This is a genomic window from Caulobacter sp. CCUG 60055 (assembly GCF_022750545.1).
In the GTDB taxonomy this organism is placed as follows: Bacteria; Pseudomonadota; Alphaproteobacteria; order Caulobacterales; family Caulobacteraceae; genus PUIC01.
In genome coordinates, this window is the sequence record NZ_PUIC01000005.1 from 226,884 (window position 1) to 273,487 (window position 46,604).

The 46,604-nt window shown below is 70.8% G+C and carries 44 protein-coding genes and 2 pseudogenes (1 of these 46 only partly in view); 22 read left to right on the top strand and 24 right to left on the bottom strand.

Annotated features, from left to right (window positions below):
* On the top strand, positions 1–2,725 hold the 3' portion of the coding sequence (secA, locus tag C5708_RS09960) for a preprotein translocase subunit SecA (RefSeq protein ID WP_242920542.1). Its footprint begins 44 nt before the window's first position; only the last 2,725 of its 2,769 coding nucleotides appear in the window; the start codon falls outside the window, past its left edge; its stop codon occupies positions 2,723–2,725.
* Positions 2,726–2,814: 89 nt separating this feature from the next.
* On the opposite strand, the gene C5708_RS09965 is transcribed toward secA, so the two are convergent.
* Entirely contained in the window at positions 2,815–4,188 is a 1,374-nt protein-coding gene (locus tag C5708_RS09965; protein ID WP_242920544.1) for an MFS transporter, read from the bottom strand.
* A 100-nt stretch (positions 4,189–4,288) separates the two neighbouring features.
* Here C5708_RS09965 and C5708_RS09970 point away from each other — a divergent pair, with 100 nt between their 5' ends.
* A complete protein-coding gene (locus C5708_RS09970; RefSeq protein ID WP_242920546.1) occupies positions 4,289–5,008 on the top strand; it encodes a winged helix-turn-helix domain-containing protein in 720 nt (239 codons plus the stop codon).
* Here C5708_RS09970 and C5708_RS09975 read toward each other — a convergent pair.
* Both C5708_RS09975 and C5708_RS09980 read right to left on the bottom strand, forming a co-directional pair.
* The gene (locus C5708_RS09975; RefSeq protein ID WP_242920548.1) at positions 5,005–5,463 is read right to left on the bottom strand and encodes a hypothetical protein; all 459 of its coding nucleotides are present in this window, start codon (positions 5,461–5,463) and stop codon (positions 5,005–5,007) included. The two genes, C5708_RS09970 and C5708_RS09975, sit on opposite strands and share 4 nt — an antisense overlap.
* 17 nt (positions 5,464–5,480) lie before the next feature.
* A complete protein-coding gene (locus C5708_RS09980; RefSeq protein ID WP_242920550.1) occupies positions 5,481–6,890 on the bottom strand; it encodes a carotenoid oxygenase family protein in 1,410 nt (469 codons plus the stop codon).
* Between the two features lie 104 nt (positions 6,891–6,994).
* On the opposite strand from C5708_RS09980, the gene C5708_RS09985 reads away from it, so the two are divergent.
* The 3 genes from C5708_RS09985 to C5708_RS09995 are packed head-to-tail and all read left to right on the top strand — an operon-like array spanning position 6,995 to position 9,888.
* Positions 6,995–7,609, top strand: coding sequence for a TetR/AcrR family transcriptional regulator (locus C5708_RS09985; protein WP_242920551.1), 615 nt, complete (start codon positions 6,995–6,997; stop codon positions 7,607–7,609).
* A gap of 51 nt (positions 7,610–7,660) precedes the next feature.
* On the top strand, positions 7,661–8,815 hold the full coding sequence (locus C5708_RS09990; protein ID WP_242920553.1) for an epoxide hydrolase family protein: 1,155 nt from the start codon (positions 7,661–7,663) through the stop codon (positions 8,813–8,815).
* A gap of 53 nt (positions 8,816–8,868) precedes the next feature.
* On the top strand, positions 8,869–9,888 hold the full coding sequence (locus C5708_RS09995) for a beta-eliminating lyase-related protein (protein WP_242920555.1): 1,020 nt from the start codon (positions 8,869–8,871) through the stop codon (positions 9,886–9,888).
* On the opposite strand, the gene C5708_RS10000 is transcribed toward C5708_RS09995, so the two are convergent.
* The 3 genes and pseudogenes from C5708_RS10000 to C5708_RS10010 form a co-directional block, all read right to left on the bottom strand.
* Positions 9,885–10,241 (bottom strand): M48 family metalloprotease, encoded by a 357-nt coding sequence (locus tag C5708_RS10000; RefSeq protein ID WP_242920557.1) that lies wholly within the window; start codon positions 10,239–10,241, stop codon positions 9,885–9,887. The two genes, C5708_RS09995 and C5708_RS10000, sit on opposite strands and share 4 nt — an antisense overlap.
* A gap of 237 nt (positions 10,242–10,478) precedes the next feature.
* Positions 10,479–12,175, bottom strand: a pseudogene (locus C5708_RS10005) (EAL domain-containing protein); the annotation flags it as partial.
* 130 nt (positions 12,176–12,305) lie between these two features.
* Positions 12,306–13,307, bottom strand: a complete 1,002-nt coding sequence (locus C5708_RS10010) for a nitronate monooxygenase family protein (protein WP_242920559.1) — start codon at positions 13,305–13,307, stop codon at positions 12,306–12,308.
* 110 nt (positions 13,308–13,417) lie between these two features.
* Between C5708_RS10010 and guaD the strand changes: the two genes are divergently transcribed.
* A complete protein-coding gene (gene guaD / locus C5708_RS10015) occupies positions 13,418–14,824 on the top strand; it encodes a guanine deaminase (protein WP_242920561.1) in 1,407 nt (468 codons plus the stop codon).
* A gap of 190 nt (positions 14,825–15,014) precedes the next feature.
* Here the strand turns inward: guaD and C5708_RS10020 are convergent, their stop codons facing one another.
* The 3 genes from C5708_RS10020 to C5708_RS10030 form a co-directional block, all read right to left on the bottom strand.
* Positions 15,015–15,491, bottom strand: coding sequence for a nuclear transport factor 2 family protein (locus tag C5708_RS10020; protein ID WP_242920563.1), 477 nt, complete (start codon positions 15,489–15,491; stop codon positions 15,015–15,017).
* Complete coding sequence (locus tag C5708_RS10025; protein WP_242920565.1) at positions 15,488–16,120, bottom strand: pyridoxamine 5'-phosphate oxidase family protein; 633 nt, start codon at positions 16,118–16,120, stop codon at positions 15,488–15,490. The genes C5708_RS10020 and C5708_RS10025 overlap by 4 nt, the downstream gene beginning before the upstream one ends.
* 69 nt (positions 16,121–16,189) lie before the next feature.
* Positions 16,190–16,639 (bottom strand): carboxymuconolactone decarboxylase family protein, encoded by a 450-nt coding sequence (locus C5708_RS10030; protein ID WP_242920567.1) that lies wholly within the window; start codon positions 16,637–16,639, stop codon positions 16,190–16,192.
* Positions 16,640–16,854: 215 nt separating this feature from the next.
* Here C5708_RS10030 and C5708_RS10035 point away from each other — a divergent pair, with 215 nt between their 5' ends.
* Complete coding sequence (locus tag C5708_RS10035; protein ID WP_242920569.1) at positions 16,855–17,760, top strand: LysR family transcriptional regulator; 906 nt, start codon at positions 16,855–16,857, stop codon at positions 17,758–17,760.
* 98 nt (positions 17,761–17,858) lie between these two features.
* Here the strand turns inward: C5708_RS10035 and C5708_RS10040 are convergent, their stop codons facing one another.
* From C5708_RS10040 to C5708_RS10050, 3 genes are all read right to left on the bottom strand, one after another.
* Positions 17,859–18,821 carry an acetyl-CoA carboxylase carboxyltransferase subunit alpha gene (locus C5708_RS10040; RefSeq protein ID WP_242920571.1) on the bottom strand — a complete coding sequence of 321 codons (963 nt, stop codon included), beginning with the start codon at positions 18,819–18,821 and terminating at the stop codon, positions 17,859–17,861.
* Between the two features lie 108 nt (positions 18,822–18,929).
* Positions 18,930–19,979, bottom strand: coding sequence for a CoA ester lyase (locus tag C5708_RS10045; RefSeq protein WP_242920573.1), 1,050 nt, complete (start codon positions 19,977–19,979; stop codon positions 18,930–18,932).
* Positions 19,980–20,092: 113 nt separating this feature from the next.
* Complete coding sequence (locus tag C5708_RS10050; protein ID WP_242920575.1) at positions 20,093–21,091, bottom strand: aldo/keto reductase; 999 nt, start codon at positions 21,089–21,091, stop codon at positions 20,093–20,095.
* A gap of 102 nt (positions 21,092–21,193) precedes the next feature.
* On the opposite strand from C5708_RS10050, the gene C5708_RS10055 reads away from it, so the two are divergent.
* Positions 21,194–22,102, top strand: coding sequence for a LysR family transcriptional regulator (locus tag C5708_RS10055; RefSeq protein WP_242920577.1), 909 nt, complete (start codon positions 21,194–21,196; stop codon positions 22,100–22,102).
* On the opposite strand, the gene C5708_RS10060 is transcribed toward C5708_RS10055, so the two are convergent.
* On the bottom strand, positions 22,056–22,688 hold the full coding sequence (locus C5708_RS10060) for a LysE family translocator (RefSeq protein WP_242920579.1): 633 nt from the start codon (positions 22,686–22,688) through the stop codon (positions 22,056–22,058). The two genes, C5708_RS10055 and C5708_RS10060, sit on opposite strands and share 47 nt — an antisense overlap.
* Positions 22,685–22,936, bottom strand: a complete 252-nt coding sequence (locus C5708_RS10065) for a hypothetical protein (protein ID WP_242920581.1) — start codon at positions 22,934–22,936, stop codon at positions 22,685–22,687. Before C5708_RS10065 ends, C5708_RS10060 begins: the two co-directional genes overlap by 4 nt.
* A gap of 107 nt (positions 22,937–23,043) precedes the next feature.
* On the opposite strand from C5708_RS10065, the gene C5708_RS10070 reads away from it, so the two are divergent.
* Positions 23,044–24,420: a PLP-dependent aminotransferase family protein gene (locus C5708_RS10070; RefSeq protein ID WP_242920583.1), complete on the top strand. Its 1,377-nt coding sequence runs from the start codon at positions 23,044–23,046 to the stop codon at positions 24,418–24,420.
* 13 nt (positions 24,421–24,433) lie between these two features.
* Here the strand turns inward: C5708_RS10070 and C5708_RS10075 are convergent, their stop codons facing one another.
* Together C5708_RS10075 and C5708_RS10080 are read right to left on the bottom strand one after the other, a co-directional pair.
* A complete protein-coding gene (locus C5708_RS10075; RefSeq protein WP_242920585.1) occupies positions 24,434–25,366 on the bottom strand; it encodes a tyrosine recombinase in 933 nt (310 codons plus the stop codon).
* Positions 25,363–26,799 (bottom strand): hypothetical protein, encoded by a 1,437-nt coding sequence (locus C5708_RS10080; protein WP_242920587.1) that lies wholly within the window; start codon positions 26,797–26,799, stop codon positions 25,363–25,365. Before C5708_RS10080 ends, C5708_RS10075 begins: the two co-directional genes overlap by 4 nt.
* Positions 26,800–26,999: 200 nt before the next feature.
* Between C5708_RS10080 and C5708_RS10085 the strand changes: the two genes are divergently transcribed.
* The 4 genes from C5708_RS10085 (at position 27,000) to C5708_RS10100 (ending at position 30,768) form a co-directional block, all read left to right on the top strand.
* Complete coding sequence (locus tag C5708_RS10085; protein ID WP_242920589.1) at positions 27,000–27,548, top strand: shikimate kinase; 549 nt, start codon at positions 27,000–27,002, stop codon at positions 27,546–27,548.
* Positions 27,545–28,666: a 3-dehydroquinate synthase gene (aroB, locus tag C5708_RS10090; RefSeq protein ID WP_242920591.1), complete on the top strand. Its 1,122-nt coding sequence runs from the start codon at positions 27,545–27,547 to the stop codon at positions 28,664–28,666. The genes C5708_RS10085 and aroB overlap by 4 nt, the downstream gene beginning before the upstream one ends.
* The gene (locus C5708_RS10095; RefSeq protein WP_242920593.1) at positions 28,663–29,946 is read left to right on the top strand and encodes an HlyC/CorC family transporter; all 1,284 of its coding nucleotides are present in this window, start codon (positions 28,663–28,665) and stop codon (positions 29,944–29,946) included. The genes aroB and C5708_RS10095 overlap by 4 nt, the downstream gene beginning before the upstream one ends.
* 114 nt (positions 29,947–30,060) lie before the next feature.
* Positions 30,061–30,768, top strand: a complete 708-nt coding sequence (locus C5708_RS10100; protein ID WP_242920595.1) for a hypothetical protein — start codon at positions 30,061–30,063, stop codon at positions 30,766–30,768.
* Positions 30,769–30,838: 70 nt separating this feature from the next.
* Here C5708_RS10100 and C5708_RS10105 read toward each other — a convergent pair whose 3' ends face one another.
* Entirely contained in the window at positions 30,839–31,111 is a 273-nt protein-coding gene (locus C5708_RS10105) for a BolA family protein (RefSeq protein WP_242920597.1), read from the bottom strand.
* Positions 31,112–31,166: 55 nt separating this feature from the next.
* Here C5708_RS10105 and C5708_RS10110 point away from each other — a divergent pair, with 55 nt between their 5' ends.
* Together C5708_RS10110 and cobS are read left to right on the top strand one after the other, a co-directional pair.
* A complete protein-coding gene (locus tag C5708_RS10110; RefSeq protein ID WP_242920599.1) occupies positions 31,167–31,823 on the top strand; it encodes a J domain-containing protein in 657 nt (218 codons plus the stop codon).
* Positions 31,824–31,900: 77 nt separating this feature from the next.
* A complete protein-coding gene (gene cobS / locus C5708_RS10115) occupies positions 31,901–32,905 on the top strand; it encodes a cobaltochelatase subunit CobS (RefSeq protein ID WP_242920601.1) in 1,005 nt (334 codons plus the stop codon).
* On the opposite strand, the gene C5708_RS10120 is transcribed toward cobS, so the two are convergent.
* From C5708_RS10120 to C5708_RS10130, 3 genes are all read right to left on the bottom strand, one after another.
* Positions 32,902–33,123, bottom strand: a complete 222-nt coding sequence (locus tag C5708_RS10120) for a hypothetical protein (RefSeq protein ID WP_242920603.1) — start codon at positions 33,121–33,123, stop codon at positions 32,902–32,904. The two genes, cobS and C5708_RS10120, sit on opposite strands and share 4 nt — an antisense overlap.
* 274 nt (positions 33,124–33,397) lie before the next feature.
* Entirely contained in the window at positions 33,398–33,607 is a 210-nt protein-coding gene (locus tag C5708_RS10125; protein ID WP_242920605.1) for a cold-shock protein, read from the bottom strand.
* A gap of 184 nt (positions 33,608–33,791) precedes the next feature.
* Positions 33,792–34,154 carry a phage holin family protein gene (locus tag C5708_RS10130; RefSeq protein ID WP_242920607.1) on the bottom strand — a complete coding sequence of 121 codons (363 nt, stop codon included), beginning with the start codon at positions 34,152–34,154 and terminating at the stop codon, positions 33,792–33,794.
* Positions 34,155–34,295: 141 nt separating this feature from the next.
* Here C5708_RS10130 and C5708_RS10135 point away from each other — a divergent pair, with 141 nt between their 5' ends.
* The 4 genes from C5708_RS10135 (at position 34,296) to C5708_RS10150 (ending at position 39,743) form a co-directional block, all read left to right on the top strand.
* The gene (locus C5708_RS10135) at positions 34,296–35,486 is read left to right on the top strand and encodes a DUF3089 domain-containing protein (protein WP_242920608.1); all 1,191 of its coding nucleotides are present in this window, start codon (positions 34,296–34,298) and stop codon (positions 35,484–35,486) included.
* Between the two features lie 86 nt (positions 35,487–35,572).
* A complete protein-coding gene (gene cobT / locus C5708_RS10140; protein ID WP_242920610.1) occupies positions 35,573–37,525 on the top strand; it encodes a cobaltochelatase subunit CobT in 1,953 nt (650 codons plus the stop codon).
* A 71-nt stretch (positions 37,526–37,596) separates the two neighbouring features.
* Complete coding sequence (locus C5708_RS10145) at positions 37,597–38,598, top strand: esterase-like activity of phytase family protein (RefSeq protein ID WP_242920612.1); 1,002 nt, start codon at positions 37,597–37,599, stop codon at positions 38,596–38,598.
* Positions 38,595–39,743, top strand: a complete 1,149-nt coding sequence (locus tag C5708_RS10150; protein WP_242920614.1) for an L-lactate dehydrogenase — start codon at positions 38,595–38,597, stop codon at positions 39,741–39,743. The genes C5708_RS10145 and C5708_RS10150 overlap by 4 nt, the downstream gene beginning before the upstream one ends.
* A gap of 81 nt (positions 39,744–39,824) precedes the next feature.
* Here C5708_RS10150 and rpmB read toward each other — a convergent pair whose 3' ends face one another.
* The gene (gene rpmB, locus C5708_RS10155; RefSeq protein ID WP_242920616.1) at positions 39,825–40,118 is read right to left on the bottom strand and encodes a 50S ribosomal protein L28; all 294 of its coding nucleotides are present in this window, start codon (positions 40,116–40,118) and stop codon (positions 39,825–39,827) included.
* A 195-nt stretch (positions 40,119–40,313) separates the two neighbouring features.
* Here rpmB and C5708_RS10160 point away from each other — a divergent pair, with 195 nt between their 5' ends.
* Positions 40,314–40,751: a DUF3617 family protein gene (locus tag C5708_RS10160; protein WP_242920618.1), complete on the top strand. Its 438-nt coding sequence runs from the start codon at positions 40,314–40,316 to the stop codon at positions 40,749–40,751.
* A gap of 148 nt (positions 40,752–40,899) precedes the next feature.
* Here the strand turns inward: C5708_RS10160 and C5708_RS10165 are convergent, their stop codons facing one another.
* Both C5708_RS10165 and C5708_RS10170 read right to left on the bottom strand, forming a co-directional pair.
* A complete protein-coding gene (locus C5708_RS10165) occupies positions 40,900–41,235 on the bottom strand; it encodes a GIY-YIG nuclease family protein (RefSeq protein WP_242920620.1) in 336 nt (111 codons plus the stop codon).
* Between the two features lie 104 nt (positions 41,236–41,339).
* The gene (locus C5708_RS10170; protein ID WP_242920622.1) at positions 41,340–41,903 is read right to left on the bottom strand and encodes an NADPH-dependent FMN reductase; all 564 of its coding nucleotides are present in this window, start codon (positions 41,901–41,903) and stop codon (positions 41,340–41,342) included.
* A gap of 92 nt (positions 41,904–41,995) precedes the next feature.
* Here C5708_RS10170 and pncB point away from each other — a divergent pair, with 92 nt between their 5' ends.
* A complete protein-coding gene (gene pncB, locus C5708_RS10175; protein WP_242920624.1) occupies positions 41,996–43,300 on the top strand; it encodes a nicotinate phosphoribosyltransferase in 1,305 nt (434 codons plus the stop codon).
* A 7-nt stretch (positions 43,301–43,307) separates the two neighbouring features.
* Here pncB and C5708_RS10180 read toward each other — a convergent pair whose 3' ends face one another.
* Positions 43,308–45,179: a DUF885 family protein gene (locus C5708_RS10180; RefSeq protein WP_242920626.1), complete on the bottom strand. Its 1,872-nt coding sequence runs from the start codon at positions 45,177–45,179 to the stop codon at positions 43,308–43,310.
* Between the two features lie 208 nt (positions 45,180–45,387).
* Between C5708_RS10180 and C5708_RS10185 the strand changes: the two are divergent.
* A pseudogene (locus tag C5708_RS10185) lies at positions 45,388–46,604 on the top strand (hypothetical protein); the annotation flags it as partial.

The following is a 46,604-nucleotide window of genomic DNA, read 5'->3' on the forward strand; positions in this document are numbered from 1 at the left end:
CAAGGTCAAGGCGTTGCGCGCCCGCGTGGGCGAGATCAACGCCCTGGAGCCCAAGGTCCAGGCGCTCAGCGACGCTGAGCTCCGCGCCAAGACCCAGGAATTCAAGGACCGCCTGGCCAAGGGCGAGACGCTGGACGACCTGCTGAACGAGGCCTTCGCCGTCGTGCGCGAGGCGGCCAAGCGCACCCTGGGCCAACGCCATTACGACGTGCAGCTGGTCGGCGGCATGGTGCTGCACCAGGGCGGCATCGCGGAAATGCGCACCGGCGAGGGCAAGACCCTGGTCGGCACCGCGCCCGTCTACCTGAACGCCCTGGAAGGCAAGGGCGTCCATGTCATCACCGTCAACGACTATCTGGCCAGCCGCGACGCCGACTGGATGGGCCAGGTCTATCGCTTCCTCGGCCTCTCGGTCGGCGTGATCGTCAACGGCCTCAGCCAGGGCGAGCGACAAGCGGCCTATCGCTCGGACATCACCTACGGCACCAACAACGAGTTCGGCTTCGACTATCTGCGCGACAACCTGGTCTACAACCCGGCCGAGATGGTCCAGCGCGGCCACAACTTCGTCATCGTCGACGAAGTGGACTCGATCCTGATCGACGAGGCGCGCACGCCCCTGATCATCTCGGGTCCGACCGAGGACCGCTCGGAATTCTATCGGATCATCGACCTCCTGATCAAAGAGCTGATCCAGGACAAGGCGACCTACGATCACGACGAGAAGCAGCGTCAGGTCATCCTGACCGAGTACGGCACCGAAAAGGTCGAGGAGATCCTGGAGGCCGGCGGCCATCTGGTCGAGGACTCGGCGGGCCTGTGGGACCCGGCCAACGTCTCGGTGGTGCACCACGTCAACCAGGCCCTGCGCGCCAACGTGCTCTACACGCGCGACAAGGACTATATCGTCAAGGCCGGCGAGGTGATCCTGATCGACGAGTTCACCGGCCGCATGATGACCGGCCGGCGCCTGTCGGAAGGCCTGCACCAGGCCATCGAGGCCAAGGAAGGCGCCGAGATCCAGCCTGAGAACCAGACCCTGGCCTCGGTGACCATCCAGAACTACTTCCGCCTCTACAAGAAGCTGTCGGGCATGACCGGCACGGCCGCGACCGAGGCGCAGGAGTTCCTCGACATCTACAAGATGGACGTCGCCGAAATCCCGACCAACCGGACGATCCAGCGCGTCGACGAGGACGACGAGGTCTATCGCACCGAGGCCGAGAAGAACCGCGCCATCGTCAAGCAGATCGAGGACTGCTTCGTGCGCGGCCAGCCGATCCTGGTCGGCACCGTCTCGATCGAGAAGTCCGAAGAGCTGTCCGACATCCTCAAGGCCCACGTCTTCGAGGTCGATGGCAAGAAGCGCAAGGGCATCCCGCACCAGGTGCTGAACGCCCGCTATCACGAACAGGAAGCCGGCATCGTCGCCGACGCCGGCGTGCCGGGCTCGGTGACCATCGCCACCAACATGGCCGGCCGCGGCACCGACATCCAGCTCGGCGGGAACGTCGAGATGAAGACGGCCAAGTGGCGGCAGGAGCAGCGCGCGCTGGGCGTCGAGGTGACGCCGGAGATGGCCCTCGCCCACCAGCACGAGGTCGAGGAAGAGATCAAGGACCTCAAGGTCAAGGCGCTGGAGGCCGGCGGCCTCTACGTCCTGGGCACCGAGCGGCACGAAAGCCGCCGCATCGACAACCAGCTGCGCGGCCGGACCGGCCGCCAGGGCGACCCGGGCCGCTCGAAGTTCTTCCTGTCGTGCGAGGACGACCTGCTGCGCATCTTCGCCGGCGAACGGCTGGACGCGATCATGCGCACCTTCGGCGTCCAGGAAGACGAGGCGATCACCCACAAGTGGCTGAACGCCGCCATCGCCAAGGCCCAGACCCGCGTCGAGCAGCGCAACTACGAGATCCGCAAGAACCTGCTCAAGTACGACGACGTCGTGAACGACCAGCGCAAGGCGGTGTTCGAGCAACGCCAGGAGTTCATGGAGGCGACCGATCTGTCCGAGATCGTCGCCGAGATGCGCACCGACACCATCGCCGACCTGGTCGAGCGGCACCTGCCGCCCAAGGCCTACGCCGAGCAGTGGGACGTCGACGGCCTGGCCGAACGGATCGAGTCGATCCTCGGCCTGCAGCTGCCGATCCGTGAATGGGCCTCCGAGGACGGCATCGCCAACGAGGAGATCCAGCGCCGCGTCCAGACCGCCGCCGAGGCCCGGGCGACCGAGCGCGAGGGGATTCTCGGGCCGGAACAGACCCGCCAGGTCGAGAAGAACTTCCTGCTGCAGATGATCGACCTGCAGTGGCGCGAGCACCTGATGCACCTGGACCACCTGCGCAACGTCATCGGCCTGCGCGGCTATGGCCAGCGCGACCCGCTGAACGAATACAAGACCGAGGCCTTCTCGCTGTTCGAGAAGCTGCTGGCCGACCTGCGCCAGAACACCACCCGCTGGCTGATGACCGTCGAGTTCCAGTTCCAGGAGCCCGAGCCCCTGCCGCAGCCGCACGGCGGCCTGGTCGAGGTGCACATGAACCCGCTGACCGGCGAGAACGAGGCCGGCGGCGGCGCCATCCCCGACGGCCTGTCGGCCGAACAGCGCGAAGCCCTGCCGGTCACCGCCCTGCCGGCGGGCTGGGAGCGCACCAGCCGCAACGCCCCCTGCCCCTGCGGCTCGGGCAAGAAGTTCAAGCACTGCCACGGGGCCCTGGTCTAGGCTCCGACCGTTCCAAGGGCGGACGTCGCAGGGCGTCCGCCCTTTCTTCCTTCTATCCGCCCCCGGGGTCGATCTGGGCGGCGGGCGCGTCAGCGCCCGCGCACGCCCAGCCCTCCGATCGCCGCCGCCAGGACCAGCAGCCCGGCCGCGATCCAGGCGGCCGCGTGCAGCCCGGGGACCACCGCCGACGCGTCGCCGGCGACCAGCCCTCCGAACAACGCCACCCCGACCGCGCCCGCCGCCTGCCGCGCGGTGTTCAGCACGCCCGAGGCCACGCCCGCACGGGCCCGTTCGACGCTGGACAGCAACGCCGTGGTCATGGCCGGCACCGCCAGGCCCATGCCGCCCGGAATCAGCGCGAAGCCCGGCAGCATGTCCGCAAGGCCGCTGGACGCGTCCAGCCGGGTCAGCAGGGCGTAGCCGACCGCGCCGATCAGCCCGCCCACGGCGATCACCCGGCGCGGCCCGAACCGGCCCACCGCCCAGCCGCTGATCAGGTTCGAGACGATGAAGGTCGCGGTCAGGGGCAGGAAGGCCAGGCCCGCCTCGGTGGCCGAACGGCCGAGCACGCGCTGCAGGTAGAGGCCGAGCACGAAGATCATGCCGTAATAGGAGAAATTGACCGCGATCCCCACCGCCGTCGCGGCGCTGAAGGTCGGCCGGCGGAACACCTCCAACGGCAGCATGGGATGGCGGCCGCGGGCCTGGACCATCACGAACGCCGCCCCGGCGAGCCCGCCGCCGGCGGCCAGGGCCCAGACCAGCGGCCGGCCCCAGCCCGCCCCGCCGCCCTCGATGACCGCGCCGGTCAGGCCGAGCAGGGCGACCGTCGCCAGGACGGCGCCGGCGACGTCCAGCCGGGGCGCGTCGGTCCGGCCCGGCGCCTCCGGCGCGAACGCCCAGGTCAGGGCCGCGCCTAGGGCGCAGACCGGCAGATTGACCAGGAAGATGCTGCGCCAGCCCAGCCAGCCGATCAGCAGGCCGCCGATCACCGGTCCGGCGGCGATCGACACGCCGCCGGCGGCGGTCCAGACCCCGACGGCCTTGGCCCGGCGGCGAGGATCGTCGCCACAGGCGTGGGCCAGCAGGGCCAGGGACGGCGGCACCAGGAACGCGGCGGCGGCCCCCTGCACGGCGCGCGCGGCGACCAGGGCGACGACGCCGTTCGCCAGCCCGCACGCCGCCGAAGCGGCGGCGAACAGGCCGAACCCGGCCAGAAAGGCCCGCTTGGGCCCGAACCGGTCGCCCAACGCCCCGGCGGTGAGCAGCAGGGCGGCGAACAGCAGGGTGTAGCCGTCGACCACCCATTGCAGCCCGGCGACGCCGCCGCCGAACTCGGCGCCGATGCGCACCAGGGCGACGTTGACGATGGTGACGTCTAGCTGAACCACCACGAAGCCGAAGCTGGCGGCGGCGACGACGAGAGCGAGGGGCGCGGGACGGCGAAGGGCGACGGCGGTCATGCCGGCAGTCTGGCCGCCGCCGCCGCCGGATGCTTCACGAACCGATGAACCGTCCCGACCTCGAACCGGGTTAGGATCGCCATAATCCGGAGTCCGCGCCATGGAAGCCAATATCGCCGCCCCCGCCGCCCTGATCGCCGACCCCACCCGGGCGGCGATGCTTTCGGCCCTGCTCGACGGCCGCGCCCAGCCGGCCGGCGCCCTGGCCTGGGCGGCCAACGTCTCGGCCCAGGCGGCCAGCAATCACCTGGCCAAGCTGACGGCGGGCGGCCTCCTGAAGGTCGAGACCGCCGGCCGCCATCGCTATTATCGGCTGGCGAGCCCGGAAGTGGCCCACGCCGTCGAGGCCCTGGCCTGCCTCGCCCCGCCGATCCGGTCGCTGGACGAGCCGCGCTCGCCCAAGGCCCGCGCCCTGCGCCAGGCCCGCAGCTGCTATGGCCATCTGGCCGGGCGGCTGGGCGTGGCCCTGACCGAGGCGCTGGAGGCCGGCGGGCTGATCGCCCAGCCCGAAGCCGCCGACGACCCCAGACATTTCACGCTCACCGAGGCGGGCCGACGGCGCTTCGCCGAGTTCGGCCTCGACGCCGCCGCCCTTCGCCCACGCCCCGGACTGGCGCGGCGCTGCCTCGACTGGACCGAGCGCCGGCACCATCTGGCCGGCCCGCTGGGGGTCGCCCTGTTCGCCCGCATGGTCGCCTTGGGCTGGATCGAGCCGGCGCGCGGCGGCGGCCGGGCGGTGCGGCTGACCGCCGCCGGCGCCGAGGGACTGCGCGCCCTCGGCCTGGACCCGGCCGGCGCCGGGCTCGCCGTCGCCGCCTAGGACGCGGCGGGCCAGAGCGCGCCCGAGGCGTAGAGCGCCCAGGCGATCGCCACCGGCTGGAACGGCAGCCGCGCCCAGTAGTAGGCGCGGTTGGACGGCAGCCCGTCGACGCTGAGCCCCTGAAGGGCGTTCTTGAGGTTGGCCGGGAAGACGCAGACGAAATAGACCGCCAGGGCCCAGCCCGCCGCCAGCCGGGCGGCCGGCGCCAGCAGGCCGATCCCGCCGGCGATCTCGCAAAGGCCGGTGAACAGCACCACCTCGCGCGGGCGCGGCACGACGTCCGGCATCATCGGCAGGTAGCGCCCCGGCTTGACCAGATGGTCGACGCCGAAGAACAGCAGCGGCAGGCTCATGCCCCAGACCATCGCCGCCCGCACGTCGAGGCCGTGGCCCAGCAGCAGGCCAGCCGCCGCCGCGACGGCGGCGACCACGGCCATCATCGCGAAGAACAGCATCGCCCGCGCCGCCGCGTTCAGGCCGACGGCCGCCAGGCGCCGTGGAAGCCGAACGGCGTCCGGCGCGGCAGCTCGACCACCGCGACCGGGCCGGCCGAGATGTCCTGGGCCTCGTAGACCACGAAGTCGCTGCGGTTCTCGGCGGCCCGCCAGACCACGGCGGTGATCCAGCCGTCGCCCTCGGCCGCGTCGGCCGACCGGGGGGCGAACACCGGCTCGGAGACGCAGTCGCCGCCGTCGAAGCCGGCGACGCTTCGCCGCCCGGTGGCGAAGTCGATGTGGACCAGGGCGTCGGCGCGCACGTCGCCGGGCCGCCGCCGCTGGGCGGCGAACCAGCCGTGGCGGTTGGCGAGGCCGGCGCGGCGCTCGTCGATGCGGGGGAACTCCCCGGCGAGGTCGTCGAGAGGCTCGCTGCGGATGACGTCGGAAGCGCCGGACAGGTCGAAGGTCCACCGCGTCAGGCGCGCCCAGGACGGGGCGCCGGCGCCGCCGTCGGCGTTGGGGAACAATGGCGCGCGGTCGTATTGCATGACGTCGGCGACGATGCGGTCGCCGTCGTCCCAGGCGTTGAGGACATGGAAGACGTAGCAGGCCTCGGTCTCGAACCAGCGGATGGTCGAGACGTCGGCGTCGCGGCGCATGACGCCGACGAAGGCGCCCTTGCCCGGCTCCCAGGCGAAGGGCGGGCCGCCGCGCATGGCCCGCTCCAGGCTGCCGGTCAGCGGCAGGACCGGGAACAGCACATGGTCGCGGGTGACCATGAAGTCGTGGATCATCGAACAGTAGGGCGCCTCGAAGTCCTGGCGGCGGACCAGGCGGCCGGCGGCGTCGGCCACGCCGTAGCTGATCGTCGAGGACAGCGGAACCTCGCCGACCGCATAGGCGAAGAAGACCATTTCGCCGGTCTCGGGATCGATCTTGGGGTGGGCGGTGACCCGGCCGCCGAACGCGTCGCGATAGCCGCGCGATTCCAGGCTGTCGGGGTCCATTTCGAACGGCGCGTGGGCCTCCTCCAGCGCCAGCAGGCGGCCGCCGTGCCAGAGGACGTTGGTGTTGGCCACGCCGCCGTCGAGGCCGATCACCGACGGGTCGCTGCTGCGCGGGTCGCCCCAGCTGCCGAACAGGGCGCGGCCGGCGGCGTGCTCGGCGGTCCATTTCGGCGTGCGGGCGTAGCGGTTGCGATAACGGACGCGGCCGTCCTCCACATGGAAGGCGTGCATCATGCCGTCGCCGACGAACCAGTGATAGCCGCCGTCCCTGGGCGCGAACTGCGGATTGGGGCCGTTGCGGTAGAGCACGCCGGCCAGCCCCGCCGGCAGCTCGCCCCGGACCGGCAGGTCGACGAAATCGTCCTCGCTGCGGATCGGCGCGAAATTGCCGCGCAGATAGGGGCTGTCCTCGACGTCGATCGCGACCTTGGCGTCCATGGCGGGTCTCCTGGCTTCGAGCGGAAGGCACAAAAATGTACTTCGTAAATTTATGTCGTAAAATATAAATTCGGGCAAGGTGGTTGTTCGAATCGGAGGAGACGGTGCCCAGAACGCTGTCCGACAACGACGTCGCGGACTTCCGCGACCGCCTGTGCGAGACCGCCCAGCGTCTTTTCGCCGAGCACGGCCCCGACGCGGTGACCATGCGCCAGCTGGCCGCCGAGCTGGGCGTCAGCCCCATGACCCCCTACCGGTACTTCCGCGACAAGGACGACATCCTGGCGGCGGTGCGCGCCAACGGCTTCGAGCGTTTCGCCGCCGCGCTGGAGGCCGCCTACGACGCCGCCGACGACCTGCGCGACAAGGCCGCCGCCGTGGGCGAGGCCTACGCCCGCTTCGCCTTCGACAACCCCCAGGCCTATCGCCTGATGTTCGACCTGACCCAGCCCAACGAGAACGACTATCCCGAGCTGGTCCGCGCCTCCGCCCGCGCCCGCGCCACCCTGACCCGCCACGTCGAGGCCCTGATCGAGGCCGGCGTGCTCAAGGGCGACCCGGTGCTGTGCGCCCACATCCTGTGGGCGTCGCTGCATGGCGCCATCGTTCTGCAGCTCACCGGCAAGCTCGATCCCGCCATCGACCCCGACCGGTTCCGGCACGCGCTGATGAGCGCCGTCGGCCGCGGGCTCGGCCTGTTCTCGCCCGACAGGCCTTGACCGCCGCCGCGTAAGCCTCGCCACCTTGGCCGAAGACCCGGGAGGATCGTGATGACCGACGCGCCGACGCCGTTCGAGGTCGATTGGCCAAAGGCCGAGGTCGACCGCGTGCTCGATCTGGTCCGCGCCTATCCGTGGCCGCCCGCGCCGGCGGTCGAGGACGGCTGGGGCTACGGCTGCGACGGCGGCTTCCTGCGCTCGCTGTGCGCGCGCTGGACCGACGGCTACGACTGGCGCGCCGCCCAGGCCGACCTCAATCGCCACCCGCAGCACCGCGCGAGGATCGAGGACTTCGACATCCATTTCCTGCACGTGGTCGGCGAGGCGCAGGGCCGCCGGCCGCTGCTGCTGTCGCACGGCTGGCCAGGTTCGCATTACGAGTTCTGGGGCGTGATCGAGCGGCTGGCCTTTCCCTCGCGCTTCGGCGGCCGGGCCGAAGACGCCTTCGATCTGGTCATCCCGTCCCTGCCCGGCTTCGGCTTCTCGTCGAAGCCCGCCCGGCCGGTCGGCCAGAGGCTGACGGCGCGGCTGTTCGGCAAGCTGATGACCGAGACGCTCGGCTACGACCGCTACCTGGCCCAGGGCGGCGACTGGGGGGCGCTGGTCACTTCGTGGCTGGGGATCGACCACGCCGACCATGTGCGCGCCATCCACCTGAACATGATCGGACTGCGCCCCGCCGGCCCGCCGCGCACCGAGGCCGAGATCGCCTGGATCACCCGCTTCGGCGCGATGATGGAGCAGCTCGGCGCCTATTTCCGCCTGCAGGCCTCCAAGCCGCAGTCGCTGGCCTGGCTGGGCGCCGGCAACCCGGTCGGCCAGGCGGCCTGGATCGTCGAGCGTTTCCACGACTGGTCCGACCTGCGCGAGCGGCCGCTGATCGGCGTCTATGAAATGGACCAGCTGATCACCAGCGTCATGATCTATGTGATGAGCGGATCGTTCGCGACCGGCGCCTGGTACTATCGCGGCCTGATCGAGGAGGGCGGCGCGACCCTGGCCGAGGGCCAGCGCTGCGAAACCCCGACCGCCTTCGCCAACTTCCCCGGCGAGCCGTTGTACCAGCCGCCGCCGCGCAGCTGGGCCGACCGGGCCTACAACATCGTCCGCTGGACCGACATGCCGCGCGGCGGCCATTTCGCGGCGATGGAGGCGCCGGACCTCTTCGCCGAGGAGATTCTGGCCTGGGGCCGCGAGGTCGGCTAGGCGGCGCGGCGGAAGGGCTTTCGCCAGCCTTCGCGGACGGCTAAGAGCCGGCCATGACCCTTCGCTTCGACTTTGTCTCAGACAACACCGCCGGCTGCGCGCCCGAGGCCCTCGCCGCCCTGACGGCCGCCAATTCGGGCTTCGCGTCCGGCTATGGCACGGACACGGTCACCGCCCAGGCGGCCGACGCCGTGCGCGGCCTGCTCGACGCCGACGCGGCGGTCTATTTCGTGGCCTCGGGCACCGCCGCCAACGCCGTGGCCCTGGCCGCGCTGTGCCGGCCGTTCGAGGCGGTGATCGCCCACGAACACGCCCATATCTGCACCGACGAGACCGGCGCCCCCGGCCTGTTCGGCCACGGCGTCGGCCTGACCGGCCTGCCCGGCGCTTCCGGCCGCATCGAGGCCGGGGCCCTGGCCGCCGCGCTCGACCAGCCGGACGTCTCGCACCGCCAGTCGCCGGCCGCCCTGTCGCTGACCAACGCCACCGAATACGGCGCCGTCTATCCGACCGCCGACCTGGCCGCCCTGACCGCCGCCGCCAAGGCCAAGGGCCTCGGCGTCCACCTCGACGGGGCGCGGCTGGCCAACGCCGCCGCGGCCGGGTTCGACCTCAAGGCCATCGGGGCAATGGGCGTCGACATCCTGGTGTTCGGCGGCACCAAGGCCGGTATGACCCCGACCGAGGCCGTGGTGCTGTTCGACAAAAGCCTCGCCCGCCGCTTCGACGCCCGCCTTAAACAGTCGGGCCAACTGCCGTCCAAGGGCCGCTTCTACGCAGCGCCCTGGATCGGCATGCTGGAGGGCGGGTCGGACTCGGCGCTGCTGCGCCGCGCCGCCCACGCCAACGCCATGGCCCGCAAGCTGGCGGCGCTGTCGCCCTTCCCCCTGACGCACCCGGTCGAGGCGAACGGCGTGTTCGTCCAGATGGACGAGCCCGCGCTGGGGCGGCTGCGCGGACAAGGCTGGGCGGCCCACCGCTTCCTGGACGGCTCGGTGCGCTTCATGTGCTCGTGGGCCACCACCGACGAGGCGGTCGAGGCCCTGGGCGCGACGCTGCGCGCGATCGGCTAGTTTTTCTGGGCGCTCGCAGACGCGCTCTTGTCCTTGCGCTTGGGCGGCAACGGCTCCCCGGCCGTTCTATGGGCTTCGATCTCGGTGTTGGCGGCCTGCAGCGCGAGGAAGCGCTGCGGATTGGCGGGATGGCTCGACTTGATGAAAATCGAGCCGGGATTTTCGACCGACATCTTCCGCCAGAATTCAGGAGCGTGAGCGGTGTCGTATCCGGATCGCGCCGAATAGTAGAGGCCCACATAGTCCGCCTCCGCCTCGAATTCGGCGGACGCGAACTGGGAGCCGACCTGGCTGCCGGCCTTCGTGAACGCGCCTTGGGTGTTGCCCCCCGCCGCGGCGAACAGAATATCCACGGTCAGGCCGCCAAAGAGCCGACCAGCATCGTGACGAGAATTGTTTGTCGCATGTGAGCCCCCGCCCCACGCGGACGATACAACCAAGACGGCATTCCTCAATAATTAAACCTGGAGGCGCGCCGCCGTCGAACCGCCCGACACCGATACGACATCCAGATCGCCAGGCCCGACCGATGTCTGGCCGGCCGGCGGCGGCAAAGCGGTCACCTCGCCGCCGTCCCGCGCGGCGGGGGCGACGCCCAGCATGGCGGCGATGTCGGCGGCGGGCACCGGCGGGCTGATGAAATAGCCCTGGATCTCACGGCAGCCGTGGGTGCGCAGTTCGGCCAGTTGCTCGGCCGTTTCCACCCCCTCGGCCGTGGTGTCGATGCCGAGGCTGGCGCCCAGGCCGGTGACGGCCCGGACGATCGCCAGGGCGTCGGCGTCGTGCGGCAGGTCGCGGATGAAGGTCTGGTCGATCTTGATCTTGTCGAACGGGAAGCTGCGCAGGTAGCTCAGCGACGAATAGCCGGTGCCGAAGTCGTCCATGGAGATGCGCACGCCCAGGTCGCGGATGCTGTGCAGCACCGCCATGTTGGCGGCGTTGTCCTGCAGCAGCACCGACTCGGTGATCTCCAGCTCCAGCCGGTGCGGCGACAGGCCCGAGGCCGACAGCGCCGAGACCACGGTCTGCACCAGATGGCGGCTGCGGAACTGGGCCGGCGACAGATTGACCGCCAGACGCACATGCTCGGGCCAGGCGGTGGCCTCGGCGCAGGCCTGGCGCAGCACCCATTCGCCCAGGGGCACGATCAGGCCGATCTCCTCGGCCAGGGGAATGAAGTCGGCGGGCGAGACTAGGCCGCGGGCCGGATGGCGCCAGCGCAGCAGCGCCTCGCAGCCCTGCACCCGTTCGGCCCCGAGGCTGAACAGCGGCTGGTAGTACAGTTCGAACTCGCCGGCGACGAGGGCGTGGCGCAGGTCGAGTTCGAGCGCGCGGCGGGTCTGCACCCGGTCGTCCATCGCCCGTTCGAAGAAATGGAACCCGCCGCGGCCCTCGCCCTTGACGCGGTAGAGCGCCATGTCGGCCTTCTTCAAGAGCTCGTCGCCGCTGTCGCCGTCCGACGGCGCGGCGGCGATGCCGACGCTGGCGCCGATCACCACCTGATGGCCCATGACGTCGAAGGGATGGCTGACCGCCTCGACGATGCGGTCGGCCAGGCGGGCGGCGCCGCTGAGATCGTCCAGGCCGGTCTGCACGATGGCGAACTCGTCGCCGCCCAGGCGGGCGATGGTGTCGCCCTCGCGCACGCAGCCGAGCAGCCGCTTGCCGGCGACCTGGAGCAGGGCGTCGCCGACCGGATGGCCCAGGGTGTCGTTGACGGTCTTGAAATGGTCGAGGTCGACGCAGAGCACAGCCAGCATCTCGTCGCGCCGCCGGGCGCGGGCCAGGGCCTCGCTCAGCTCCTTGTGGAACAGCACGCGGTTGGGCAGGTCGGTCAGGGCGTCGTAGTGGGCCATGCGCGCCAGCTGGGCCGAGCCGAGGCGGTTGGCTTCGTTGGCGGCCTGCAGCAGGCCCAGCACCGCGCCGACGCCGACATAGCGGCCCTCGTCGACGATGATGAACCCGCGCAGCAGGTCCGACGGGCGGTCGGTCAGCACGGCGCCGGTGAAATCGGCGATCGGGGTCGAGCCCTCGACGACCAGCGGCCCCTTCCCTTGTCCATCAGGGCCGTAACCGGGCGGCGGGCGTAGAGGGCGCGGCCGTACTCCGCCGCCATCAGCAGGAAGAACGCGTTGCGCTCGACCAGGCCGATCGGCCGGTCGTCGTCGTCGAGCACCGGCACGATCAAGGTGTCCGGCTCGGCCTTGAACCGGTCATACAGCTGTTGACCGAGATGATCGGCGCGCGCCGGCTCCACGGAGACGGCGAGACTGCTTAAACTGGACATACGATGACCTCCAAGAACGGAGAAATCATCGCGCGGCTAATGAGGTGCTAACGCCGCCGATCCGGCCCGGCGTTCTCACAAAAACTTCTTCCAATCGTCATAAAGCTTGCCGAACACCTGACGGAACAGGCTATTCGGCGGCCAGGGCCTGCAAGCGTCCGGTGGCGCGGGCCAGGCGCTCGTCGATGATCTGCTCGGCCTCGGCGACGATGCGGTCGACAAGTTGCCTGACCGTCGGCACGTCGTGAATCAGGCCCTGGATCATGCCGGCCGACCAGACGCCGTGGTCGACGTCGCCGCTCTCCAGCCCCTCGCGGCCGCGCACGCCTTTGACCAGGTCGGCGACGTCCTCGAACTTGGCCCCGCCCCGGCGCTCGATCTCGACCACCTGCTGGCTGACCGCGTTCTTGGCCACGCGGGCGGTGTTGTGCAGCGTACGGAAGATCAGGTCGGTGGCCCGCTCGTCGTTGGCGACCATCTGCTGCTTGAAGTTGTCATGGATCGGCGCTTCCTGGGTGGCGCAGAAGCGGGTGCCCATGTTGATGCCGTCCGCCCCCAGGGCCAGGGCCGCGACCAGGCCGCGACCGTCGCCGAAGCCGCCCGAGGCCAGCATCGGCACCTTCACCCTGTCGGCGGCGGCCGGGATCAGGATCAGGCCGGGGATGTCGTCCTCGCCGGGGTGGCCGGCGCATTCGAAGCCGTCGATGGAGATGGCGTCGACGCCCATGCGCTCGGCCGACAGGGCGTGGCGGACCGCCGTGCACTTGTGGATGATCTTGACGCCGTGCGCCTTGAGGTCGTCGACATGCTCCTGCGGCTTGTAGCCGGCGGTCTCGACGATCTTGATCCCGCTCTCGATGATGGCGCGGCGATATTCCGCATACGGCGGCGGCTTGATGGCCGGCAGGATGGTCAGGTTCACGCCGAACGGCTTGTCGGTCATCTCGCGGCAGCGCCTGATCTCGGCCTCCAGCGCCTCGGGCGTCGGCTGGGTCAGGGCGGTGAGGAAGCCCAGCGCCCCCGCCTCGGCCACGGCCGAGACCAGCTCGGCCCGGCCGACCCACTGCATGCCGCCCTGGGCGATGGGATGCTCGACGCCGAAAAGCTCGGTGAAACGGGTCCTGATCGCCACGCGCGGCCTCCTAAACGTCTGTTCAAAATAACTGTGACGCCTTCCCCCGGCGTCAGGCAAGCCGTTTGAGTCCCCTCGCCGCGCCGGCCCGCTTGGGCTAGGAACGGCTGGTGACCACCCCATCCCCTTCACTGACCGTCCTTCGCGGCGGCCTCGTCTATCTGCGCGACGATCCCTTCCTGATCGACCCGGCTGCGGCGCTGGTCCATGAGAGCGACGGCGTGGTCATCTGCCGCGACGGCGTGATCGAGGCGGTCGGCGCCTACGACGCCCTGCGCGGGCGCATCCCGGCCGACGCCGAAGTGGCGCGCTACGCGGACAGCCTGATCGTCCCCGGATTCGTCGACGCCCACGTCCACTATGTGCAGACCGGCATGATCGGCTCGGCCGGCCATCAATTGCTGGACTGGCTGAACGACTACGCCTTCCCGGCCGAGCTCGCCTTCGCCGACCGCGCCCACGCCGAGGCGACCGCCGACCTGTTCTGCGACGAGATGCTGCGCAACGGCGTCACCAGCGCCCTGGTGTTCTGCTCCGTCCACGCCCATTCGGTCGACGCCCTGTTCGAGGCGGCCGCCCGGCGCGGCATGCGCCTGGCGGCCGGCAAGACCATGATGGACCGCCTGGCGCCCGCCGGCCTGCTCGACACCGCCCAGTCCAGCTACGACCAGTCCAAGGCGCTCATGGACCGCTGGCACGGCCGCGGCCGCGCGCTCTACGCCGTCACCCCCCGGTTCGCCGGGACCAGCACCCCCGAGCAGCTGGCCCTGGCCGGGGCCCTGAAGGCCGAGCGTCCCGACGCCCTGGTCCACACCCACGTCTCGGAGAACCTCGCCGAGATCGCCATGGTCCGCGACCTGTTCCCGGAAGCGGCCGGCTATCTGGACGTCTACGACCGCCATGGCCTGGTCGGCCCCGGCGCGGTGCTGGCCCACGGCGTGCACCTGACCGAGAGCGAGCTATGCCGCTGCTGCGAGGCCGGCGCGGCCATCGCCCACTGCCCGACCTCGAACCTGTTCCTGGGCAGCGGGCTGTTCCGCGTCGACCGGGCCAAGGACCCGCACCGCCCGGTCGAGGTCGGCCTGGGCACCGACATCGGGGCGGGCCCCAGCTTCTCGATGCTGGCCGTCGCCGGCGAGGCCTACAAGGTCGGCCAGCTCGGCGGCTACGCGCTGGACGCGGCCAAGGCGCTCTATCTCGCCACCCTGGGCGGGGCGCGGGCGATGGGGATCTCCGACCGGGTCGGGACGCTGGCGCCGGGCATGGAGGCCGACCTGGCCGTCCTCGACCCCGCGGCGACGCCCTTGCTGAAGTTCCGCAACGACCGCTCGCGCTCGGTCGAGGAGACGCTGTTCGTGCTGATGGCCCTGGGCGACGACCGCGCCGTCCGCGCGACCTACGTCGCCGGCCGGCTGGCCCACGACCGCGACGCGCCTCGGCGATTGTCGCCTGCCCTGGGCGCAGCGCGGGCGCCGTCCGACCCGACAGTCGCCCGCGGTCGCGATCCGAACGCCTGAAAGACGCCGTCGGGCTGAGGCCGTTCGGATCGCCCTCGCCGCGGCGACGTCGGCCAACCCGCCGCTGCGAAGAAGACCGTCCGCCTCTTCGACCAGGAGACGGTTGAAGCTGCGCTCGGTTAAGAATTTCCAGAGCAGCAGGAATCGCGCCAGGCGCGATATCCTGCAGAGGTGTTCGGCCAGAGCGCGCCTACAGCCCGAGATCGCTCAGCGAGGGATAGTCATCCGGCCGGCGCCCCAGCGGCCAGTGGTACTTGCGATCGGCCTCACGGATCGGGGCGTCGTTTATGCTGGCGAGGCGGCGGCGCATCAGGCCGCGCTCGTCAAACTCCCAAAGCTCGTTGCCGTAGGACCGAAACCAAGCGCCGACATCGTCGCGCCATTCATAGGCGAAGCGCACCGCCATGCGGTTTTCTCGGAATCCCCACAGCTCCTTGATGAGACGATAGTCGAGTTCCCGGCTCCACTTCCGGGCCAGAAAAGTAGCTATCGCTTGGCGACCTTCGAGGAACTCGGCCCGATTGCGCCAGCGGCTGTCGGGCGTGTAGGCCAGCACGACGCGCTCGGGATCGCGCGTGTTCCAGGCGTCTTCGGCGAGACGAACCTTCCGGACGGCGGCCTCGACGGTCGTGAACGGCGGCGACGGCGAAGGCTCGACTTCCATCATCTTGCTCCTTCCCCGGCGGCGAGCCTGGCCCGCAGTTCGGCGTTTTCGGCCTCGAGGGCGGTCAGGCGATCGCGCAGCGGCTGCACGGCCTCGGCGATTTCCGCCTGGGTGAACCGCGGGGTGATGTGCTGCGGGCAGTTCCAGTCGAACGCGTCGAGATGCAGCCGCAGGATACGTTCGGGCCTGGCCTTGTAGCCGGGCGCGGAAAGGACCGCCGCAAGGTTCGGATCTGCGTCGAGCGGCACGACCTCGACATGCGCCAGGATCTTGAGCCGCGCCCTGTGCACATAGTCCATCAGGATCAGGGCGACGCGGTCGTCGGCGCCGATGTTGCCGACGCTGATATACTGTCGATTGCCGCGGTAATCGGCGAAGGCCAGCGTCTTGTCGTCCACGACCATCAGGAAACCGGGCGGGCCGCCGCGGTGCTGGACATAGGGCCACCCGGTCTCCGAGACGGTCGCCATGTAGAAGCTGTCGCGCCGAGCGATGAAGACGGCCTCATCGTGCGTGAATCTGTCGGACCGCCGATCGCCGTTGAAGTCCCACCAGACCCGATCGCCGCCCATCGCCGCCTGCGCCGCGCGAACGCTCGGCGTCGCGGTGATATCGAGGAATCCATAGGACATGGTCGAGTTCCCACCCATGAGGAAGGCGTGGGCTGGCGGCCAGAACGGCCTGCCAGCCCGCGCCGGCCGTCAGGCAGCTTCGGCGGCGTGGACGACGGGGAAGTCGATGTCGGTCTGCGCGACCACATTGAGCAGGTTGGTGAAGACGTTCTCGGCCGCGACGGCGATGATCTCAACGATCTGGCCGTCGGAGAAGCCGGCGTCGCGAACCGCCTTGATGTCGCCGCCGCTGACCTTGCCGCGTTCGCGCACCACCTTGGCCGCGAATCGGACCGCCGCATCCGCCTTTGCGTCGCCGGATCGGCCCTTGCGGTTGAGGGCGATCTCTTCCGACGTGATCTTCGCCAGGTTCAGCCCGAGATAGCTGTGCGCGGACAGGCAGTAGTCGCAGTCGTTCACCTGGGCGACGGCGAGTGCGATCCGCTCGCGCGTCTTGACGTCGAGCGTCCCGGCGAGCGCGCCGTTGTTGCTGGTGAAGCCCTGCAATACGGCCGGGCTGGCGGCGATCAGGCCGAACATGTTGGGGACGACGCCGAGTTGCTTTTGGACGGCGTCCAGGATCGGCTTGGACGCATCGGGGACATCGTCGCGGGCGGGAATTGTCAGGCGGGACATGGCCGTTTCCTTCGCAGGTCCGAAACCAGAGCGGTTACGTGCTTCAGGATATATCGGGTTCCGAATAATGAGATAATATGGCGGTTATGGGAAAGTAATTCTCGAAGAATGGTATATTTATGGACCGTCTTGAAGCCATGAAGATCCTGTTGCGGGTGGTCGACACAGGAAGCTTCTCGGCCGCCAGCAGGGCGCTGGGCGTGCCCCTGGCCACTGTGAGCCGGAAGGTGGGCGAGCTTGAAGCCCATCTGGGGACCAGGCTCCTGACTCGCACCACGCGCAAAGTTGCCGTGACCGATCCTGGCGCCGCCTATGTGGTTTCGGCTAGGCGCATCCTCGATGAGTTGGACGAGACCGAGCGCGCCGCCTCCGGAGAATTCCATGCGCCGCGTGGCGAACTGGTGGTGACGGCGCCGATCCTGTTCGGACAGCTGCACATCCTTCCGGTCATCACCGAGTTCCTGGCCGCCTATCCGGAAATCAACGTCCGGCTGGCGCTGGCGGACCGCAACCTTCACCTGCTCGAGGACCATGTCGATATGGCGGCGCGGATCGGGCCCTTGCCGGACAGCCGCATGGTGGCCACGCGCATCGGTTCGATGCGGACGGTTGTGTGCGCCAGCCCGGAGCTGCTCGCCGTCCACGGCCTGCCCAAGGCCCCCGAGGACCTGGCGAACCTGCCCGCCGTCAATTTCGATTTCCTGTCCCCGGCCTCAGTCTGGCCATTCAGGCGGAAAGACACCAAAGGCGGTTTCGACATGCCTATCCGGCCACGTCTCTCCGTCTCCACTGCGGAAGCGGCGGTCTGGGCGGCGGCTCAAGGCGTCGGCGTGGCTCGAGTGCTCCACTATCAATGCGCGGACGCCGTGCGCGACGGGTCGCTCCGCATCGTCCTGACGGACTTCGAGGTTGAACCCCTGCCAGTTCACTTGATGCACGCCGGGCGTGGCGCGCTACCCTCAAAGATGCGGGTCTTCCTGGACTTCGCCGCAGATCGCCTCAGGAAAAGGCTGACCTCGTTCTGACATTCCGGCGACGGCCTTCGGGTTTTCGCCCGGCCTGGTCGCGCAACGCCCCTGGCGGCGAGCATCTCCCCTCATCGCGGGGGGAAGACCAAAAAGCCTCAGGCGACGCCGGTCTGGCCGATGGCGTAGAAGCGTTCGGCCCGCTGCTTGCGCACCTGGTCGGGCGTCAGGCCGAGCAGGGCCTTCAGCTCCTCCTCGACCGCGTCGCCGACGGCGCGGATGGCGGCTTCGGGATCGGAATGGGCCCCGCCCGCCGGCTCTTGGATGATGCGGTCGACGATGCCGTAGCCGATCAGGTCCTGGGCGGTGATCTTCATCGACACCGCCGCGTCCTTGGCCCGCGCGCCGTCGCGGAACAGGATCGAGGCCGCCCCCTCGGGCGAGATCACCGAATAGATCGAGTGTTCGAGGATCAGCACCTTGTTGGCCGCCGCCAGGGCGATGGCCCCGCCCGAGCCGCCCTCGCCGGTGACCGTGGTCACCATCGGCGTGCCCAGGGTCAGGCCGCGCTCGGTCGAGCGGGCGATGGCCTCGGACTGGCCGCGCTCCTCGGCGCCGACGCCCGGATAGGCCCCGGCGGTATCGACGAAGGTGACCACCGGCATGTTGAATTGCTCGGCCATGTCCATCAGGCGCACGGCCTTGCGGTAGCCTTCGGGCCGGGCCATGCCGAAGTTGTGCTTGATGCGGGTGACGGTGTCGTGGCCCTTCTCGTGGCCCATCACCACCACCGGCACGCCGCGGAAACGGCCCAGGCCGCCGACGATGGCCTGGTCGTCGGCGAACTTGCGGTCGCCGCGCAGCTCGACGAACTCCTCGATCAGACCCTCGACATAGTCGACGAAGTGCGGCCGCTCGGGATGGCGCGCCACCTGGGTCTTCTGCCAGGCGTCCAGGCCGGCGTAGGCTTCCCGCCGCAAGGTGTCGACCCGCGAGCGCAGGGCGGCGATCTCGGCGTCGAACGCGCCCGGGCCGGCGGTCTCGGAGAGCTTGGACAGCTCCTCGATCTTGGTTTCCAGCTCGGCGATGGGACGCTCGAACTCGAGGTAGTGCGCGGCCATTGGGACTCGGGATTGCCGTGGACGGAAGCGCCGGAAACTAGAGCGCGGCCGGCCAAAGGGGAAGCGGCTTTGCGCCGGAGGCTCCCGGCGGGGCGCGCGGGCTCCGGCTTAGAACCCGTAGGCGGCGGCGTAGTCCCGGTCCTTGGCGGCGATCTGCTTGGCCAGGTTCACGATCACCTTGGCCTGTTTCCAGGTGGCGTCGTCCTGCATCTTGCCGTCCAGCATGGCCACGCCCGAGCCGTCCGGCATCGCCTCCAGGATGCGACGGGCGAAGGCGACCTCGGCCGGGTCGGGGCTGAACACCGCCTTGGCGATGGCGATCTGGCTGGGATGCAGGCTCCAGGCCCCGGCGCAGCCCATCAGGAAGGCGTTGCGGAACTGCTGCTCGCAGGCGACCGGGTCGTCGATGGCCCCGAACGGGCCGTAGAACGGCTTGATGCCGTAGGCGGCGCAGGCGTCGACCATCCTGGCGAAGGTGTAGTGCCACAGGTCCTGCTGCACCGAGACGCGCTCGCCGCCGTCGGCGCGGGGGTCCTCGATCACCCGATAGCCGGGATGGCCGCCGCCGACGCGGGTGGTCTTCATGGCCCGGCTGGCGGCGAGGTCGGCGGGGCCGAGGCTGATCCCCTGCATGCGCGGGCTGGCCCCGGCGATGGCCTCGACATTGTTGACGCCCTCGGCGGTCTCGAGGATGGCGTGCAGCAGGATCGGCCTTTGCAGGTGATGCTTGGCCTCCAGCGAAGCCAGCAACTGGTCCATGTAGAAGATGTCCCACGGCCCCTCGACCTTGGGCACCATGAGGACGTCCAGCTTCGAGCCGGCCTTGGCGACGATCTCGGTCACCTCGTCCAGGTGCCAGGGCGAATTCAGACAGTTGATCCGCGCCCAGAAGCCGACGCCCATCGAGGCGAAGTCGATGTTGCGGGCCATGTCGATCAGGCCGGCGCGGGCGGCTTCCTTGGCGTCGGCGGGGATGGCGTCTTCGAGATTGGCCAGGATCACGTCCACGGTCGGGGCGATCTCGGGCACCTTGGCGCGCACCTTGTCGAGGTGCGGCGGCACGAAGTGGATCATGCGCTCGACGCGGACCGGCGGCTCGCGCAGCGGCGCCGGCGCGCCGATGGCCAAGGGCTTGAAAAATCCACGCGGCGTCTTCATCGGCGCATCCCCGTCGTTTCTTTTCGCAGTTGCGAAGAGCTTTGCGGCGACGGGAACGGAGCGTCAAGAATGAACCGTCCTTCCCCCGATCGCGGGGGGAAGGGCGGGTGAGCTCAGCGGCCGACCATGGCCATGCCGCGTTCGTCGTAGCGGTCGCCTTCGACCGCCGTTTCGGGGATCGCCGCGCCGATGGCGGCCAGGTCCTCGGCCGACAGGGCGATCGCGGCCGCTCCGGCGTTCTCCTCCAGGCGTCCGATCTTGGTGGTGCCGGGGATGGGGGCGATGTCCTCGCCCTGGTGCAGCAGCCAGGCCAGGGCGAGCTGGGCCGCCGTGACGCCCTTCTGTCGGGCCAGGCCGGTCAGCGCCTCGACCAGCGACAGGTTGCGGCCCAGGGCCTCGCCCTGGAACCGCGGCAGGGTGCGGCGGAAGTCGTCCGCGCCGAGAGATTCGGCGTCCTTGACCGCGCCGGTCAGGAAGCCGCGGCCCAGGGGGCTGTAGGGCACGAAACCGATCCCCAGCTCGCGCACCGTCGGCAGCACCTCGGCCTCCGGTCCCCGCTCCCACAGCGAGTATTCGCTCTGCAAGGCCGAGACCGGGTGGACGGCGTGGGCGCGGCGGATGGTCTGGGCCCCGGCCTCGGACAGGCCGAAGAACCGCACCTTGCCGGCGGCGACCAGATCGCCCACGGCCCCGGCCACGTCCTCGATCGGCACGTTGGGATCGACCCGGTGCTGATAGAACAGGTCGATGGTCTCGATCCCCAGCCGCTTCAGCGAGGCGTCGGCCACCGCCTTGATGTGCTCGGGCCGGCTGTTGACCCCGACGGGGCGGCGCGGGCCGTCGCCGGGCGGGATGTCGAAGCCGAACTTGGTGGCGATGACCGCCTTGTCGCGCAGGCCCTTCAGGCCCCTGCCGACCAGTTCCTCGTTGACGTAGGGGCCATAGACCTCGGCGGTGTCGAACAGGGTCACGCCCAGCTCCACTGCGCGATGCAGGACGGCGACGGCGTCCTTTTCGTCGGCGGCCGGGCCGTAGGCCCAGCTCATGCCCATGCAGCCGAGGCCGATCGCCGAAACCTCAAGGCCGCTCTTGCCGAGTTTACGCGTCTTCATGCCGCTCTCCTGATTGTCCGGGATGACGTGGCAAGATTTAGGGCGCGGTCGCTGTTCGATAAGCGCTTGCAGATTCAGCGGTCTATTGAGCAAGATTCATCAATGGATCGTCGCCCCCTGCCCGACCTGGCCGTGTTCGCCCTCGTCGCCGAACGGCGCAGCTTTCGCCGGGCGGCCGCCGAGCTGGGGGTCTCCGCCTCGGCCCTGAGCCACGCCATCCGCAATATCGAGACCCGGCTGGGCGTGCGCCTGCTGCATCGGACCACCCGCAGCGTCGCGCCCACCGAGGCGGGCGAGCGGCTGCTGGCGCGGCTGGCCCCGGCCCTGGCCGACATCGACGAGGCCCTGAACGAGGTGGCCAGCTTCCGCGACCGGCCGTCGGGCCGGCTGCGGCTGAACATGGCGCGCTCGGCGGCCCGCATGCTCATCGCGCCGGAGGTCGGCGGCTTCCTCAAGGCCTATCCCGACATCCGGCTGGAGATCGTCACCGACGACGGCCTGGTCGACATCGTCGCCGGCGGGTTCGACGCCGGCCTGCGCCTGGGCGAGAGCCTGCAGGCCGACATGATCGCGGTGCCGGTCAGCGGCGACGTGCGGTTGGTGGCCGTGGGCTCGCCCGACTATCTGCGCCGCTGCGGCGCGCCAGCCTCGCCCGCCGACCTGACCGGCCATGTCTGCTTTCGCACCCGCTTTCCCAGCGGGGCGATGTTCCCCTGGGAGTTCGAGCGGCGGGGCGAGACGGCGGTCGTGCATGTCGACGGCCCGCTGGTCTCGGACGAGGCCGAGGTCATCCGGCAGGCCGCGTTGCAGGGCGCGGGCCTGGCCTTCCTGTTCGAGGGCCTGGTCCAGGCCGAGATCGCCGACGGCCGCCTGGTCCAGGTGCTGCCGGACTGGTGCGAGAGCTTCCCCGGCTTCTTCCTCTATTATCCCAGCCGGCGGCAGGTCTCGCCGGCCCTGCGCGCCTTCATCGACTGGATGCGATGGCCGAGGCCTTCCCGCCGAGCTCCATGAAGAACGGGATCAGCGAGGCCAGCAGCAGCAGGGCCATGGCGATATTGAACGTCCGCAGCGCCGTCGGCCGGTCGAGGAAACGCCGCAGCCCTTGGCCGAACCCCGCCCAGGAGGCGACGCACGGGCCGTTGATCAGGGTGAAGATCACGGCCACCGCCACCACGTTGAAGACGTAGCCGGCGGTCGGGGCGTAGGCGGTGACCGCGCCCAGCGCCATGGCCCAGGCCTTGGGGTTGACCCACTGGAAGGCGGCGGCCTGGAGAAAGGTCATCGGCTCGCCGTCGGCGGCGCCGGCCTTGAGGCCCTCGGCGGTGGCGATGCGCCAGGCCAGATAGACCATGTAGGCCGCCCCAGCCCAGCGCAGCACGTCGTAGAGCCAGGGCGCCAGGGCGAACAGGCCGCCCAGGCCCCAGCCGACGGCGACGACCATCGGGCCGAAGCCGACGCTGACGCCCAGCATGTGCGGCACGCTGCGCCGGAACCCGAAATTGGCCCCCGAGGCCAGCAGCATCATGTTGTTCGGCCCCGGCGTGATCGACGCGACGAAAGCGAAGAGCGCCAGGGCGGCGACCAGGCTCGGGGTCATCGGCCGCACCTCGACAGCGGGACCGGCTCCAGGGGCGTTCCCACCTTGGCCAGGACGTAGGGCGAAGACATGTCGACCGCGCAGGCGGCCGGCGGGGCGGCCGGCTTGGCCGCCTCCGCTCCGGATACGGGCGTCGTCGCGCCAAGCGAGGCAACCGCCAGGGCGGCGACCAGGGCGAGCGCGGCGAACAGGCCCGCGACGACCAGGCCACGGAGGGGCGGACCACGCGCGGGGACGGAAATTTCCATGGGAGGCGGGACGCTTTGGATCGACATTGCATCAATGTCGATCCGTATTGCATCACGGGTCAAATACTATATTGTCACTATGACAATATACGAGACAATCGACGCGCATGGCTGACTGGCTCCCCACCCTGCCCGAGACCGAGACGCCGATCTTCGAGCGGCTGATCGAGGCCCTGGCCGCCGACATCGCCAGCGGCGTCCTGCCCGCCGGCCGCCGCCTGCCGCCGCAGCGGGAGCTGGCGCACCGGCTGGGCCTGGGGGTCGGCACGGTGACGCGGGCCTATTCCGAGGCCGAGCGGCGGGGCCTTTTGACCGCCACGGTCGGCCGGGGCAGCTTCGTCGCCGAACAGGCCGAGGCCGCGCCCGCCGGCCCGGTCGACCTCAGCCGCAACGTCGCGCCGCTGAGCGCGGCCGCCGGCCGGCTGACCGAGGCGTTCGACCGCCTGCGCAAGCGCGGCGGCCTGAACGAGGCGCTCGACTATTCGCCGCCCGCCGGCCTGGACGCCCACCGCCGCGTCGCGGCCGGATGGCTGGCGCGCACCGCCGGCGCCGAGGTCGACTGGCGACGGCTGATCTGGACCGCCGGCGCCCATCAGGCCCTCAGCCTGCTGCTGACCCTGGTCACGCGGCCGGGCGAGGCCCTGCTGTGCGAGGCCGCCACTTTCCACGGCGTGCGCAGCCTCGCCGACCTGTTGGGCCGACCGCTGGCCGGCGTCGAGATGGACGGCGAGGGCATGACGCCGGACGGCCTGGACCGGGCTGCGGCCGAGACGGGGGCCAGGGCCGTCTATCTCCTGCCGACCCTCCAGAACCCGACCGCGCGCAGCATGGGCTCGGCGCGGCGGGCCGACATCGCCCGCGTCGCCCGGGCCCGGGACCTGCTGCTGATCGAAGACGACGTCTATGCGCCCTACGGCCGGGCCGACGGCGCGACGCCTCCGACCCTGGCCGCGCTGGCGCCGGAACGGACCTTCTACATCAGCAGCCTGTCCAAAACCCTGGCGCCGGGCGTCCGGGCCGGCTTCCTGGTCCCGCCGCCGGGCGACCATTTCGAGCGCCTGATCCGCATCGTCAGGGCGCTGACCTACGCCCCCTCGTCGCTGGCCCCGCTGGTCGCCTGCCAGTGGATCGAGGACGGCGCCGCCGACGCCATGGTCGCCGAGGCGGTGGCCGAGGTTCGCCGCCGCAACGCCGCCGCCCGCGCCATCCTCGGCTCGCGCCTGGAGCCGGCGGCCTCCAGCGCCAGCCTGCACCTGTGGCTGCCGATGTCGGAGCTGGCCGCCGAGCGCGCCGCCGGGCGGGCCTTGCGCCGGGGGGTCGAGCTGACCCCGCCCGCCGCCCCCATCGTCGACACCGACCTGACCTCGGGCCTGCGCGTCTGCCTGGGCGGACCGCCGGACCTCGCCACGCTGGAGCGCGCCCTGCGCGTCGTCAGCTTCTCCCTGAGCGACGCCAGCGACGAGCGCACCGCCGCCGTGATCTGATCCCGCCCCGCCTCTAGCCCTTGCGCGCCAAGGGGTGGGCCTTCTCGACCACCTCGCGCAGGCGCTCGCCGGCGACGTGGGTGTAGATCTGGGTGGTGGCGATGTCGGAGTGGCCGAGCAGCTTCTGCACCACCCGCAGGTCGGCGCCGCCCTCCAGCAAATGCGTGGCGAAGGCGTGGCGCAGCACGTGCGGACTGACCTTGGCCGGGTCGATGCCGGCGTCGATCGCCGCCTGGTCCAGCATCTGCGACACGCGGCGGCGGGTCAGCCGGCCGGCGACGCCGTCCTCGCCCTTGCGGCTGCGCGAGGGGAACAGCCAGGAGCTGTCGGCCGCGCCCTTGGAGAAGAAGGCGGCGCGCATGGGAAGGTAGGCCTTGACCGCCGCGCGGGCGGCCTCGTTCAGCGGCGCCAGCCGCTCCTTGCCGCCCTTGCCCTTGACGATCAGGTAGGCCGGGTCGCGCGCCACCGCCGACAACGGCAGGGCCAGGGCCTCGGAGATGCGCAGGCCCGAGGCGTAGATCAGCTCGACCAGGCAGGCCAGGCGCAGGCCGGCCCGGCCGTCGCGCGCGCCGGCGGCGGCGATCAGGCGCTCCATCTCGGCCCGCGACAGCACCTTGGGCAGCGGGCGGCCCTTCTTGGGCGCGTCAACCCGGCGGGAGGGGTCGTCCTGACGCCAGCCCTCGTTCAGCACGAAGCGATAGAACTGGCGCACCGCCGCGCGGCGGCGGGCGGCGGTGGACGGCGACAGGCCGCGCACGCCGAGCTCGGCGAAATAGGCCTCGACCTGCTCGGCCCCGGCGGCGGCGAGATCCGTTCCCTTGGCCGACAGGAAGGCCTGGGCGTCGGCGAGGTCTTTGCCGTAGGCGGTCAGGGTGTTGCGGGCGGCGGCCCGCTCCACCGCCATCATTTCGAGGAAGGCCTCGACCCAGGCGAATCCGGCGCTCATCGCAGGGCCAGCAGCCCTTCGAGCGCGAAGGCGCGGGCGTCGGTCTTCAAACCGCCCCGCGCCAGGCCCCGCACGATCCGCGCCCGGTCGGCCGGGGACGGACCGGCCGGTCCGGCGGCGAGAACCACCGACAGGGCCAGCAGCGCCGTCTCGCCCGTGCGTCCCGCCTCGGCCGAAAGGTCGAGGGCCAGCAGGCGCGCAGGCGTCGCCGCCGGCTTGCCCAGGTCGAATTCGACGAAGGCGGCGCGGGCGTCGGGGGTCATCGGCGCGCCCAGGGCCGCCAGCAGGGCGGCGGCGGCCTGGGGCCGGGCCCGCGCCTTGGCGGCGTCCTTGGTCCCGCGATCGACCAGCTGGTCCAGGGTCTGGGCGTCGGTGCGGCCCGAGGCTGCGGCCAGGGCGGCGTCGAGCACGGCCAGATCGGTGACGCCGGCGCCCGGTATGGCGTCGCCGGTCAGGCCGCCGCGCACGGCCTGGGCGGTCTTCACGTCGCCGGCGGCCAGCGCCGCCTCGGCGAACAGCACCGGCTCCTGCATCGGCGCGCCGGCGACGGCCAGGGCGGCGACCGTCGGCCGGGCCGCCCTGGCCGCCGCGACGAAGGCCGACGGGGTCTTGGCCGCCTTCAGGGCCGCGCGCGCGGCGGCCTCGGCCGCGCTGAGGTCGCCGATGTCGGCCGGGCGGAGCCTGGCGCCGCTCGCCTCGGCGACGGCGGGAGACGCCTTGGGCAGGGCGGCGGCGATGTCGAGCCCCAGCTTGCGCGACAGGGCGTAGTCCAGGCCGTTGCGCAAGGAGGCCGCGCCCGGATCGCCGCCGCCGGCCAGCAGCACCCCCATCATGCGGGCGTAGACCGGGTCCTTGGCCTTCTGTTCGGCGAGGTCGAAGGTGAGCTGGGCGGCCGGCTGGCGGCTCGACGCCTGGCAGAAAGCCCGCAGACGCAGCCAGTAGACCCCGTCGCGGTCGGCGGTCAGGGCGTCGGCCGTTTGACAGGCCTTGTCGTCCTGGTCGCTCAGCAGAGCCGCTTCGGCCGCCGCCTGGGACAGGGCGGCGTTGTTGGACACGCCGTTGGTGCGCTCGGCGATCTCGACCACCGTCCGCGCGTCGCCGACCGCCAGCAGCGCCTGCGCCCGCGCCCCGGCCAGGGCGAGATCGGCGCCGGCGCCCTCCGGGGCGTTGGCGGGCGTGGCCAGCACGCGGCGCGTCAGGCCGGCGGCGGCCGGCGACAGCGGCCTGGCGGCGAGCTGGGGGATCACCTGCCGCGCGAGGTCGGCCGACGCGCCCTTCCACAGGTCGGGGCCGAGCCCGGTGTCGCGCGCGCCGGCCGAGAACAGGTCGGGCGCGGTCAGGGCCTGGACCTGCACCTCGGCCGCGGCGGGCGAGGCGGCCGCGCCGCCGGCCAGGGCGGCGGCGAAGGTCAGTCGAGCGGCGAGCCTGTTCATGATCCCTCCATGCGGGGCGGCGAGGCCCATGAAACATCCAAGCGATGACGGAAGGGTTGAAACCGCCGCCCGCGTCGCCCCGTCGTTTCCTCTCGCCTTCAAACCGCGCTAAAGGCCAGGGTCGTGACCAGAGCAGACCTGACAGACCTTAGCCCAACGGCGTCCGATCGCGAGCATCGCCGCCGCCGCAGGCCGGCGCGATGAGCCCGCCTCGCGCTTCGCTGCGCCGCACGGTCGCCCTGGTGGGGCTGATGGGCGTGGGCAAGACCAGCGTCGGCCGCCGGCTGGCCTATGCGCTCGGCCTGCCGTTCCGCGACGCCGACGAGGAGATCGAGGCCGCCGCCGGCCGCACCGTCTCGGAGATCTTCACCGAGTACGGCGAGGCCAAGTTCCGCGAGGGCGAACGCCGGGTGATCGCGCGCCTGCTGGACGAGCCGCCGCACATCCTGGCCACCGGCGGCGGGGCGTTCATGAACACCGAGACCCGGGCGCTGCTGGCCGAACGGGCAACCACCGTCTGGCTGAAGGCCGAGATCGAGACCCTGGTCCGCCGGGTCAGCCGCAAGGACACCCGGCCGCTGCTCAAGGACCGCGACCCGCGGATCGTGCTGGAGGCCCTGGCCGCCGAGCGCCACCCGGTCTACGCCCTGGCCGACATCCACGTCGATTCCGGCGAGGTGCCGCACCAGCACACCGTCGACGCCATCATCGCCGCACTGCAGGACCGCGAGGAGATTACGCCGTCATGACCGCCGACGCCCGCACCGTTCCCGTGGGCCTGGGCGCGCGCGCCTACGACGTCCTGATCGGGCCCGGGCTTCTCGACCGGGCCGGCGACCTGATCGCGCCCCACGCCCGCCGCCGGCGCGTCGCCGTGGTGGCCGACCAGACCGTCGCCCGCCTGCACGGCGCACGCCTGACCGCCGCCCTGGAAAGGGCGGGCCTGGCCGCGCCGACCATCGCCGTGCCGCCCGGCGAGGCGTCCAAGAGCTGGGAGGGCCTGGCTGCGCTCAGCGACCAGCTGCTGGCGCTGGAACTGGACCGGGGCGACCTGATCGCGGCCTTCGGCGGCGGGGTGGTCGGCGACCTCGCCGGCTTCGCCGCGGCGATCTACAAGCGCGGGATCGACTTCGTGCAGATCCCCACCACCCTGCTGGCCCAGGTCGATTCATCGGTCGGCGGCAAGACCGCCATCGACACCCCGCGCGGCAAGAACCTGATCGGCGCCTTCCACCAACCCCGGCTGGTGCTGGCCGACCTCGACGTGCTGGCCACCCTGCCCGACCGCGAGATGCGCGCGGGCTACGCCGAGATCATCAAGTACGGCCTGCTGGGCGACTTCGCCTTCTTCGAATGGCTGGAGGCCGAGGCCGCCGCCGTCCTGGCGCGCGAGCCGGGCGCCCTGGCCCACGCCGTCGCCCGCTCGGTGGAGATGAAGGCCGAGATCGTCGCCGAGGACGAGAAGGAGGCCGGCCGCCGGGCCCTGCTCAATCTCGGCCATACCTTCGGCCACGCGCTGGAGGCCGAGGTCGGCTTCGGCGAGGCCCTGCTGCACGGCGAGGCGGTGGCCCTGGGCTGCGCCCAGGCCTTCCGCTTCTCGGCGGCGCAAAGGCTCGCGCCCCGCCAGGACGCCGAGCGCGTCGAGCGCGCCATCGCCGCCGCCGGCCTGCCGGCCCGCCTGTCCGACCTTGCCGCCGGGCCCTTCGCCGCCGACCGCCTGATCGCCCACGCCGGCCAGGACAAGAAGGCCGAGGGCGGGGCCCTGACCTTCGTCCTCGCCCGCCGCATCGGCGAGGCCTTCACCGCCCGGGGCGTCGATCCCGCCGCCCTGCGCGACTTCCTGCTGGCCGAGGGGGCCACGCCATGACCGCCGCCCTGATCGCGCTCGCCCCGATCATCGTCGTCCTGCTGGCGGTGTCGGGCCTGTTCTCGGCCGCCGAGACCTCGCTGACCGGGGCCAGCCGCGGCCGCATGCACCAGCTGGAGCGCGACGGCGACCGCGCCGCCCAGCGCGTCAACCGCCTGCTCGGCGACCAGGAGACGATGATCGGCGCGGTGCTGCTGGGCAACAACCTGATCAACATCCTGGCCTCGGCCCTGGCCACCGAGGTGCTGACCCGCACCATCCCCGGCGCCTGGGGCGTGGCCATCGCCACCGGGACGATGACCGTGCTGGTGCTGGTGTTCGCCGAGGTGCTGCCCAAGACCCTGGCCATCCTGCGCTCGGACGACGTCGCCCGTTTCCTGTCCGGCCCGACCCTGGTGGTGGTGAAGGTCTTCGGCCCGGTGATCTACGCCATCCAGTTCATCGTCCGCAAAACCCTGCGCCTGTTCGGCGTCAAGCTGGACATGGAGACCGACGTGCTGGCCGCGCACGAGGAGATCCGCGGCGCGGTCGAGTACCACCACTCGGAAGGCGCGGTGGAGGGCCGCGACCGGCGCATGCTGGGCGGCGTGCTCGACCTGGCCGAGATGGACGTCTCGGAAGTGATGGTGCACCGCAAGTCGATCGACATGCTCGACGCCGACCTGCCCATCGCCGATCTGGTGGCCCAGGCGCTGGACGCCCCCCACACCCGCCTGCCGCTCTATCGCGACGATCCCGAGAACATCGTCGGCGTGCTGCACGCCAAGGACCTGGCCCGGGCCATCGCCGCGGCGGGCGGCCGGACCGCCGGCCTCGACCTGATGGCCATCGCCCGCGAGCCCTGGTTCATTCCCGACACCACCAACCTCAAGGACCAGCTCAACGCCTTCCTCAAGCGGCGCAGCCATTTCGCCCTGGTGGTCGACGAGTACGGCGCGCTGCAGGGCATGGTGACGCTGGAGGACATCCTCGAGGAGATCGTCGGCGAGATCGAGGACGAGCACGACGCCGCCGTCCAGGGCCTGCGCCGACAGGGCGACGGCTCGATCCACGTCGACGGCTCGGTGACGGTGCGCGACCTCAACCGGGCGATGGACTGGCACCTGCCCGACGACCACGCCGTGACCATCGCCGGCCTGGTCATCCATGAGGCCCAGACCATCCCCGAACCGGGGCAGACCTTCATCTTCTACGGCCACCGGTTCCAGGTCCTGCGCCGGCAGCGCAACCAGATCACCGCCCTGCGCGTCAGCCCGCCCCTGGAGGCCGGCCCCGGCTGAAAGGGCGAAGCGCAACCATAAGATTCATTGCTGAGATTAGTCGCCTAAAGATTGACAAGACGATCGCGATGTTCTTTTTTCGTTCCGACCGCCAACGAGGCGCAGGGGGAACCATTGACGACCAATCTGTCCGAAGGCGGCGCGGCCGCCGCCAAGAAACCCAGCAAATTCAAGATCGCGCTCATCATCCTGGGCGCCGTGTTCATCGGCGGCCCGCTCGTCGTGGTCCTGTCCAACCTCGACGCGATCGGCGAGGGCGCCAAACGGGGCGCCACCCTGGCCGCCGCCCAGAACGCGGCCGGCGCCAACGCCGCGAAGGAAGCCGAATCCAAGGCCGAGGCGGACGCGGCGGCCAAGGCCATAGCGGCCAACTGGGACTATGGCGAGAAGACCGACGCCATGAGCAACAGCGTCACCCGCTGGGGCTGCCTGACCTCGACCAACGAGGTGAAGCTCGACTTCCCTTACAAGAATCAGGCGACCAGGCTGTGCGTCCGGCACGGGCCGAAGGGGTCGGACGTCTATGTCAAACTGCCCGAGGGCGGCCAGTTCAACTGCAGCATCATCGACGGCTGCCGCATCCGCATCAAGTTCGACGACGGCGCGATCCAGAGCGTCAACGCCGTCACCGGGTCGGACGGCTCCAACGACATCGTGTTCCTGCGCGGCGAAACCAAGCTGGTCGCCGCCCTGAAGACCGCGAAGGCCGTGATAGTCGAGGCCGAGTTCTTCCAGGCCGGCGTGCAGCAGATGACCTTCAACGCCGAAGGCTTCGACGCGCCCAAGGCCGGCTTCGCCGCCGCCGAGCCCAAGAAGAAATAACGCCTCGCCGAGGCGCCGCGCGTCCGACTCGATCCCGCCGCCCCGAAAGGCGGCGGGATTTCTTGTTCGTTCAGATCTCGCCGGGCGCCAGGGCCTTGACGGACAGGGCGTGGACGGGGCCGGCCAACTCCTCGGCCAAGGCCTGATAGACCATGCGCTGACGGGTGATCTGCTGGCGCCCCTCGAAAGCCTTGGCCTCGATCAATACATTGAAGTGGCTTTCCCCGCCCTCGCGGCTTCCCGCGTGGCCGTGGTGGCGGGCGCTGTCGTCCTCGATCTCCAGCCGGCTCGGCGAAAACGCCGCTTCGAGCTTGTTCCGGATGGTTTCGGTGACGGCGCCCATAGCTTTTTCCCTGTCAATTCTTGAATGCGAAAGCTTCAGGCACATACTTCGCCCCATGGCCGGTGCGTTTCAATACAAGCCCAGATTCATCGACATCCGCGTCCGCCCCCCCAAGGAGGGCGAGGAGGACGCGGCGAAGGACGTGCACGCCCTCAAGCCGGGCGAGCGGGCCTGCGACCATCCCGGCTGCCGGGCCGCCGCCACCGCCAAGGCGCCCAAGTCGCGCGACCTGCTGGCCGACCACTACTGGTTCTGTCAGCCGCACGCGGCCGAGTACAACAGGAGCTGGGACTTCTTCGCCGGCATGAGCGAGGGCGAGATCCGCACCCGCCAGGCCGAGGAGCAGGTCACGGGCGGGCGCCCCACCTGGCAATTCAAGGCCAGCCGCGCCTCGCGCGAGGCCGCCGCCTTCACGGCCAAGGCCGGCTCCGGCCAGGGCTACGCCGATCCGTTCGGCATCTTCGGCGCCGCCCGCCGCCGCGCCGAGCAGGATCGCGCCGCCCAGGACCGCCGCATCGGCAAGATCGAACGCAACGCCCTGGCCGACCTCGATCTGGACGTCCATGCCGACGCCCCGGCCATCCGCGCCCGCTACACCGAGCTGGTCAAACGCTGCCATCCGGACTCCAACGGCGGCGACCGTTCGGCCGAGCACAAGCTGCAGCGCGTCATCAAGGCCTACAAGGCGCTGCGCAAGGCGGGCCTCGCCTGAGTCCCAGGGCCCGCCTGGGCGAAAATTGTCCGAACACCCGTTTGCTTGCCGCCGATAACGCGATAATGCCTGAGCCCATGACCAGCTTGATCGACACCCCCGACGACGCCCTGCTGTCCCTGACGCCCGACAAGATGGTTTCGGTGCGCGACACGTTCGGCGTCGATTCCGACATGATGGTGCCAGCCTTCTCGCAGGCCGACAGCCACGTGCCGGAACTCGATCCGGCCTACCGCTTCGATCCCCAGACGACGCTGGCCCTGTGCGCCGGCTTCGCCTACGATCGCCGCGTCATGGTCCAGGGCTATCACGGCACCGGCAAGTCGACCCACATCGAGCAGGTCGCCGCCCGCCTGAACTGGCCGCTGGTGCGGGTCAACCTCGACAGCCACGTCAGCCGTATCGACCTGGTCGGCAAGGACGCCATCGTCCTGCGCGAAGGCCAGCAGGTCACCGAGTTCCGCGAAGGCATCCTGCCCTGGGCGCTGCAGCGTCCGATCGCCCTGGTGTTCGACGAGTACGACGCCGGCCGCCCGGACGTGATGTTCGTCATCCAGCGCGTGCTGGAGGCCGGCGGCAAGCTGACCCTGCTCGACCAGAACCGGGTGATCCGGGCCAACCCGTATTTCCGGCTGTTCTCGACCACCAACACTATCGGCCTGGGCGACACCACCGGCCTCTATCACGGCACCCAGCAGATCAACCAAGGCCAGATGGACCGCTGGTCGATCGTGACCACGCTGAACTACCTCAGCCATGAGGTCGAGGCCGAGATCGTGCTGGCCAAGGCCCCGGCCTACGCCACGCCGGAAGGCCGCCGCACCATCGCCGCCATGGTCCGCGTCGCCGACATGACCCGCAACGCCTTCATGAACGGCGACATCTCGACCGTCATGAGCCCGCGCACGGTGATCACCTGGGCCCAGAACGCCGAGATCTTCGCCGGCGACATCGGCCTGGCCTTCCGCCTGACCTTCCTGAACAAGTGCGACGAGCTGGAGCGGCCGACCGTGGCCGAGTTCTACCAGCGCGCCTTCGGGGCGGACCTGCCCGAAAGCGCCGCGCGGGTGAAGGTCGCCTAGCTTTCCGCCGGCTTCGCCTTGGCCGCCCGCTTCGCCTTGGCGGCGGGGGGCGGGGCCTTGGCCTTGCGGTCGGCGAGTTCGGCGTCGATCAGCGGAATCATTTCGGCCGCCCGGGTTCGGCGGGTCAGGTCGCCGGTCTCCGCCAGTCGGGTCGCGTTGCTGCGCAGGGTGGCGAGTTCCTTGTCGCCAAGCACGGGGATCAGATCGATGACGCTCAAGGCGGCTCCTTAAGTTGAAAAACGGGAGCGCGCCGACCGCGCTCCACAGAGGCATCATCGCCGGCGATGGAATCGCCAGCCGCCAACGTCATCGGGCCAAAGCTCGACCGTCACCGCGCGGCCGCCTGGAGCGCCATGGCCTGCCGAATCCCGAGCGGATGCGAGATGGCCGTTGTCGTCGAGGCGGATACTGAATGTTTGGATGGTGAGACGGCCCACCGCAGTCCCGTGGGATGCGATGACCGTCTCTCTAGAAGCCGCGAAGGCTTCGCCCTTAGGCAAGCTCCAGCTTAACCGCGGATTCCTTGCCGGTCCGCGCGTCGCGCGTGACTTCGAAGGTCAGCTTCTGACCTTCGGCGAGCGAGGAAAGCTGCGAGCTTTCGACGGCGCTGATGTGCACGAACACGTCGCGACCGCCGTCTTCGGGTTGGATGAACCCGTAACCCTTGGTGGAATTGAACCATTTAACAGTGCCGAGAGCCATTTTCAGCCTCCGAACAAGTGCAGGCCAGCGGGAGGATTCCAGCCGGCCATCGAGGTCTGAAAGGTCGGCGTCACGGGCCAGCGGTTGCACCCGAAGGCCGAGACGAGCGTTTGTGCGACAGAGATCGATAGCCGCATTATGGGGCCAAGCCCCCTTTAACGCCACCCCCGACCGAAAACGGCCCTCAGCCCCGCGCTTCGAGGCCTTGCGAACCGATGAACCACGAGCCGACCCAGCCGGTCAGGCTCACCACGATCGCGCCGAACACGGCCGCCCAGAAGCCGTGAACCTGGAAGCCGCCCAGGAACCACGACACCAGGCCCAGCATCGCGCCGTTCACGACCAGCAGGAACAGGCCGAGGGTGATGATGGTGAACGGCAGGGTCAGCACCACCACGATCGGGCGGACGATGGCGTTGACGATCCCGAGCAGCACGCCGGCGGCCAGCAGGCTGCCCATGCTCTTGACCACGATCCCGGGCACGATCTTCGAGGCGATCCAGAGGCCGAGCGCGGCGAGCAGGGCCCGCAGGATGAAGCCGATCATCAAAATCCCCCTAGGATGATGGACGCCGACACTAGCCGCGCCGGCCCGCCGCCGTCGAGGGCGTCCGTTCGTCGCCCCTGGACCGGGGCGCCCACGCCCGGCATGCTCGCTGCAGATCAACGAAAAAACCTGGAGACGCCCGTGCCGCACCATCGCCTCGTCGTCGCGGCCCTGGCCGCCCTCGCCCTCGGCGGCGGCGTCCGTTCGACCGCCGTCGCGCAGGAAGCGCCCGCCGCCGCCCGCCCGGCCGCCAACGACTACGCCGACGGCGCCAACTGGCTCTGCCGGCCCGGACGCCAGGACGCCTGCGCCGTCGACCTGAGCGCCACGGCGGTCGCCGCCGACGGGACCTTGACCCCCGAGCCGTTCAAGGCCGCCGCCGCCCCGGCGATCGATTGCTTCTACGTCTACCCCACCGTCTCCAACGACCCGACCCCGAACAGCGACATGAAGCCCGGCCCCGAAGAGCTGGGCGTCATCAAGCAGCAGTTCGCCCGCTTCGCCAGCCGCTGCCGCACCTTCGCGCCGCTCTACCGGCAGGTGACGCTGACGGCGCTCAAGCAGCTGATGACCGGTCATCAGGTCCAGATCGACCGGGCCCTGGCCTATGACGACGTCCGCGACGCCTGGAACCATTATCTGCAGCACGACAACGGCGGCCGCGGCGTGGTGCTGATCGGGCACAGCCAGGGAGCCAACGTGCTCAAGGCCCTGATCGAGCGAGAGATCGACGGCAAGCCGGTCCAGGCGCGAGTGGTCTCGGCCGTGCTGCTCGGCTCCAACATCGGCGTGCCGCCGGGCAAGGACGTGGGCGGCGACTTCAAGACCATGCCGCTGTGCCGCGCCGCCGGCCAGACGGGCTGCGTGGTCACCTATGTGTCGTTCCGGGCCTCCAGCCCGCCGCCGGCCGGCAGCCGCTTCGGCAAGGCCGACCAGCCGGGCCTGGTCGCCGGCTGCACCAACCCCGCCGCCCTCGCCGGCGGCAAGGCCGGCCTGCACGCCTATCTGGCCGCGCGCGGCTCGGGCCTGGGGGACTCGGCCGAGGGGCCCGCCTGGGTGAAGGGCAAGACCGTGACCACGCCGTTCGTCTCGGTCCCCGGCCTGCTGTCGGCCGAGTGCGTCAGCCGCGACGGCTTCGACTATCTGGCGGTGTCGGTGAACGGCGACCCGGCCGGTCCGCGCGCCAGCGACATCGCCGGCGACGTGGTGGCCTACGGGACAGTGCTGCGCGACTGGGGCCTGCATCTGATCGACGTCAACGAGGCCATGGGGAACCTGCTCGACGTCGTCGGCGCCCAGTCCGCCGCCTGGACGACCCGCAAGGGACGATGAGGCCCGCCGCCTCGCCGGAAAAAGCGTCCGGCGAGGCCGCCTGATCCTTCCATCCCCGCGCCCCCGCGCGCTAGAACGGACGGGCGATGGCGAACAAACCCGAAAGCCCCACCGAACCGTTCAAGCGCGCCCTGGCCCATGCGGCGCGCTCGCTGGCCGAGCTGCCGGACCTGGAGGTGGTGTTCTCCGGCGACGGGCCCAGCCTGGTCGGCCACAGGGCCGTCCTGCCCCACCCGCCGCGCGACCTGAACGCCAAGGAGGCGGCCCGCATCCGCGGCCTCGCCGACCAGATGGCGCTGCGCCTGTCGCACCACGACGCCGCCGCCCACGCCCGCCTGCGGCCGCACTCGCCGCAGGGATCGGCGGTGTTCGAGGCGGTCGAGCAGGCCCGCGTCGAGGCCATCGGCGCCAACGCCCTGGGCGGCGTGCGCGCCAACCTGACGGCGGTGCTGGAGGCCAATATCGAGCGCAAGGGCCTGGGCCGCCTGGAAGACCGCTCGACCGCCCCGATCGCCGACGTGCTGGCCATGCTGGTGCGCGAGCGCCTGACCGGCGACGCCCCGCCGGAGGGCGCGAGGACGGTGGTCGACCACTTCCGCGCCGACATCGAGGCCAAGGCCGGCGCCGACCTCGACAGGCTGGCCGCGGCCATCGACGACCAGACCGCCTTCGCCCGCATCGCCCGCACCATCCTGCACGATCTCGACCTCGGCGAGGACCTCTCCGACACCAGCGAGGACACCGAGGAGGACGACGGCGAGGACCAGTCCGAGCAGACCGAGAGCGACGACCAAGACGGCGAGGGCGAGGGCCAGACGCCGGAGGGCTCCTCGAGCGAGGACGTCGAGACCTCGGAAAGCGACGGCGACGCCGGCGAAGAGCAGATGACCCAGGTCGAGGACGACGAGGCCTCGGAAATGTCGGACGAGGCGCCCGAGATGGGCGACGGCGCCAAGCCGGCCCGGCCCGACATCCGCGACCCGGGCAAGGTCGAGCCGCCGTACAAGGTGTTCACCGCCGCCCACGACGAGATCGTCGACGCCGAGGACCTGTGCGACGCCGAGGAGCTGACCCGGCTGCGGGCCTATCTCGACCAGCAGCTCTCGGCCCTGTCGTCGGTGGTCTCGCGCCTGGCCAACCGGCTGCAACGGCGGCTGCTGGCCCAGCAGAACCGCGCCTGGACCTTCGATCTGGAGGAAGGGATGCTCGACGTGGCGCGCCTGACCCGCGTCATCATCGACCCCACCGCGCCGCTGTCCTTCAAGCAGGAAGAGGACACCGAGTTCCGCGACACCGTGGTCAGCCTGCTGATCGACAATTCCGGCTCGATGCGCGGTCGGCCGATCATGGTCGCCGCCGTCTGCGCTGACATCCTGGCGCGTACGCTGGAGCGGTGCGGGGTCAAGGTCGAGATCCTCGGCTTCACCACCCGCGCCTGGAAGGGCGGCCAGTCGCGCGAGGAATGGATCAAGGCCGGCAAACCGCCGTCGCCCGGCCGGCTGAACGATCTGCGCCACATCATCTACAAGGGCGCCGACAGCCCCTGGCGGCGGGCGCGCAAGAACCTCGGCCTGATGATGCGCGAGGGCCTGCTGAAAGAGAACATCGACGGCGAGGCGCTGATCTGGGCGCACCAGCGGCTGGTCGGCCGCCCGGAGGCGCGGCGCATCCTGATGGTGATCTCCGACGGCGCGCCGGTCGACGATTCGACCCTGTCGGTGAACAGCGGCCATTATCTGGAACGACACCTGCGCACGGTGATCGGCCAGATCGAGACCGCCTCGCCGGTCGAGCTGATCGCCATCGGCATCGGCCACGACGTCACCCGCTACTATCGCCGGGCCGTCACCATCGTCGACGTCGAACAGTTGGGCGGGGCCATCGTCGAGCAACTGGCCGCCCTGTTCGAGGAAGAGCCCAAGGCCGCCCGTCGCGGCGGGCTGACCGCCCTGCAGGCGCCGCCGTCGGTGCAGGGCGGCCCGGCCCCGTCTCCGCGCCGAACCACCTTCCGCGACGTGCGCGCGGCGGCCGGCGGATGAGGACGGAAGCGCCGGGACCGGCCAGCCGGCTTCCTTCGTCCTCCCCCCTCCCCCGTTCCGCCATGCGGAACATGGGAGGACGCCGCCACGGCCTGCTCGCCGCCGCCTGCGTGGCCCTTCTCGCCGCCTGCAGCCCCAAGACCACGCCGCCGCCCGCGCCGCCGCCCATGCCGGTGCGCGCCGACGGCGCCATCCGCATTCCCGACCGGCCCGTGCCGCTGAACCCCGACGATCCGAAGCAGACCGAGGTCGACGGGTTCCGCTACGCCGGCGGCCTGTGGCTGACCAGCCCCGACACCTCGCGCCTCGGCGGCCTTTCCGACCTCAAGGTCGCCCCGGACGGGACGATGATCTCGGAGTCCGACGAGGGCGACCTGCTCACCGCCCGCATCCGCCTCGACCCCCAAGGCCGGCTGGTGGGGCTGGACGACGCCCATATCGGCTTCCTGCGCGGCCAGGACGGCGGCCCGCTGCCGTCCAAGGTCGAGGCCGACGCCGAAGGCGTGGCCCTGTGGCCCAACGGCGACATGATGGTCAGCTTCGAGCGCGACCATCGCATCTGGATCTATCCGGGCGGAACCGGCCGGCCCTACGCCGCGCCGATGCCCGACGAGAAGATGCCCGAGAACCGCGGCATGGAGGGGCTGGCCCTGGCCCCCAGCCAGGGACCGGACGCCTATTGGGTCGGGATCGAGGGCGGCTCGATCTGGCTCTGCCGCCTGAAGGCCGCCTGCGCCAAGGCGCCGGGCCAGTTCCCGCCGCCGCTGGCCTACCGCCTCAGCGCCCTGGGCGAGACCCCGCAGGGCGACCTGGCCGTGCTGCACCATTCCTGGACGCCGCTGACTGGCTCGCGCATCATCCTGTCGGTGATCGAGAATCCGGCGACCCACCCCCGCCCCAAGGTCAAGGCCCGCCTGCATCTGGCCCCGCCGCTGACGGTCGACAATTTCGAAGGCGTGGCGGCCGTGTCCCGGCCGAACGGCGACGTGCGCTTCTATCTCATCGTCGATGACAACTTCTCGGACAAGCAGCGCTCGCTGCTCCTGGCCTTCGACTGGAAGCCGGTCCGGTGATCCCGGCCTGCGTCGGCGACTATCGCGAACTGGCCCGACGCCGCCTGCCCCGCCTGCTGTTCGACTATATCGACGGCGGCTCCTACGCCGAGGCCACCCTGCGGCGCAATGTCGAGGACTTCGAGGCCGCCGCCCTGCGCCAGCGGGTGCTGCGCGACGTCTCGCAGGTCTCGTTGCAGACCGAGGTGTTCGGCCAGACCCTGGCCATGCCCCTGGCGCTGGCGCCCGTCGGCATGGCCGGCATGTACGCCCGCCGCGGCGAGGTGCAGGCGGCCCGCGCGGCCAGGGCGGGCGGCGTGCCCTTCACCCTGTCGACCATGGGCGTGTGCGACCTGGACGAGGTGACGGCGGGGGTCGGCGCGCCGCCCTGGTTCCAGCTCTACATGATCAAGGACCGCGGCTATATCGAAGCCCTGCTGGACCAGGCCCGCGACAAGGCCTGCCCGGTGCTGATGTTCACCGTCGACCTGCCGCTGCCGGGCGCGCGCTATCGCGACATGCGCAGCGGCCTGTTCGGCGGGAGCGATCCGCTGGCGGGGGTCAAGCGCGCCCTGGACGGGCTTGGCCATCCCGCCTGGCTGTGGGACGTGCAGATCAACGGCGGGCCGCACACCTTCGGCAACCTGGCCGCCGCCATCCCCGAGGCCAAGGGCGTGGCCGAGTTCTGGCCCTGGGTGCTGCGCAACTTCGACCCCAGCCTGACCTGGAAGGACATCGAATGGGTGCGGGCGCGCTGGCCGGGACCGCTGGTGGTCAAGGGCGTGCTCGACCCGGACGACGCCCGCGAGGCCCGGCGCTGCGGCGTCGACGGGATCGTCGTCTCCAACCACGGCGGCCGGCAGCTCGACGGCGTGCTGTCGGGCGTGGCCGCCCTGCCGCCGATCGTCGACGCGGTCGGCGACGACCTCGCCGTGCTGATGGATGGCGGCGTCCGCTCGGGCCTGGACGTGGTCAAGGCGCTGGCCCTGGGCGCCAAAGCCTGCCTGATCGGCCGCGCCTGGGCCTGGGCGCTGGGCGCGCGCGGCGAGGCCGGCGTGGCGCACATGCTGTCGCTGCTGCGCCAGGAGATGCTGATGGCCATGTCCCTGACCGGCTGCGCCGACGTGCGGGCGGCGGGACGGGAGCTGCTGGCCGAATCGCGCTGACCCGGACGCGGGCCGGCCGGAACGCAGAAAGGGCCGGCGTCGCCGCCGGCCCTTGCCGAATTGCGAAAGCGCGGAAGCGGCTTAGGCGGCGACCTGCGCCAGCTTGGCCTTGACCTGCTTCTTGATCTTCAGCGCGCGGGCCGACAGGTCCTCGTCGCGGGCGCCGACCAGGAACGCGTCCAGGCCGCCCTTGAAGTCGAGCGTGCGCAGCGCCGCATTGGTGATGCGCAGCTTGAAGGTCTGGCCCAGCGATTCCGATTGCAGGCTCGTCGGCGACAGCGCGGGCAGGAACCGGCGCTTCGTCTTGATGTTCGAGTGGCTCACGTTGTGACCCACCATCGGGCCAACACCCGTAAGTTCGCAGCGGCGCGACATGGCTAGACAGACCTTCGCAAAAGAATTCCGGACGCGCGGAAGCAGGGCTCGCGCGAGAGGGGGCGATATAGGCGAAACCTGCTCGCCGCGTCAAGGTCGCGCAGGAACCTTGATTCAAATCAACGGCCTTCGCCTTCAACAGCCGTTCAGATCGCCCACTATATGAAGCGCACGACATCGACCGACGGAGCCGCCATGACGCGCCTCATCACCGCCGCCGCGCTCGTCGCGGCGATCCTGGGCGCTCCCGCCGTCCCGGCCCTGGCCCAGACCCAGGCTCAGGCCGCCGACCAGGGCCTGACGCCGGGCCTTTGGGAATACACATACAAGTGGGGGTTCATCCCCCTGCATTCCGAGAAGAAGTGCCTGAAGGCGGCGGAGATCGACCAGTTCACCGACGGCCTGTGCACGCGCCACTATCGCTGCGACTACCCGACCAAGCAGATCGCCGACGGCAAGATCGTGCTGAAGGGCACCTGGACCGACAAGAAGAAGAACCGGGTGGCCCCGGTCTCGGCCACCGGCTCCTACACGCCCGACACCATCAAGCTGAACGTCCGCCTGCGCACCGTCGACGGCTTGCCGCTGTCGGCCACGGCCACCGGCAAGCGGGTGGCGGCCACCTGCCCCTGACCGCGAAAACGGTTTGTGCCCGCCGCGAACCAGGATACTATATCTGGTATGGAACAAAGCCTGAATCGGCGCAGGTCGCTGATTCGGTCATGATTCGTTTCGCGCCTGTTCGCCGGGTCCGGCCAGCGGCGTTAATCCCTAGATCCGATCAGCATCGCAAGGCTCCCAGCCGCGTCCGCCAGGCGTCGCCGAGCTCGCGCAGCCGCCCGCGGCGCAGATAGGCCGGCACGTCCTCGGGCAGCCGCTCCAGGGCCTCGAAGACGAAGGCCGCCTCGCCGTGCGCGCGCCAGGCCGCCTTCAGGCCCGGATTGAGGCCGCCGCCGTGCCGCAGCGCGAACCACAGCCCGTTCTGCTGGGTGTCCAGGTGGGTGCTCTCGCCAACCCACTGTTCGCCCGAGGCCAGGCAGCGGATCACGAACACCCCCGCCGCCGTCTTGCGTTCCTTGTAGGCGGCGATGGCCGCCTTGCGATCGGCTCCGTCCATGGTCTCGCTCCCGCGCCGACGCCGGTCGCGCCGCCCGGCCCTTCTAGGTCGAGGGAGACAGAAGGTCAATTATACCCGGATAATATTATCCAACCACCAGAAGGCTAGCGCCCCTCGCCGGTCCGGATCGACGCCGCGAAGGCCTCGACCAGCGCCCCGAGCCGCTCGCGGGTGGTCTCGTCGATCAGCTCGCCGTCGTCGTCGAACAGCTGGCCGGCGTGCGAGACCATCATCCGGCCGCCGGACCACAGCCGCACGCCGAGGGTGCGCAGCACCGGCAGCCAGCCGTTCTGGGCCAGCACGGCGCCGAATCCGCCGGGCGAGGCGCCGATCAGCGCCACCGGCTTGCCGCCGAACACCCGGGCGATGTCGGAGGACGGGCGCGACATCCAGTCGATGGCGTTCTTGAACACGCCGGGCACGCCGTTGTTGTATTCGGGCGTGACCAGCAGCACCCCGTCGGCGGCGGCGAAGGCCTCCTTCAACCGGGTCACCGCCGGCGGCAGGCCGTGCGCGACCTCGTCGTCGTAGTTGTAGAGCGGCACCTCGTGGATGGAGCCGACCTCGATCGTCACCCCGTCGGGCGCGACCGCCCGCGCCGCGCGCAGCAGGCCGGCGTTGTAGGAGCCGCGGCGCAGGCTTCCCGACAGTCCCAGAATTCTGACCATTCACGTCTCCCCGGCGGCGTCCTTGTCGCGGCCCGCGCAGTCGTGCCACGCTCGCGTCCGTCAACGAAGCGGCATCTGCGCTGACGGGGCCCATGCAAGTCAACGACATCGCCACCCGCGTCTACAACCACGCCTGGCGGCTCGATCCCATCGTCCGCAGCCTGCTCGACACCGACTTCTACAAGCTGATGATGCTGCAATTGATCTGGCGGCGGCATCGCGACGTCGACGTCAAGTTCTCGCTGGTCAACCGCACGCGCAGCGTGCGCCTGGCCGACGAGATCGACGAAGCCGAGCTGCGCGAGCAGCTCGACCACGCCCGCACCGTGCGCCTGAGCAAGAAGGAGCGCATCTGGCTGGCCGGCAACAGCTTCTACGGCCGCGCCCAGATCTTCGAGCCGGAGTTCCTGGCCTGGCTCGACGGCTATCGCCTGCCGGAATACCAGTTGCGCCGCGAGGACGGCCAGTTCGCCCTCGACTTCCACGGCCCCTGGGCCGAGGTGACGCTGTGGGAGATCCCCGCCCTCTCCATCATCAACGAGCTGCGCTCGCGCCGGGCGATGCGAGGCATGGGCCGCTTCGCCCTCGACGTGCTCTACGCCCGCGCCAAGGCCAAGCTGTGGAACAAGGTCGAGCGGCTGCGCGCCCTCGACGGGCTGATCCTGTCCGACTTCGGCACCCGTCGCCGGCACAGCTTCCTGTGGCAACGCTGGTGCGTCGAGGCGCTGAAGGAGGGCCTGAGCGAGGCCTTCATCGGCTCGTCCAACGTGCTGCTGGCCATGGACGGCGATCTGGAGGCCATCGGCACCAACGGCCACGAACTGCCGATGGCCCTGGCCGCGCTGGCGCCGGACGACGACGCCCTGCGGCAGGTTCCCTATCGCGTGCTGGAGGAATGGGCCGCGGCCTATGGCGGCAATCTGCGGGTCGTGCTGCCCGACGCCTTCGGCACCGAGGCCTTCCTGCGCGACGCGCCTGACTGGGTGGCGGACTGGACGGGCTTCCGTCCGGATTCGGCCCCGCCGATCGAGGGCGGCCAGATGATCCTCGACTGGTGGCGCGCCCACGGCCGCGATCCGCGCGACAAGCTGCTGGTGTTCTCCGACGGCATGGACGTGGACGCCATCGAGGCCGTGCACGCCCATTTCCACGGGCAGGTGCGCATGAGCTTCGGCTGGGGCACCAACCTGACCAACGACTTCGTCGGCGCGGCGCCGGACCTGCGGCCGAGCCTCGATCCGATCTCGCTGGTCTGCAAGATCACCGAGGCCGGCGGCCGGCCGGCGGTCAAGCTGTCGGACAACCCCAACAAGGCCGTGGGCGACCCGGCCGAGGTCGCCCGTTACCTGCGGGTGTTCGGCGACGGCGGCATGACCGCCCGCGCCGTCCGCGTCTGAGGCCGGCTCAGGCCTTCTTCTTGGCGGCGATATAGCGGTCGATCACCTCTTCCAGCACGCTGAGCGGCATGGCCCCGGCCAGCAGGCCGGCGTCGTGGAAGTCGCGGATGTCGAACTTCGCGCCCAGAGCGGCCTTGGCCTTGTCGCGCAGCCGCAGCCAGGTGGCCTTGCCGACCATGTAGCTGCACGCTTGGCCCGGCCAGACGCAGTAGCGGTCGACCTCGCCCGTGGCCGAGGCCACCGGGTCGCCGAGCAGGTCGACGAAATATCCCACCGACTTGTCGCGGCTCCAGCCCAGGGCGTGCAGGCCGGAATCGACCACCAGGCGGCCGGCCCGGAACAGGGCGTCGTGCAGGTAGCCGATGCGCGCCGTCTGGTCGTTGGCGTACATGCCCAGCTCGTCGGCGAGCTGTTCGGAATAGAGCGCCCAGCCCTCAAGATAGGCGTTGAAGCTCGGCAAGTTGTAGTCGACGCCGAGAATCTGCTGCACCAGCGGCAGCTCGGTCGACTCGTTCTCCAGGGCCCCTTGCAGATAGTGGCCGGGAATGCCCTCGTGATAGGTCAGGGTGGCCAGGGTCCAGCGCGGCGTCTCGGCCGTGTCGCGCAGGTTGATGTAATAGGCGCCGGGCCGCGAGCCGCCCACCCCCGGCGGCCACGCATAGGCGCCCGGCGAGCTCGCCTCCAGATAGGGCGACACCCGTTTGATGAACATCTCGGACTTGGGCAGGGTTCGGAAGGCCTGCGGCAGGCGGGCGCGGACCTCGGCCACCTTGTCCTTGAGATAGGCCAGCAGTTCTTCCTTGCCGGCGTCGGTGTTGGGGAAATGGTATTTCGGGTCGGCGTAGAGCGCCTTGAACCGCTCGCCGACCGAGCCCTGGGTCAAGCCCTGCGCCTTCATCGCCTGGTCGATCTCGGCGGTCAGTTTGGCGGCGATGTCCAGGCCGAGCTGGTGCACCTCCTTGGCGGTCAGGCTGGTGGTGATGTTCTGGCGCAGGGCCTCGGCGTAGAAGGCCTCGCCGTTCGGCAGGCGCATGACGCTGGGCGTGTCCACCGCGCCGGGCCGCGCGGCGGTCAGGGCGGCGATCTGGCGGGCCAGGGCCGGCTTGATCTCGCCGTCGACGACAGCCGCGGCCTGGGCGGCGTAGTCGCCGGAGACCCCAGCCTCCTTGGCGCGGCGGGCCAGGGAGGCGACCAGGGTCGAGCTGGCCGTCGGACCGTCGCGCAGGCCCTTCATCGAGGCCAGCGCCTTGTCGAGGATGAAGCCCGGAGGCAGCACGCCGCCCGCCACGTCGGCCTTGAAGCGCGCGGTCTCCTGATCCATCACCCTGGCGAAGGCGTGCAGGCGGCTGACATAGGCGTCGGCGTCGGCCTTGTCGGCGACGGGGTGCTGGCTGTCGAGGAAGTCTGGAACCGACTGGTAGGCGCCGCCGAGCTGGCTCAGCACATAGGGCGAGATCTGGCCGGCCATCTGGTCCCAGTAGGGGAACTTGGCGGCCGCAGCGTTCTCGTCCAGCCAGTAGGCGACGGTGTCGTAGACCGCGCCCTGGACGCCCGAAACGCCCTTGCGGTCGATGGTCGACAGCCGGCGGCGGAATTCGGCCGAGGCCTTGGCCGCCCGCGCGCGCTCGGCGCCGGAGCGTTCGTTCAGCCGGCCCCTGGCCGAAGCGTGCGCGCCGTGGTCGAGCCCCATCATGGTGGTGGTCTCGGGCAGGCTGTCGAGCAGCTCGCGGGCGATGTCGGCGAACAGGCCCTGCAAGGCCGAGGCCGGCGCCGCGCGGCGGGCCGGCGCGGCCCCCGCGCCCGTGGCCAGGGCCGTGGTTCCGAGGGCCAGCAGCAGGGCGCGGCGATCGAGCCGCCCGGGCGAAGACGTCTGGGCCATGGGCCGGTTTCCTCTATCCTTCCCGTCGTCCTGGCGGGCTCAGCGACACCTATTGCCTGATCCGCCGCGCGTCGACCGCCTTTTGCGTCGCAAGGGGCGGGCGTACGCTTGGCGGATGAACGTCAGACAACGTCGATTATTCTAGCTGTTCAGGCGGCATGTCCGATGCTGACCCTGGACGCCAACAACCGTCGCCGGAGATTCGCCCGTGCAACGCCCATCGCCCCGCCTTCACGCCTCCTACGTGGCGCTCGCCGCCGCCCTGGCCCTGGCCGCCTGCGAAAAGCCGGCCCAGACCCCGCCGCCGGCCGCCGCCGCGCCGCCGCCGCCGGCCCTGCCGTTGACCGCGGGACCGGAGACGCCGCCGGCTCCCGCGCCGGCGGTCAAGCGCCTGCCCGCAGCGCCGCCGGCCAAGGTGACGCGCCTCGCCCGGCCGCAGGACCGCTACGCCTATCTCGACCAGGCCTACGCCATGAACGACAGCCTGGCCGACGCCCCGCCGGACTACGGCGTCGACTACGGCGGCGATCGGCCGTGGGTCTGGCGCGGCCGCGACGACTCCATGCGCGTGGTCGAGCCCGTCGACGGCGGCTATCGCTATTACTACTACCGCCCGGGCGCCGATTATCCTTACCTCGTCCGCGACCCGCAGTACGCCTACGGCTATTCCGGCGACCAGTTGACGGTGGTCTACGACGCCTATGGCCGCCCCCTGCCGGACGACTACGCCTACCGTCAGGCCGAGGACGCCGGCCGCTACCTGGCGCGCGCGCGGGCGCTCTATCAGGCCTCGCTCGACAACGACCGCCGCAGCGTGGCGGCCGCCAACTGGGCGGCGCGGCGCGCCGAGATGGCCGCCGAGCGGGCCGCCTGGGCCGAGCAGCAGAGCCGCGACGCCGAGTGGCGGGCCTATCACGCCGCCCACGAGGCCGAGGAGCAGGCCTACTGGCGGGACGAGCGGATGCAGCGGGAGGCCGCCGCCAATCGCTTCGCCGCCTGGCGGCAGGCCAACTATCAAGGTCCGCCGCCGCCGCCGGCCTGGGCCCCGCCGCCGCCGCGCCCCGCCGACAATCCCGCCCGCCGCCTGCTGCCCTGGGCGTTCGGCGATCGCAACCGCCCGCCCCCGCCGCAGGCCGTCGCCTTCGACGCGAACCGTCAGGCGGCCCAGGCGGCCGCCGAGCGCGCCCAGGCCGATCGCGCCCAGGCCGATCGCGCCCAGGCCGACCAGGCCCGCAGACTGGCCGACGAGCAGCGCGCCCAGCAGGCCCAGGCGGCGCAACAGGCCCAGCAGCAGCGTCTCCAGCAGATGCAGGCCCAGCGCCAAGCCGAAGCCGCCCAGCGCGTCCAGGCCGAGCAGCAACAGGCCCGGCAGATGCAGGCGCAGCGGCAGGCCGAGCAGCAGCAACGCGCCCAGCAGGCCCAGGC

Bases quoted from the DNA above. Each gene is read 5' to 3' on its own strand.
- C5708_RS09965 (WP_242920544.1), bottom strand. From the start codon at position 4,188: ATGACCGCCGTCGCCCTTCGCCGTCCCGCGCCCCTCGCTCTCGTCGTC.
- C5708_RS09970 (WP_242920546.1), top strand. From the start codon at position 4,289: ATGGAAGCCAATATCGCCGCCCCCGCCGCCCTGATCGCCGACCCCACC.
- C5708_RS09975 (WP_242920548.1), bottom strand. From the start codon at position 5,463: ATGCTGTTCTTCGCGATGATGGCCGTGGTCGCCGCCGTCGCGGCGGCG.
- C5708_RS09980 (WP_242920550.1), bottom strand. From the start codon at position 6,890: ATGGACGCCAAGGTCGCGATCGACGTCGAGGACAGCCCCTATCTGCGC.
- C5708_RS09990 (WP_242920553.1), top strand. From the start codon at position 7,661: ATGACCGACGCGCCGACGCCGTTCGAGGTCGATTGGCCAAAGGCCGAG.
- C5708_RS09995 (WP_242920555.1), top strand. From the start codon at position 8,869: ATGACCCTTCGCTTCGACTTTGTCTCAGACAACACCGCCGGCTGCGCG.
- C5708_RS10020 (WP_242920563.1), bottom strand. From the start codon at position 15,491: ATGATGGAAGTCGAGCCTTCGCCGTCGCCGCCGTTCACGACCGTCGAG.
- C5708_RS10025 (WP_242920565.1), bottom strand. From the start codon at position 16,120: ATGTCCTATGGATTCCTCGATATCACCGCGACGCCGAGCGTTCGCGCG.
- C5708_RS10030 (WP_242920567.1), bottom strand. From the start codon at position 16,639: ATGTTCGGCCTGATCGCCGCCAGCCCGGCCGTATTGCAGGGCTTCACC.
- C5708_RS10035 (WP_242920569.1), top strand. From the start codon at position 16,855: ATGGACCGTCTTGAAGCCATGAAGATCCTGTTGCGGGTGGTCGACACA.
- C5708_RS10040 (WP_242920571.1), bottom strand. From the start codon at position 18,821: ATGGCCGCGCACTACCTCGAGTTCGAGCGTCCCATCGCCGAGCTGGAA.
- C5708_RS10045 (WP_242920573.1), bottom strand. From the start codon at position 19,979: ATGAAGACGCCGCGTGGATTTTTCAAGCCCTTGGCCATCGGCGCGCCG.
- C5708_RS10050 (WP_242920575.1), bottom strand. From the start codon at position 21,091: ATGAAGACGCGTAAACTCGGCAAGAGCGGCCTTGAGGTTTCGGCGATC.
- C5708_RS10055 (WP_242920577.1), top strand. From the start codon at position 21,194: ATGGATCGTCGCCCCCTGCCCGACCTGGCCGTGTTCGCCCTCGTCGCC.
- C5708_RS10060 (WP_242920579.1), bottom strand. From the start codon at position 22,688: ATGACCCCGAGCCTGGTCGCCGCCCTGGCGCTCTTCGCTTTCGTCGCG.
- C5708_RS10065 (WP_242920581.1), bottom strand. From the start codon at position 22,936: ATGGAAATTTCCGTCCCCGCGCGTGGTCCGCCCCTCCGTGGCCTGGTC.
- C5708_RS10070 (WP_242920583.1), top strand. From the start codon at position 23,044: ATGGCTGACTGGCTCCCCACCCTGCCCGAGACCGAGACGCCGATCTTC.
- C5708_RS10075 (WP_242920585.1), bottom strand. From the start codon at position 25,366: ATGAGCGCCGGATTCGCCTGGGTCGAGGCCTTCCTCGAAATGATGGCG.
- C5708_RS10080 (WP_242920587.1), bottom strand. From the start codon at position 26,799: ATGAACAGGCTCGCCGCTCGACTGACCTTCGCCGCCGCCCTGGCCGGC.
- C5708_RS10085 (WP_242920589.1), top strand. From the start codon at position 27,000: ATGAGCCCGCCTCGCGCTTCGCTGCGCCGCACGGTCGCCCTGGTGGGG.
- aroB (WP_242920591.1), top strand. From the start codon at position 27,545: ATGACCGCCGACGCCCGCACCGTTCCCGTGGGCCTGGGCGCGCGCGCC.
- C5708_RS10095 (WP_242920593.1), top strand. From the start codon at position 28,663: ATGACCGCCGCCCTGATCGCGCTCGCCCCGATCATCGTCGTCCTGCTG.
- C5708_RS10105 (WP_242920597.1), bottom strand. From the start codon at position 31,111: ATGGGCGCCGTCACCGAAACCATCCGGAACAAGCTCGAAGCGGCGTTT.
- C5708_RS10110 (WP_242920599.1), top strand. From the start codon at position 31,167: ATGGCCGGTGCGTTTCAATACAAGCCCAGATTCATCGACATCCGCGTC.
- cobS (WP_242920601.1), top strand. From the start codon at position 31,901: ATGACCAGCTTGATCGACACCCCCGACGACGCCCTGCTGTCCCTGACG.
- C5708_RS10125 (WP_242920605.1), bottom strand. From the start codon at position 33,607: ATGGCTCTCGGCACTGTTAAATGGTTCAATTCCACCAAGGGTTACGGG.
- C5708_RS10130 (WP_242920607.1), bottom strand. From the start codon at position 34,154: ATGATCGGCTTCATCCTGCGGGCCCTGCTCGCCGCGCTCGGCCTCTGG.
- cobT (WP_242920610.1), top strand. From the start codon at position 35,573: ATGGCGAACAAACCCGAAAGCCCCACCGAACCGTTCAAGCGCGCCCTG.
- C5708_RS10145 (WP_242920612.1), top strand. From the start codon at position 37,597: ATGGGAGGACGCCGCCACGGCCTGCTCGCCGCCGCCTGCGTGGCCCTT.
- rpmB (WP_242920616.1), bottom strand. From the start codon at position 40,118: ATGTCGCGCCGCTGCGAACTTACGGGTGTTGGCCCGATGGTGGGTCAC.
- C5708_RS10160 (WP_242920618.1), top strand. From the start codon at position 40,314: ATGACGCGCCTCATCACCGCCGCCGCGCTCGTCGCGGCGATCCTGGGC.
- C5708_RS10165 (WP_242920620.1), bottom strand. From the start codon at position 41,235: ATGGACGGAGCCGATCGCAAGGCGGCCATCGCCGCCTACAAGGAACGC.
- C5708_RS10170 (WP_242920622.1), bottom strand. From the start codon at position 41,903: ATGGTCAGAATTCTGGGACTGTCGGGAAGCCTGCGCCGCGGCTCCTAC.
- pncB (WP_242920624.1), top strand. From the start codon at position 41,996: ATGCAAGTCAACGACATCGCCACCCGCGTCTACAACCACGCCTGGCGG.
- C5708_RS10180 (WP_242920626.1), bottom strand. From the start codon at position 45,179: ATGGCCCAGACGTCTTCGCCCGGGCGGCTCGATCGCCGCGCCCTGCTG.